The 56,121-nt window shown below is 71.3% G+C and carries 52 protein-coding genes (2 of these 52 running past the window's edge); 20 read left to right on the top strand and 32 right to left on the bottom strand.

The features are described 5' to 3' along the window. A protein-coding gene (locus tag SVTN_RS26055) for an AIM24 family protein (RefSeq protein ID WP_052499726.1) crosses the window boundary here: on the top strand, positions 1-483 show its 3' portion. 276 nt of this gene lie to the left of the window's left edge; the window shows 483 of its 759 coding nt (coding positions 277-759); its start codon lies beyond the left edge, outside the window; its stop codon occupies positions 481-483. A gap of 83 nt (positions 484-566) precedes the next feature. Next, positions 567-1,043: a MarR family winged helix-turn-helix transcriptional regulator gene (locus SVTN_RS26050; protein ID WP_041131280.1), complete on the top strand. Its 477-nt coding sequence runs from the start codon at positions 567-569 to the stop codon at positions 1,041-1,043. A gap of 63 nt (positions 1,044-1,106) precedes the next feature. On the opposite strand, the gene meaB is transcribed toward SVTN_RS26050, so the two are convergent. Together meaB and SVTN_RS26040 are read right to left on the bottom strand one after the other, a co-directional pair. Further along, complete coding sequence (meaB, locus tag SVTN_RS26045) at positions 1,107-2,063, bottom strand: methylmalonyl Co-A mutase-associated GTPase MeaB (protein ID WP_041131279.1); 957 nt, start codon at positions 2,061-2,063, stop codon at positions 1,107-1,109. A 33-nt stretch (positions 2,064-2,096) separates the two neighbouring features. Then, positions 2,097-3,305 (bottom strand): acetyl-CoA C-acetyltransferase, encoded by a 1,209-nt coding sequence (locus tag SVTN_RS26040; protein ID WP_078908502.1) that lies wholly within the window; start codon positions 3,303-3,305, stop codon positions 2,097-2,099. A gap of 137 nt (positions 3,306-3,442) precedes the next feature. Here SVTN_RS26040 and mce point away from each other — a divergent pair, with 137 nt between their 5' ends. From mce to SVTN_RS26005, 7 genes are all read left to right on the top strand, one after another. After that, positions 3,443-3,895, top strand: a complete 453-nt coding sequence (gene mce, locus SVTN_RS26035; RefSeq protein ID WP_041131277.1) for a methylmalonyl-CoA epimerase — start codon at positions 3,443-3,445, stop codon at positions 3,893-3,895. A gap of 185 nt (positions 3,896-4,080) precedes the next feature. Next, positions 4,081-8,805 carry a polarized growth protein Scy gene (scy, locus tag SVTN_RS26030; RefSeq protein ID WP_041131276.1) on the top strand — a complete coding sequence of 1,575 codons (4,725 nt, stop codon included), beginning with the start codon at positions 4,081-4,083 and terminating at the stop codon, positions 8,803-8,805. Between the two features lie 114 nt (positions 8,806-8,919). Then, positions 8,920-9,855 carry a coiled-coil domain-containing protein gene (locus SVTN_RS26025; protein WP_030694501.1) on the top strand — a complete coding sequence of 312 codons (936 nt, stop codon included), beginning with the start codon at positions 8,920-8,922 and terminating at the stop codon, positions 9,853-9,855. 97 nt (positions 9,856-9,952) lie between these two features. Then, positions 9,953-10,939, top strand: coding sequence for an ABC transporter ATP-binding protein (locus tag SVTN_RS26020; protein WP_041131275.1), 987 nt, complete (start codon positions 9,953-9,955; stop codon positions 10,937-10,939). Positions 10,940-10,942: 3 nt separating this feature from the next. Continuing rightward, positions 10,943-11,722, top strand: a complete 780-nt coding sequence (locus SVTN_RS26015; protein ID WP_041131274.1) for an ABC transporter permease — start codon at positions 10,943-10,945, stop codon at positions 11,720-11,722. A 193-nt stretch (positions 11,723-11,915) separates the two neighbouring features. Next, positions 11,916-13,127: an ABC transporter ATP-binding protein gene (locus SVTN_RS26010; RefSeq protein ID WP_041131273.1), complete on the top strand. Its 1,212-nt coding sequence runs from the start codon at positions 11,916-11,918 to the stop codon at positions 13,125-13,127. Continuing rightward, positions 13,124-13,966, top strand: a complete 843-nt coding sequence (locus tag SVTN_RS26005) for an ABC transporter permease (protein WP_041131272.1) — start codon at positions 13,124-13,126, stop codon at positions 13,964-13,966. Before SVTN_RS26010 ends, SVTN_RS26005 begins: the two co-directional genes overlap by 4 nt. A 7-nt stretch (positions 13,967-13,973) precedes the next feature. On the opposite strand, the gene SVTN_RS26000 is transcribed toward SVTN_RS26005, so the two are convergent. Next, positions 13,974-14,303: a hypothetical protein gene (locus SVTN_RS26000; RefSeq protein WP_041134258.1), complete on the bottom strand. Its 330-nt coding sequence runs from the start codon at positions 14,301-14,303 to the stop codon at positions 13,974-13,976. Between the two features lie 198 nt (positions 14,304-14,501). Here SVTN_RS26000 and SVTN_RS25995 point away from each other — a divergent pair, with 198 nt between their 5' ends. Further along, a complete protein-coding gene (locus SVTN_RS25995) occupies positions 14,502-15,536 on the top strand; it encodes an LLM class flavin-dependent oxidoreductase (RefSeq protein ID WP_041131271.1) in 1,035 nt (344 codons plus the stop codon). 103 nt (positions 15,537-15,639) lie between these two features. On the opposite strand, the gene SVTN_RS25990 is transcribed toward SVTN_RS25995, so the two are convergent. Beyond that, entirely contained in the window at positions 15,640-16,032 is a 393-nt protein-coding gene (locus tag SVTN_RS25990) for an SCO5389 family protein (RefSeq protein ID WP_015036224.1), read from the bottom strand. A gap of 248 nt (positions 16,033-16,280) precedes the next feature. Here SVTN_RS25990 and nucS point away from each other — a divergent pair, with 248 nt between their 5' ends. Further along, positions 16,281-16,952, top strand: coding sequence for an endonuclease NucS (gene nucS, locus SVTN_RS25985; RefSeq protein WP_041131270.1), 672 nt, complete (start codon positions 16,281-16,283; stop codon positions 16,950-16,952). A gap of 79 nt (positions 16,953-17,031) precedes the next feature. Here nucS and SVTN_RS25980 read toward each other — a convergent pair whose 3' ends face one another. The 3 genes from SVTN_RS25980 to SVTN_RS25970 all read right to left on the bottom strand — a co-directional run bounded on the left by SVTN_RS25980 (position 17,032) and on the right by SVTN_RS25970 (position 21,118). Continuing rightward, the gene (locus SVTN_RS25980) at positions 17,032-19,617 is read right to left on the bottom strand and encodes a tetratricopeptide repeat protein (protein ID WP_041131269.1); all 2,586 of its coding nucleotides are present in this window, start codon (positions 19,615-19,617) and stop codon (positions 17,032-17,034) included. A 201-nt stretch (positions 19,618-19,818) separates the two neighbouring features. Then, positions 19,819-20,142 (bottom strand): STAS domain-containing protein, encoded by a 324-nt coding sequence (locus tag SVTN_RS25975; protein ID WP_041131268.1) that lies wholly within the window; start codon positions 20,140-20,142, stop codon positions 19,819-19,821. A 127-nt stretch (positions 20,143-20,269) separates the two neighbouring features. Continuing rightward, positions 20,270-21,118: a 3-hydroxyacyl-CoA dehydrogenase family protein gene (locus SVTN_RS25970; protein WP_041131267.1), complete on the bottom strand. Its 849-nt coding sequence runs from the start codon at positions 21,116-21,118 to the stop codon at positions 20,270-20,272. A gap of 232 nt (positions 21,119-21,350) precedes the next feature. Here SVTN_RS25970 and SVTN_RS25965 point away from each other — a divergent pair, with 232 nt between their 5' ends. The 3 genes from SVTN_RS25965 to SVTN_RS25955 are packed head-to-tail and all read left to right on the top strand — an operon-like array spanning position 21,351 to position 24,208. After that, on the top strand, positions 21,351-22,268 hold the full coding sequence (locus SVTN_RS25965; RefSeq protein ID WP_063782281.1) for an EamA family transporter: 918 nt from the start codon (positions 21,351-21,353) through the stop codon (positions 22,266-22,268). Then, positions 22,265-23,032, top strand: a complete 768-nt coding sequence (locus tag SVTN_RS25960) for a hypothetical protein (protein ID WP_041131266.1) — start codon at positions 22,265-22,267, stop codon at positions 23,030-23,032. The genes SVTN_RS25965 and SVTN_RS25960 overlap by 4 nt, the downstream gene beginning before the upstream one ends. A 24-nt stretch (positions 23,033-23,056) precedes the next feature. Next, complete coding sequence (locus SVTN_RS25955; RefSeq protein ID WP_041131265.1) at positions 23,057-24,208, top strand: cysteine desulfurase family protein; 1,152 nt, start codon at positions 23,057-23,059, stop codon at positions 24,206-24,208. 152 nt (positions 24,209-24,360) lie between these two features. Here the strand turns inward: SVTN_RS25955 and SVTN_RS25950 are convergent, their stop codons facing one another. Next, complete coding sequence (locus tag SVTN_RS25950; RefSeq protein WP_041131264.1) at positions 24,361-24,999, bottom strand: TetR/AcrR family transcriptional regulator; 639 nt, start codon at positions 24,997-24,999, stop codon at positions 24,361-24,363. A 98-nt stretch (positions 25,000-25,097) separates the two neighbouring features. Here SVTN_RS25950 and SVTN_RS25945 point away from each other — a divergent pair, with 98 nt between their 5' ends. The 3 genes from SVTN_RS25945 to SVTN_RS25935 are packed head-to-tail and all read left to right on the top strand — an operon-like array spanning position 25,098 to position 27,217. Further along, positions 25,098-25,871: an ABC transporter ATP-binding protein gene (locus SVTN_RS25945; RefSeq protein ID WP_041134256.1), complete on the top strand. Its 774-nt coding sequence runs from the start codon at positions 25,098-25,100 to the stop codon at positions 25,869-25,871. A 10-nt stretch (positions 25,872-25,881) separates the two neighbouring features. Then, positions 25,882-26,631 (top strand): ABC transporter permease, encoded by a 750-nt coding sequence (locus SVTN_RS25940; RefSeq protein ID WP_041131263.1) that lies wholly within the window; start codon positions 25,882-25,884, stop codon positions 26,629-26,631. 13 nt (positions 26,632-26,644) lie between these two features. After that, positions 26,645-27,217: a cob(I)yrinic acid a,c-diamide adenosyltransferase gene (locus SVTN_RS25935; protein WP_041131262.1), complete on the top strand. Its 573-nt coding sequence runs from the start codon at positions 26,645-26,647 to the stop codon at positions 27,215-27,217. Here SVTN_RS25935 and SVTN_RS25930 read toward each other — a convergent pair. Beyond that, the gene (locus SVTN_RS25930) at positions 27,214-27,882 is read right to left on the bottom strand and encodes a hypothetical protein (protein ID WP_078908500.1); all 669 of its coding nucleotides are present in this window, start codon (positions 27,880-27,882) and stop codon (positions 27,214-27,216) included. The two genes, SVTN_RS25935 and SVTN_RS25930, sit on opposite strands and share 4 nt — an antisense overlap. A gap of 152 nt (positions 27,883-28,034) precedes the next feature. Between SVTN_RS25930 and SVTN_RS25925 the strand changes: the two genes are divergently transcribed. From SVTN_RS25925 to SVTN_RS25915, 3 genes are all read left to right on the top strand, one after another. Next, complete coding sequence (locus SVTN_RS25925) at positions 28,035-29,216, top strand: sensor histidine kinase (RefSeq protein ID WP_041134254.1); 1,182 nt, start codon at positions 28,035-28,037, stop codon at positions 29,214-29,216. Continuing rightward, positions 29,213-29,851 (top strand): response regulator, encoded by a 639-nt coding sequence (locus SVTN_RS25920; RefSeq protein WP_041131261.1) that lies wholly within the window; start codon positions 29,213-29,215, stop codon positions 29,849-29,851. Before SVTN_RS25925 ends, SVTN_RS25920 begins: the two co-directional genes overlap by 4 nt. A gap of 121 nt (positions 29,852-29,972) precedes the next feature. After that, complete coding sequence (locus tag SVTN_RS25915) at positions 29,973-31,820, top strand: glycoside hydrolase family 18 chitinase (RefSeq protein ID WP_041131260.1); 1,848 nt, start codon at positions 29,973-29,975, stop codon at positions 31,818-31,820. A gap of 119 nt (positions 31,821-31,939) precedes the next feature. On the opposite strand, the gene SVTN_RS25910 is transcribed toward SVTN_RS25915, so the two are convergent. The 23 genes from SVTN_RS25910 to lysA all read right to left on the bottom strand — a co-directional run. Beyond that, on the bottom strand, positions 31,940-32,386 hold the full coding sequence (locus tag SVTN_RS25910) for a DUF2550 domain-containing protein (protein ID WP_041134253.1): 447 nt from the start codon (positions 32,384-32,386) through the stop codon (positions 31,940-31,942). 146 nt (positions 32,387-32,532) lie between these two features. Then, complete coding sequence (locus SVTN_RS25905; RefSeq protein WP_041131259.1) at positions 32,533-32,907, bottom strand: F0F1 ATP synthase subunit epsilon; 375 nt, start codon at positions 32,905-32,907, stop codon at positions 32,533-32,535. Between the two features lie 112 nt (positions 32,908-33,019). Beyond that, a complete protein-coding gene (gene atpD / locus SVTN_RS25900) occupies positions 33,020-34,462 on the bottom strand; it encodes a F0F1 ATP synthase subunit beta (RefSeq protein ID WP_041131258.1) in 1,443 nt (480 codons plus the stop codon). Beyond that, complete coding sequence (locus tag SVTN_RS25895) at positions 34,462-35,379, bottom strand: F0F1 ATP synthase subunit gamma (RefSeq protein ID WP_041131257.1); 918 nt, start codon at positions 35,377-35,379, stop codon at positions 34,462-34,464. The genes atpD and SVTN_RS25895 overlap by 1 nt, the downstream gene beginning before the upstream one ends. A 20-nt stretch (positions 35,380-35,399) precedes the next feature. Beyond that, on the bottom strand, positions 35,400-36,995 hold the full coding sequence (gene atpA, locus SVTN_RS25890) for a F0F1 ATP synthase subunit alpha (protein ID WP_041131256.1): 1,596 nt from the start codon (positions 36,993-36,995) through the stop codon (positions 35,400-35,402). Positions 36,996-37,136: 141 nt separating this feature from the next. After that, complete coding sequence (locus SVTN_RS25885; RefSeq protein ID WP_041131255.1) at positions 37,137-37,952, bottom strand: F0F1 ATP synthase subunit delta; 816 nt, start codon at positions 37,950-37,952, stop codon at positions 37,137-37,139. Next, positions 37,949-38,494, bottom strand: coding sequence for a F0F1 ATP synthase subunit B (locus SVTN_RS25880; RefSeq protein ID WP_041131254.1), 546 nt, complete (start codon positions 38,492-38,494; stop codon positions 37,949-37,951). Before SVTN_RS25880 ends, SVTN_RS25885 begins: the two co-directional genes overlap by 4 nt. A 41-nt stretch (positions 38,495-38,535) precedes the next feature. Continuing rightward, the gene (atpE, locus tag SVTN_RS25875; RefSeq protein WP_010474382.1) at positions 38,536-38,769 is read right to left on the bottom strand and encodes an ATP synthase F0 subunit C; all 234 of its coding nucleotides are present in this window, start codon (positions 38,767-38,769) and stop codon (positions 38,536-38,538) included. A gap of 93 nt (positions 38,770-38,862) precedes the next feature. Continuing rightward, positions 38,863-39,672, bottom strand: coding sequence for a F0F1 ATP synthase subunit A (gene atpB / locus SVTN_RS25870; protein WP_041131253.1), 810 nt, complete (start codon positions 39,670-39,672; stop codon positions 38,863-38,865). A gap of 225 nt (positions 39,673-39,897) precedes the next feature. Further along, positions 39,898-40,311: a Cg1360 family ATP-synthase-associated protein gene (locus SVTN_RS25865; protein WP_041131252.1), complete on the bottom strand. Its 414-nt coding sequence runs from the start codon at positions 40,309-40,311 to the stop codon at positions 39,898-39,900. A 265-nt stretch (positions 40,312-40,576) separates the two neighbouring features. Next, complete coding sequence (locus SVTN_RS25860; RefSeq protein WP_041131251.1) at positions 40,577-41,902, bottom strand: MraY family glycosyltransferase; 1,326 nt, start codon at positions 41,900-41,902, stop codon at positions 40,577-40,579. A gap of 107 nt (positions 41,903-42,009) precedes the next feature. Next, on the bottom strand, positions 42,010-43,257 hold the full coding sequence (locus tag SVTN_RS25855) for a serine hydroxymethyltransferase (RefSeq protein WP_041131250.1): 1,248 nt from the start codon (positions 43,255-43,257) through the stop codon (positions 42,010-42,012). A gap of 259 nt (positions 43,258-43,516) precedes the next feature. Beyond that, a complete protein-coding gene (locus tag SVTN_RS25850) occupies positions 43,517-44,164 on the bottom strand; it encodes an arsenate reductase/protein-tyrosine-phosphatase family protein (protein WP_041131249.1) in 648 nt (215 codons plus the stop codon). Further along, positions 44,161-44,808, bottom strand: a complete 648-nt coding sequence (locus tag SVTN_RS25845; protein ID WP_041131248.1) for an L-threonylcarbamoyladenylate synthase — start codon at positions 44,806-44,808, stop codon at positions 44,161-44,163. The genes SVTN_RS25850 and SVTN_RS25845 overlap by 4 nt, the downstream gene beginning before the upstream one ends. Positions 44,809-44,842: 34 nt before the next feature. Beyond that, positions 44,843-45,688: a peptide chain release factor N(5)-glutamine methyltransferase gene (gene prmC / locus SVTN_RS25840; protein ID WP_041131247.1), complete on the bottom strand. Its 846-nt coding sequence runs from the start codon at positions 45,686-45,688 to the stop codon at positions 44,843-44,845. 92 nt (positions 45,689-45,780) lie between these two features. Then, a complete protein-coding gene (prfA, locus tag SVTN_RS25835) occupies positions 45,781-46,857 on the bottom strand; it encodes a peptide chain release factor 1 (protein ID WP_041131246.1) in 1,077 nt (358 codons plus the stop codon). A gap of 98 nt (positions 46,858-46,955) precedes the next feature. Further along, complete coding sequence (gene rpmE, locus SVTN_RS25830) at positions 46,956-47,177, bottom strand: 50S ribosomal protein L31 (RefSeq protein ID WP_015036196.1); 222 nt, start codon at positions 47,175-47,177, stop codon at positions 46,956-46,958. Positions 47,178-47,344: 167 nt separating this feature from the next. Next, on the bottom strand, positions 47,345-48,439 hold the full coding sequence (locus SVTN_RS25825; RefSeq protein ID WP_041131245.1) for an LCP family protein: 1,095 nt from the start codon (positions 48,437-48,439) through the stop codon (positions 47,345-47,347). A 216-nt stretch (positions 48,440-48,655) separates the two neighbouring features. Then, positions 48,656-50,689: a transcription termination factor Rho gene (gene rho / locus SVTN_RS25820; protein ID WP_425429019.1), complete on the bottom strand. Its 2,034-nt coding sequence runs from the start codon at positions 50,687-50,689 to the stop codon at positions 48,656-48,658. Between the two features lie 418 nt (positions 50,690-51,107). Next, the gene (gene thrB / locus SVTN_RS25815) at positions 51,108-52,025 is read right to left on the bottom strand and encodes a homoserine kinase (RefSeq protein WP_041131243.1); all 918 of its coding nucleotides are present in this window, start codon (positions 52,023-52,025) and stop codon (positions 51,108-51,110) included. A gap of 342 nt (positions 52,026-52,367) precedes the next feature. Beyond that, a complete protein-coding gene (gene thrC, locus SVTN_RS25810) occupies positions 52,368-53,438 on the bottom strand; it encodes a threonine synthase (protein WP_041131242.1) in 1,071 nt (356 codons plus the stop codon). 6 nt (positions 53,439-53,444) lie between these two features. Further along, entirely contained in the window at positions 53,445-54,737 is a 1,293-nt protein-coding gene (locus SVTN_RS25805; protein WP_041131241.1) for a homoserine dehydrogenase, read from the bottom strand. Positions 54,738-54,872: 135 nt separating this feature from the next. Next, on the bottom strand, positions 54,873-56,121 hold the 3' portion of the coding sequence (gene lysA, locus SVTN_RS25800; protein WP_041131240.1) for a diaminopimelate decarboxylase. 143 nt of this gene lie beyond the right edge of the window; the window shows 1,249 of its 1,392 coding nt (coding positions 144-1,392); the start codon falls outside the window, past its right edge; it ends in the stop codon at positions 54,873-54,875.

The raw sequence follows: 56,121 nt of genomic DNA, 5'->3' as shown, positions 1-56,121 counted from the left end.
ACGATCCGGTCGGGCAATCTGCTGGCCTACCAGCCCTCGCTGGCGCTGAAGCAGTCGATCGTGCCGGGCTTCGTGACGCTGATCGGCACGGGCAAGTTCGTGGCCGCGTCGAACGGCCCGGTGGTCTTCATGGAGCCGCCGCTGCGGGTGGACCCGCAGGCGCTGGTGGGCTGGGCGGACTGCCCTTCGCCCTGTCACCATTACGACCACGGCTACATGACCGGCGTAATGGGCGGCGTCCGCGCGCTGACGGGCATCGGGGGCACCTCGGGCGAGGAGCACCAGTTCGAGTTCGTGGGAGCGGGTACGGTACTGCTCCAGTCGACGGAGCTGCTGATGGCGGAGCGGTCGATCGGTGCGCCGCCGGCGCAGGCGGGGGTGCCGGGCGGGCACGGGGCGGCTGGTTCCGGCCAGGGGCCGCTGGGTGCGGTGCCGCGACTTCCCGGCCAGCTCGGTGACCTCCAGCGTCGCTTCGGTCTGTGAGCGGTAGTCTGCGGAGTGTGACGTCATCGAACGCGCGCTCCCAGACTTCGTCAAGTATTCAACTTCTTAGGTAGAATCCATACATGGAGACCGAGACCGCCACCCCCTGGCTCACCGACGGCGAGCAGTGCGCCTGGCGCACGTTCCTGGACGTCCAGAGAATGCTGACGTACCAGCTGGAGAGGGACCTCCAGCCCTTCGGCCTGACGATGAACGACTACGAGATCCTCGTGAACCTCTCGGAGTCGACGGAGCGGCGGCTGCGCATGAGCGACCTCGCCGCCGCCACCCTCCAGTCGAAGAGCCGGCTCTCCCACCAGATCACCCGGATGGAGAACGCGGGGCTCGTACGCCGGGAGAACTGCGAGTCCGACCGACGCGGGCTCTACGCCGTCCTGACCGACGACGGCATGGACACCATGCGCAAGGTCGCCCCGCACCACGTCGAGTCGGTGCGCAAGCACTTCATCGACCAGCTCAGCGGCGAGGCCCTCGGCGACCTCCACCAGTCCCTGAAGCCCGTCGCCGAGCAGCTCCGCGGCCGCCGCGGCAAGCCGTGACCTGACAGAGATGAGAAGGGCCCCTCCGATGACCGGAGGGGCCCTTCTCGTACGTGCCGGAGGTCAGTTTCCGGTCAGGCTCGCGACCAGCTCGTCCGAGGCCGCGTACGGGTCGAGGGCGCCCGCCGTGATCCGCTCGGCGAGGGCGTCCAGACGCCGGTCGCCGTGCAGGTCGCCGATGCGCTCGCGCAGGGCCGTGACCGCGATGGTCTCCACCTCGCGCGCCGCACGGGCCCGGCGACGCTCCGCCAGGACCCCGTGCTCCTCCATCCAGGCGCGGTGCTTCTCCAGGGCCTCCACGACCTCGTCGATGCCCTCGCCGCGCGCCGCGACCGTCTTGACGATCGGCGGCCGCCAGTCGCCCGCGGCCCGCGCCTCGCCGAGGCCCAGCATGTGGTTGAGCTCCCGGGCGGTGGCGTCCGCGCCGTCCCGGTCCGCCTTGTTCACCACGTACACGTCGCCGATCTCCAGGATGCCCGCCTTCGCGGCCTGGATCCCGTCACCCATGCCCGGGGCGAGGAGCACGACCGAGGTGTCGGCCTGCGAGGCGATCTCCACCTCCGACTGCCCGACGCCGACGGTCTCCACGAGGATCACCTCGCAGCCGGCCGCGTCCAGGACGCGGATGGCCTGCGGGGCGGACCAGGCGAGCCCGCCCAGGTGGCCGCGGGTGGCCATGGAGCGGATGTAGACGCCCGGGTCGGAGGCGTGCTCCGACATCCGGACCCGGTCGCCGAGGAGCGCTCCCCCGCTGAACGGGGAGGACGGGTCGACGGCGAGGACGCCGACCCGCTTGCCCGCCCGGCGGTACGCGGAGACCAGCGCGGACGTCGACGTGGACTTGCCCACGCCCGGCGAGCCGGTCAGGCCCACCACGTACGCGCCGCCGGTGAGCGGCGCGAGCGCCGCCATCACCTCGCGCAGCTGCGGGGACGCCCCCTCCACGAGCGAGATCAGCCGGGCCACGGCCCGCGGCCTGCCCTCCCGTGCCTGGGCGACGAGTTCGGGGACGTCCACCATGTGCGACTGCTCCTTGCCGGTTGAGCCGGGTGCTTACTTGCCGTTGCCGGGGACGCGCACGATCAGCGCGTCGCCCTGACCGCCGCCACCGCACAGGGCGGCCGCGCCGACGCCGCCGCCGCGCCGCTTGAGCTCCAGGGCCAGGTGCAGCACCAGACGGGCGCCGGACATGCCGATCGGGTGGCCGAGCGCGATGGCGCCACCGTTGACGTTCACCTTTTCGGGGGTGACGCCGAGGTCCTTCATGGACTGGTGCGAGACGGCGGCGAAGGCCTCGTTGATCTCGATCAGGTCGAGGTCGGAGACCTCCAGGCCCTCCTTCTTGAGGGCGTGCAGGATCGCGTTGGACGGCTGCGACTGGAGGGAGTTGTCCGGGCCGGCCACGTTGCCGTGGGCGCCGATCTCGGCGATCCACTCCAGGCCCAGCTCCTCCGCCTTGGCCTTGCTCATGACGACCACGGCGGCGGCGCCGTCGGAGATCTGCGAGGCGGTGCCGGCGGTGATGGTGCCGTCCTTGGTGAAGGCCGGGCGGAGCTTGCCGAGGGACTCGGCGGTGGTCTCCGCGCGGATGCCCTCGTCCTTGGAGAAGACGACCGGCTCGCCCTTGCGCTGCGGGATCTCGACCGGGGTGATCTCGGCCTCGAAGATGCCGTTCTTCTGGGCGGCGGCGGCGCGCTGGTGCGAGAGGGCGGCGAGCTCGTCCTGCACCTCGCGGCCGATGCCGAGGCGGGTGTTGTGCTTCTCCGTGGACTCGCCCATGGCGATGCCCTCGAAGGAGTCGGTGAGGCCGTCGTACGCCATGGCGTCGAGCATCTCGATGGCGCCGTACTTGAAGCCCTCGCGGGACTTCGGCAGCAGGTGCGGGGCGTTGGTCATGGACTCCTGGCCGCCGGCGACGACGATGTCGAACTCGCCGGCGCGGATCAGCTGGTCGGCGAGCGCGATGGCGTCGAGACCCGACAGACACACCTTGTTGATGGTGAGCGCGGGGACGTTCATCGGGATGCCGGCCTTGACGGCGGCCTGGCGGGCGGGGATCTGCCCGGCGCCCGCCTGGAGCACCTGGCCCATGATCACGTACTGCACCTGGTCGCCGCCGATGCCGGCGCGGTCGAGGGCCGCCTTGATGGCGAAGCCACCGAGGTCGGCGCCCGAGAAGGACTTGAGCGAGCCGAGGAGGCGACCCATGGGCGTGCGGGCGCCCGCGACGATCACTGAGGTGGTACCGGTCGTTCCAGACATGAGGCACGGCCCCTTGGGATGAGGAGTGAACGAGGGTTTACCGCCAATGTACTGAGCGGTGCGGCGAACGGTCACCGGCCCGATGGTGTGATCGCGCGCACGTTGCGTAACCACCGTTCCGGCGGTGCACTGGAGCCATGCTGACGCGTATCGACCACATCGGGATCGCCTGTTTCGACCTGGACAAGACTGTCGAGTTCTACCGTGCCACGTACGGTTTCGAGGTCTTCCACTCCGAGGTCAACGAGGAGCAGGGCGTCCGCGAGGCCATGCTCAAGATCAACGAGACCTCGGACGGCGGGGCCTCGTACCTCCAGCTCCTGGAGCCCACCCGGGAGGACTCGGCGGTGGGCAAGTGGCTCGCCAAGAACGGCGAGGGCGTGCACCACATCGCGTTCGGCACGGCCGACGTCGACGGGGACGCCGCCGCCATCCGCGAGAAGGGCGTACGGGTCCTCTACGACCAGCCGCGGATCGGCTCCATGGGCTCCCGGATCACCTTCCTCCACCCCAAGGACTGCCACGGCGTCCTCACGGAACTGGTCACCTCGGCCGAGCCGTCCGCTGACCACTCCTCAGCGGAGCACTGACCTCCGGATTCCTGGCCCGGTAGAGTGGGCGGCTCCGGGCCGGGGCCGGTCGGGGCCGCTCCGTGCGGCATCGAAGTCGGGATGTCGGGGTCGTCCGATCTGCCACGATTCCCCGGGGGTCCGTCCTCGGCCGTGAGGGCGTGCTCGTAAGAGTGTTGCGACCAGGGGACGGATGGGACCGCGCAGTGCGGGGCTACGAACACCAGGAGAGCCGCCGAGCTGAAGACGACCATCTCGCCAGGTTCGAAGCCGAGATGGACCGGCTGAAGACCGAACGCGAGAAGGCCGTCCAGCATGCCGAGGACCTGGGCTACCAGGTCGAGGTCTTGCGCGCCAAGCTCCACGAGGCGCGCCGCACCATCGCGTCCCGGCCCGCGTACGACAGCGCCGACATCGGCTACCAGGCCGAGCAGCTGCTGCGGAACGCGCAGGCGCAGGCCGAGCAGCTCCGCCAGGACGCCGAGCGCGAGTTGCGCGAGGCCCGCGCCCAGACCCAGCGCATCCTCCAGGAGCACGCCGAGCACCAGGCCCGGCTCCAGGCCGAACTGCACAACGAGGCCGTCCAGCGCCGCCAGCAGCTCGACCAGGAGCTCAACGAGCGCCGCCAGACCGTCGAGGCGCACGTCAACGAGAACGTCGCCTGGGCCGAACAGCTGCGCGCCCGCACCGAGTCCCAGGCCCGCCGCCTGCTGGAGGAGTCCCGCGCGGAGGCCGAGCAGTCCCTCGCCGCCGCCCGCGCCGAGGCCACCCGGCTCGCCGAGGAGACCAGCCGCCGCGTCGGCACCGAGGCGGAGGCCGCCCGTGCCGAGGCCGAAGCGATTCTGCTGCGCGCCCGCAAGGACGCCGAGCGGCTCCTGAGCGCCGCCTCCAGCCAGGCGCAGGAGGCCACCAGCCACGCCGAGCAGCTCCGCTCGACCACCGCCGCCGAGACCGACCAGGCCCGCCGGCAGGCCACCGAGCTCTCCCGCGCCGCCGAACAGCGCATGCAGGAGGCCGAGGAGAAGCTCCGGGTCGCCCGCGCCGAGGCCGAGAAGGCCCTCACCGAGGCCAAGGAGGCCGCCGCCCGGCAGCTCTCCTCCGCCGAGCAGGTCAACGAGCAGCGCACCCGCACCGCGAAGACGGAGATCGCCCGGCTCGTCGGCGAGGCCACCAAGGAGGCCGAGGCCCTCAAGGCGGAGGCCGAGGAGAAGCTCCGCGAGGCCACCGCCCAGGCGGAGAAGCTCGTCACCGAGGCCACCGAGAAGGCCGTCACGGCCGCCGCCGAGGACTCCGCCGCCGCGCTCGCCAAGGCCGCCCGCAGCGCCGAGGAGATCCTCACCAAGGCGTCCGAGGACGCCCGGGAGACCACCCGCAAGGCCGCCGAGGAGGCCGAGCGGGTCCGCCGCGAGGCCGAGACCGAGGCGGACCGGCTGCGCGCCGAGGCCGGGGAGCAGGCCGACGAACTGCTCGGCTCGGCCAAGGACGACACCAAGGAGTACCGCGCCAAGACGGTCGAGCTCCAGGAGGAGGCCCGCCGGCTGCGCGGCGAGGCCGAGGCCCTGCGCGCCGAGGCCGTCGACGAGGGCGAGCGGATCCGCTCCGAGGCCCGCCGCGAGGCCCTCCAGCAGATCGAGGAGGCGGCGAAGACCGCCGAGGAGCTCCTCACCAAGGCCCGTACGGACGCCGAGGAGCAGCGCACCAAGGCCGGCGCCGAGAGCGAGCGGGTCAAGTCGGAGGCGATGGAGCGCGCCCAGACGCTCCGCACCCAGGCCGAGGAGACCCTGGAGCGCACCCGCGCCGAGGCCGAGCGGCTGCGCGCCGAGGCCGAGGAGCAGGCCGAGTCGGTGAAGACCGCGGCCGAGGAGGCCGCCGCCGGGCTGCGCGCGGACGCCGAGCGGGCCGCCGAGGCGCGCCGCGCGGAGGCCGCCGAGGAACTGACCCGGCTGCACGCCGACGCCGAGGCGAAGGTCGCGGCCGCCGGTGAGGAGCTCAGCGAGGCGCGGGCCGAGGGCGAGCGGATCCGGCGCGAGGCCGCCGAGGAGACGGAGCGGCTGCGCGCCGAGGCCGCCGAGCGGATCCGTACGCTCCAGGAGCAGGCCGAGCAGGAGGCCGAGCGGCTGCGCGCCGAGGCCGCCTCGGACGCGTCCACGACGCGTACGGAGGCCGAGGCCGCGGCGGTACGGCTCCGCACGGAGGCCTCCGAGGAGGCCGAGCGGCTGAGGTCGGAGGCCCAGGAGACCGCCGACCGGCTGCGGGCCGAGGCCGCGGCCGCCGCCGAGCGGGTGGGCGCCGAGGCCGCCGAGGCCCTTGCCGCCGCGCAGGAGGAGGCCGTCCGGCGCCGCCGGGAGGCCGAGGAGACCCTGGAGTCGGCCCGCTCCGAGGCCGGCCGGGAGCGCGAGCACGCCCGGGAGCAGTCCGAGGAGCTCCTCGCGGCCGCCCGCAAGCGGGTCGAGGACGCGCAGGCCGAGGCGCAGCGCCTGGTCGAGGAGGCGGACACGCGGGCGACCGAGATGGTCGCCGCGGCCACGCGAGCCGCCCAGGAGGTGCGGGACTCCGTCGCCGGGCTGCGCGAGCAGGCCGAGGAGGAGATCGCCGGGCTGCGTTCCGCCGCCGAGCACGCGGCCGAGCGGACGCGCACCGAGGCGCAGGAGGAGGCGGACCGGGTCCGCTCCGACGCGTACGAGGAGCGGGAGCGGGCGTCCGAGGACGCCGCCGCCACGCGGGCGCGTGCCCAGGAGGAGTCGGAGGCCGCGAAGGCGCTGGCGGAGCGGACGGTCACGGACGCGCTCGCCGAGGCGGAGAAGCTGCGGGCGGACACCGCCGAGTACGCGCAGCGGGTACGGACGGAGGCGACGGACTCGCTCGCCTCGGCCGAGCAGGACGCGGCCCGCACCCGCGCGGACGCCCGGGACGACGCGAACCGGATCCGTTCGGAGGCCGCCGAGCGCGCCGAGACGACGGTCGGCGAGGCGCGCGCGGAGGCCGAGCGGATCGCGGCCGAGGCCGCCGAGCTGCTCGAGCAGGCCGAGCAGGTCAAGGTCGATGGGGAAGCGCACGCGGAGGCGCTGCGCGACGCGGCGCTCGCCGACGCCGAGCAGGTCCTCGACGAGGCCCGCAAGGCCGCCGACAAGCGACGCGCGGACGCCGCCGAGCAGGCGGACGCCCTCATCGGCGAGGCCACCACCGAGGCCGAGCGGATCGCGGCCGAGGCCGCCGAGCTCCTCGAGCAGGCCGAGCAGGTCAAGGCCGAGGGCGAGGCGCAGGCTGAGGCGCTGCGGGCCGAGGCCCGTGCCGAGGGCGAGCGGGTCCTCGACGAGGCCCGGCAGGCCGCCGACAAGCGCCGTACGGACGCCGCCGAGCAGGCCGACACGCTCATCGGGGAGGCGACGGCCGAGGCCGAGCGGCTCACCGCCGAGGCGGTCGAGCTCATGGAGACGACCGAGCAGGACGCCGCGCGCCTCCGGGCCGAGGCCGAGCAGGTCAAGGCCGAGGGTGAGGCGCAGGCGGAGGCGCTGCGGGCGGAGGCCCGTGCCGAGGGCGAGCGGGTCCTCGACGAGGCCCGGCAGGCCGCGGACAAGCGGCGCGCGGACGCGGCCGAGCAGGCCGACGCCCTTGTCGGCGAGGCGACGGCCGAGGCCGAGCGGATCGCGGCCGAGGCCGCCGAGCTGCGCGAGACGACCGAGCGGGACGCCGAGCGGCTGCGCGCGGAGGCCGAGCAGGTCAAGGCCGATGGGGAGGCGCACGCCCAGGCCCTGCGGAACGCCGCGCTCGCCGACGCCGACCAGATCCTGGACGAGGCCCGCAAGGCCGCCGACAAGCGCCGTACGGACGCCGCCGAACAGGCCGACACCCTCGTCGGCGAGGCGACGGCCGAGGCCGAGCGGATCGTGAACGAGGCGGCCGAACTGGCCGATTCGGTCGGCGCGGACGCCCGTGCCGAGGCCGAACGCACCGTCGCCGCGGCCTCGGAGGAGGCCGAGCGGCTGCGCGCCGAGGGCGCCGAGGCGATCGCGGAGGCCCTGCGGGACGCCGAGCGGATCCGTACCGAGTCGGAGCGCGTGAAGGCCGACGCCGCCGCCGCGGGCGAGCAGATGCGCGCGGAGGCCCGCGAGGAGGCGGACCGGATCCTCGACGAGGCCCGCGAGGCCGGGGCCCGGAAGCGTTCCGACGCGGCCGAGCAGGCGGACCAGCTCGTCGCCAAGGCCCAGGAGGAGGCGCTGCGCGCCACCACGGAGGCCGAGTCGCAGGCGGACACGATGGTCGGCGCGGCCCGCAAGGAGGCCGAGCGGATCGTCGCCGAGGCGACCGTCGAGGGCAACTCGCTGGTGGAGCAGGCCCGTACGGACGCGGACGAGCTCCTCGTCGGGGCGCGCAGCGACGCGACGGCCATAAGGGAGCGGGCCGAGGAGCTGCGGGGCCGGATCGAGGGCGAGATCGAGGAGCTGCACGAGCGGGCGCGGCGCGAGTCGGCCGAGCAGATGAAGACGGCCGGCGAGCGCGTCGACAAGCTGGTGAAGGCGGCCGAGGAGCAGCGCGCCGAGGCGGAGGAGAAGGCCAAGGAGCTGGTCTCCGAGGCGAGTTCGGAGGCGAGCAAGGTCCGGATCGCCGCGGTCCGCAAGGCGGACGGGCTGCTGAAGGAGGCCGAGCAGAAGAAGGCCTCGCTCATCGCGGAGGCCGAGGCCATCAAGGCGGAGGCCGAGCGGATCCGTGCGGAGGCCGCGGCCGAGGCCGAGAAGACGGTCGCGGAGGGCCAGCGCGAGCTGGAGGTGCTGACGCGTCGTCGCAAGGACATCAATGCCGAGATCTCCCGTGTCCAGGACGTCCTGGAGGCGTTGGAGTCTTTCGAGACGCCGTCCGCCGGAAAGGACGGGGTCAAGGCGGGTGTGTCGTCGGGTTCCACTCGTACGGGTGGCAAGTCCCAGGACGGCTAGCCACTCAAAAGGCTGGACATTCTCCAGATCAAACGGGCATACGCTCGATGACACGCCGCTTCGGCCCCTAGGATTCCCTCTAACACCTCACCGGTCTCATTCGACAGGAACCCCATGAGCGACACTTCCTCCCCCTTCGGCTTCGAGCTCGTGCGGCGCGGTTACGACCGCGGTCAGGTGGACGACCGCATTACCAAGCTCGTGGCCGACCGCGACAGTGCCCTGTCCCGCATCACCTCTCTGGAGAAGCGGATCGAGGAGCTCCACCTCGAGACGCAGAACGCCCAGGCGCAGGTCACCGACGCCGAGCCGTCGTACGCCGGTCTCGGCGCCCGTGTCGAGAAGATCCTGCGGCTCGCCGAGGAGGAGGCGAAGGACCTGCGTGAGGAGGCCCGTCGCGCGGCCGAGCAGCACCGCGAGCTGGCCGAGTCGGCCGCCCAGCAGGTGCGCAACGACGCGGAGTCCTTCGCGGCCGAGCGCAAGGCGAAGGCCGAGGACGAGGGCGTCCGGATCGTCGAGAAGGCGCAGGGCGAGGCCAACACGCTGCGTGCCGAGGCACAGAAGGACGCGCAGTCGAAGCGCGAGGAGGCGGACGCCCTCTTCGAGGAGACCCGCGCCAAGGCCGCCCAGGCCGCCGCGGACTTCGAGACGAACCTGGCGAAGCGCCGCGAGCAGTCGGAGCGGGACCTCGCCTCGCGTCAGGCGAAGGCCGAGAAGCGCCTCGCGGAGATCGAGCACCGCGCCGAGCAGCTCCGCCTGGAGGCCGAGAAGCTGCGCACGGACGCGGAGCGCCGGGCCCGTCAGACGGTGGAGACCGCGCAGCGCCAGGCCGAGGACATCGTGGCCGACGCGAACGCCAAGGCCGACCGGATCCGTTCGGAATCGGAGCGCGAGCTCGCGGCGCTGACGAACCGCCGCGACTCGATCAACGCGCAGCTGACCAACGTCCGCGAGATGCTGGCGACGCTGACCGGTGCCGCGGTGGCGGCGGCCGGCTCCCCGATCGACGACGAGCGCACGGCCGGCGTCCCGGCCCAGCAGTCGCGCTGAGCATCCCTCGGGCGCAGGGCCAAGCACCCCCGGGCGTAGAAAAGACCCCCCGTCATTCCGGTGGCGGGGGGTTTTGCGCGCCCTTAGTTTGGGACGCATGATCGAGCTTGAGGGCCTCACCAAGCGCTACGGGACGAAGACCGCGGTCGACCACCTCTCCTTCCAGGTCCGGCCCGGCGTGATCACCGGCTTCCTCGGGCCGAACGGGGCGGGCAAGTCGACGACGATGCGGATGATGCTCGACCTGGACAACCCGACGAGCGGGACGGTCCGGATCGACGGCAAGCACTACCGGGACCTGGCCGAGCCGCTGAAGTACATCGGGGCGCTGCTCGACGCCAAGGCGATGCACGGCGGCCGTTCGGCGTACAACAACCTGCTGTGTCTGGCGCAGTCCAACCGCATCCCGGCGAGCCGGGTGGACGAGGTGCTCGACCTGGTGGGTCTGACGGCGGTCGCGAAGAAGAAGTCGAAGGGTTTCTCCCTCGGCATGGGGCAGCGGCTCGGCATCGCGTCGGCGCTCCTGGGCGATCCCGAGATCCTGATGTTCGACGAACCCGTCAATGGTCTGGACCCCGAGGGAATTCACTGGATCCGCAATCTGATGAAGGCGTTGGCGGCCGAGGGCCGGACGATCTTCGTCTCCAGCCATCTGATGAGTGAAATGGCGCTGACGGCCGATCACCTGATCGTGATCGGGCAGGGAAAGCTGCTGGCCGACACGTCGATGGCTGATTTCATCCAGCAGAATTCCCGGACTTATGTGCGAATGCGTTCGCCGCAGCAGGAACGGCTGCGGGACGTGCTCCACGCCAACGGATTTCTCGTGATCGAGGCGGGCGGCGGCGCCCTCGAGGTGGACGGGGCGAGCACGGAGAAGCTGGGCGAGCTGGCGGCGGAGAACGGGCTCGTGCTGCACGAACTGAGTGCCCAGCGCGCCTCCCTCGAAGAAGCGTTCATGCAGATGACGGCCGCCGCGGTGGAGTACCACGCGCACGGCACCGACGTACACGGCGGCACCGGCGTCCACAGCGACGCCGGGGCGCCGGGCCCCCAGTGGGGCACGACCTCCGAGGGAGCCTGATCGATGGCAGTGGCATCCGCGGTCCTGCAGTCCGAGTGGACCAAGATCCGGACGGTGTCGTCGACCGTCTGGACGCTGGCGAGCGCCTTCTTCGTCACGGTGGCGATGGGCGCGGGGCTGAGCGCCCTGACGAACGCCACCTTCAACGACATGAGGGCGGTCGAGAGGGCCACCTTCGACCCGACCCTGATCAGCTTCTCCGGGATGATCCTGGGGCAGCTGGCGATGGTGGTCTTCGGCGTCCTGGTGGTGGGGACCGAGTACTCCTCCGGCATGATCCGCACCTCGCTGGCCGCCGTGCCGCAGCGCGCGACCTTCCTCTTCTCGAAGGTCGCGGTGGCGGGCGGGCTCGCCCTCCTGGTGGGGCTCGCGACGAGCTTCACCGCCTTCTTCCTGGGGCAGGCGCTGCTCGGCGGGCACCGTGCCTCGATCGGCGACGACAACGTGCTGCGCGCGGTGATCGGCGCCGGGCTCTACATGGGCCTGATCGCCCTGTTCTCGATGGGCGTGGCGGCGATGCTGCGTTCGTCGATGCTGTCGCTCGGCATCCTGGTGCCGTTCCTCCTCCTGGTCTCGAACATCCTCTCGGCGGTCCCGAAGGCCAAGGAGGTGGCGCTCTACTTCCCGGACCAGGCCGGCTCGAAGGTCATGCGGGTCGTCCCGGACGCGATGAACTCGGAGGAGGCGCCGTACGGCCCCTGGGGCGGGCTCGGGATCATGGTGCTCTGGGTGGTGGCCTCGCTCATCGGCGGCTACCTGGTGCTGAAGAAGCGGGACGCCTGATCGCGGGCGCCTGATCGCGGGACGCCCGGCTGCGGGACGCCCGACTGTGGGCGCCTGATTCCCCTCCCGTGATTCCCCGAGCTTGGCCGGAACCGTCAACGCCTGGATAAGCTCCTAGCTCATACGGGGGGCTCCGGCCACAGGCCGCCACGCCCCGACATGGATGCGACCGACCTGTCGATGGGGCTGGAGAATGATCGAGGCAGTCGGCCTGACGAAGCGCTACGGCGCCAAGACGGCCGTGTACAACCTTTCCTTCCAGGTGAGGCCCGGTGTCGTCACCGGCTTCCTGGGGCCCAACGGATCCGGCAAGTCGACGACGATGCGCATGATCCTCGGGCTCGACCGGCCCACCGCGGGCCACGTCACGATCGGCGGCCACCCCTTCCGGCAGCTGCCGAACGCCCCCCGCCAGGTCGGCGCGCTCCTCGACGCCAAGGCCGTGCACGGCGGCCGGAGCGCGCGCAGCCATCTGCTGTCGCTCGCCCAGCTGGCCGGCATCCCGGCCCAGCGCGTCGACGAGGTCCTCGGCGTGGTCGGCCTCCAGGACGTCGCCAAGCGGCGCTCGAAGGGCTTCTCGCTCGGCATGGGCCAGCGCCTCGGCATCGCGGCGGCCCTCCTCGGCGACCCGCAGGTGCTGCTCTTCGACGAGCCCGTCAACGGCCTGGACCCCGAGGGCATCCTCTGGGTGCGGAACCTGATGAAGAAGCTGGCCTCCGAGGGCCGCACGGTCTTCGTCTCCAGCCACCTCATGAGCGAGATGGCGCTGACGGCCGACCACCTGATCGTGATCGGCCGGGGGCAGCTGCTCGCCGACATGCCGGTGAAGGACTTCATCTCGGCGAACTCCGCCGACTTCGCCCGGGTGCGGACCCCGGGCACCGAGCCGGCGCAGCGGGAGAAGCTGACGTCGGTGCTGATGGAGGCCGGCGGCCAGGTGCTGTCCGAGCCGGACGGGGCGCTGCGCGTCACGGGCCTGCCCCTGCCGCGGATCAGCGACCTGGCGCACGGCGCGGACGTACGGCTCTGGGAGCTGTCCCCGCACCAGGCCTCGCTCGAGGAGGCGTACATGCGGCTGACGCAGGGCGCCGTGGACTACCGCTCCACCGACGACCGCCTCGTCCACCTCCAGCCGCCCGCGCAGCCGGGGCAGCCGGGGTACGGGATGCCGCCGCAGCCGCCGGTCCAGGACGTGCCGCAGGAGGGCTGGTACGCCCCGCCGCCGCCCGGACAGAACCCGTACGCCGGCGGTCCGCAGGCCGCGGCGCCGGCCCCGTACGCCCCTCCGGCCGCCGCGCCGGCGCCGTACGCCCCGCCGGCCGCCGCCCCCGGTCCGTACGCCCCTCCGGCCGCCCCGCAGCCGAGCCTCCCGCAGCCGAGCGACACCACCAAGGACGCCCGATGACCGCCCCCGCCCACCACCAGGCCCCGGCCTCGGCGCCGTACTCCTACGTCTCCCCCATCCCGGTCCGCGCCGCGCACCTCGGTGACGCGCTCGCCTCCGAGTGGACGAAGATCCGCTCGGTGCGTTCGACGATGTGGACGCTCGGGGTGATGATCCTGCTGATGCTCGCCATCGGCCTGGGCGTCGCGGCCATCGCCTCGGGCGCCGACGTCGAGATGGGCGGGCAGTCCGCGCTCGCCTTCGGCTTCTTCGGGATGCTGCCGGCGTCGATCTGCGTGATCACGCTCGGCGTCCTGACGATCGCCTCCGAGTACGGCACGGGCATGATCCGTACGACCCTGACGGCCTGCCCGAGCCGGGCCCGGGTGCTGACGGCGAAGGCGATCGTCTTCTTCCTGCTGGTCTTCTCGGTCACCACGGTGATGGCGACCCTGGTGGCGATGGCGCAGGTCGCCCTCGTGGACACGGCGGCGACGCCGACGACCGGCGAGTGGCTGCGGGCGACGGTCGGCGCGGGCGCCTACCTGGCCCTGCTCGGGCTGCTCTCGCTCGCGGTGGGGACGGTCATCCGGCACTCGGCCGGCGCGATCACGGTGATGATCGGTCTGCTGCTGCTGCCGCTGGTGGCGGGCATGTTCATGATGGCCGAGGCGCTGCAGTCGGTGCAGAAGTTCCTGTTCACCTACGCGATCCCCTCGCAGATGATCGCGCTCTACAACGACGCCCCGCAGTTCGGCGACTCCGGCCCGGCGGGCTGGGAGGCGCTGCTGATCATGGCCGCCGTCGCGGCGGCGGCCCTGGGCGGCGCGTACGCCCTGCTGAACAGCCGGGACGTGTGATCAGGCCCTAGTACCTCGGCGCGTTGCGGGACCGCTGCACCCTGCTGGTGCGGCGGTCCTTCGCGTTCCAGCAGGCCTTGTGCCAGTGGCGGCGGTCGTCGACGCCGCCCCACTCCGGCCAGGCGACGACGTGCGGGGCGCCGGGCGGGATCTCCTGGTCGCAGCCCGGGCAGCGGTAGCGCTTGCCCGGTGCGCTGGCCCCGGCGACCAGCCGGACGTACCACTCCTCGCCCTGCCAGGTCTCGGTGCGCTGCACACCGCCGTACCGGTCGCCGTGATCGCCCTGCTGCTGCGCGGGCTTCTCGCCGCCTCGGGAGCGGTTGTGACGCGGGGACACGGGCACACCTCACGGGGTCTGGGAACACGGACCGTTCCCTCCAGCCTACGGGCCGCCATCCGGTGCCCCGGGCCCCGCCCGGGACGGCTTAGCCGAAAATCGCAAGAACTTCATGAACGGCCGTTGCCTTTGGCACGTGTCAGACGTTGGTGCCAGTGCGGGGGGAGATACGCGTCGGCCGCAAGGAGGCAGAAGGCGATGCGCGTGGGTACGTTCGTTCTGGCAGCCCAGTTCCCGGGCCAGGGCCAGGGGGAGGCACTGCACCGGGCGGTGCGGACCGCCGAGGTCGCCGAGGAGGCGGGGCTCGACTCCGTCTGGCTCGCCGAGCACCACTTCGTGCCGTACGGGGTCTGCCCCTCGGCCGTGACACTGGCCGCACTGCTCCTCGGCCGCACCCGGCGGCTCCGGGTCGGCACGGCGGTGAGCGTGCTGCCGACCGTCCACCCGGTGGCCCTCGGCGAGCAGGCGGCGCTGCTGCACCTCACCTCGGGCGGCAGGTTCACCCTCGGGGTGGGCCGGGGCGGTCCCTGGGTCGACCTGGAGGTCTTCGGCGCGGGCCTCGATGCGTACGAGAAGAGGTTCCCCGAATCGCTCGATCTGCTCCTTCGCTGGCTCACCGAGCCGCGCGTCGGCGCCGAGGGGGAACGATTCGCTTTCCGTGAGGTGCCCGTCGTGCCCCGGCCCGACGAGCTGATCGGCGGGGCGGCCTCCCCCGAGGTGGTGGTGGCCTGCACCTCGCCGAAGAGCGTCAGGCTCGCGGCGGAGCGCGGACTGCCGATGCTGCTCGGCATGCACTGCGGCGACGAGGACAAGGCCGAGATGGTCGCGGCCTGGGCGCGGTGCGCGCGGGAGGCCGGGCGGGCTACGGAGGAGATCGCGCGGATCGGTGCCTGCCACGTCTCGGCGGGGGTGGCGCAGCTCGCGGACCGGGGCGCGGACGCGGCGGAGGCGCTGGTGAAGGCGATGCCGGGCTGGCTGAAGCAGGGGCTCGACGCGCATGTGACGGTGGACGGCCGGCACCGGGTGATGCGGGACCCCGTCGCGTACACGGAGCTGCTGTGCGGGCTGCACCCGGTGGGCACGCCGCGGCACGCGGCGGACCGGCTGGCGGCGACCGCGGAGCGTACGGGCATCACGCGCTTCGCCCTGCTCGCGGAGGGCTCGGGCGACCTCGCGGCGACCGAGGAGAACGTCCGGCGGCTGGGCGCGGAGGTCCTGCCGCTCCTGGTGTGATCCTGTTCCGGACCGTGCTGCCGCTCCTGCACCTGTCGGCGGCGATGCGCGTCGGCTCGCATCGATCGCGTCCTCCCGCGGTGTGGAGCGGCAGCACCATGTCTCAGCAGTCGCGCAGTTCGGGCGACTGGTTCAGCAGCTGTCCCCGTACGGACGTGAAGCGGGCGAGGCGCTCGTCCACCGACGGGTCCAGCGGGAAGACCGCCACGCGGTGGCAGTTCTGGAAGGCGAGACGCACCCCGAAATGCCGCTGCAGCGCACCACGAATGGCATCGCTCGCGAGCGCGCGCAGCAGCTGACCACGTGCCTGCTCATTCGGCGGCGGCGTCTGGTTGTCGGCGAACTCTCCGCCGTCGACCTTCAGCTGTGCCACCAGAGAACTGATCATCTCCCATGCGTAGGGCAGGGAGGTCCGGACGCAGTCGACGAAGTCGGCTTCGTCGACCTCGCCTCGCTCGGCCTGTTCCAACAGGGCCGGTGAGACGTCGAGCGACATGGGTTCTCCTCTCGCGACCCCGCGGACGGGGTCTTGCGGGCAGGGACGAAGGCCGACGTACGCCACGCAGCGTGCACGGACGACGACCTCCAGCTTCCACGGTAAGCGCGCGGTCCGGGCGACACCAGAAGAATGGGCACACAACCGGCTGATAACCGACGGGTGTTCGGCCAACGACCACCCCCACGGGGTGCGCGGCCGATGCCCGAATCGCGCGGAAGAGCGCCCGTCTTGTAGCGTTGGCGACCATGCGTCTCGTCATTGCCCGTTGCTCCGTGGACTACGCGGGTCGACTCACGGCCCACCTGCCCTCCGCGCCCCGTCTGATCCTGGTCAAGGCAGACGGCAGCGTCTCCATCCACGCGGACGACCGGGCGTACAAACCGCTCAACTGGATGTCCCCGCCGTGCACCCTGAAGGAGGGTGTCGACGGTGAGGCGGGCATCTGGACCGTGATCAACAAAGCGGGCGAGAAACTGATCATCACGATGGAGGAGATCCTCCACGACTCCTCGCACGAGCTGGGCGTGGACCCGGGTCTCATCAAGGACGGCGTCGAGGCGCACCTCCAGGAGCTGCTCGCCGACCGCATCGAGACCCTCGGCGAGGGCTACACCCTGATCCGCCGCGAGTACCCGACGGCGATCGGCCCCGTGGACATCCTGTGCCGGGACGCCGACGGCGCGACGGTCGCGGTGGAGATCAAGCGGCGCGGCGAGATCGACGGCGTCGAGCAGCTGACCCGCTACCTGGAGCTGCTCAACCGCGATCCGCACCTGGCACCGGTGAAGGGCGTCTTCGCGGCCCAGGAGATCAAGCCGCAGGCGCGGGTCCTCGCGACGGACCGCGGGATCGGCTGCGTGGTCCTCGACTACGACGCGCTGCGCGGCATCGAGGACGACAAGCTGCGGCTGTTCTAGCGGCGGCGGGAGTACGAGTACGGGGACGGCCCCGGGTGCGGTGAGCGCGCCCGGGGCCGTCGCCTTGTCCGTACGGGGGTCAGGACGGCGACTCCGAGGCGGAGGAGGCGTTGAGGATCGTGGTCTCGCTCGCCGGGGGCGCGGTGGTCGTCGGCGGGGCCGTCGTCGGCGGCTCGGTCGTCGGCGGCGGGCTGGTGGTGGTCGTCGGCGGCTTCGGCGGCGTGGTCGTCGGCCTCGGGGGCGTCGTCGTCGGGCGCGGCCCGCCGGTGGTGGTGGGGGCCGTCGTCGTGGCTCCCCCGGTGGGCTCCGTCGTCGCGGTGGGGGACGTCGTCTCCGACGGGCTGTCCGAGGGTGACGGAGAGCCGGACTCGGACGGGTCCGTCGAGGCGGACGGCGAGCTGCTGTCCGAGCTCGACGGGCTCGGGGAGTCCGAGTGCGTGGCCTTCCCGGTCTCGCCCGGGTCGGTCTCGCCCTCGGCGGGCGGCTCCTCGCCGTCGAGGCCGTCGTCGGTGCCGCTCTCGCTCGCGGTGCTGTCGGAGGTGACGCGGTCGGTGGCGGGGTCCTCGCCGTTGCCGGAGGTGGCGCCGAGGGTCACGACGGTGCCGAGGACGGCGACGAGGAGCGCGCCCGCGCCGACGGCGACGAGGTTGCGGCGGGCGCCGCTGAGGATGCCGCCCTTGAGGCCGGTCCTGCGGCCGCCGCTCCCGGCGGTGTCGGGGCGGGTGATGACCGTCGGGCCCTCGTCGGCGAAGTCGGGGAACGCGGGGGCCGGGGCCGCCGCCGGGGTCCGGGCGGGTCCGGCCGGCAGCGGGGCCGTGACGGCCTCGGCTCTCGGGAGGGCGGGGCGGGCGGCCGGGCCGCGCAGGGCGGGGGTGCCGCGCGGCGGGGAGACGGGCTCCACGGCGGCCGCGTGGTCTCCGGAGAGGTCGGCGACGAGGGCGAGCGCCCGGCGGCCGGCGACGGTGCCACGCTTGTCGGCGAGCGCCCCGCGCATGCCGATGGAGGCCTCCAGTTCGGCGCGGGCGCGCTCCAGGTTTCCGGCGCAGATCGCGAGGACGCCGAGCTCGTGGTGGAAGTAGGCCTCCTCGGCGACCTCGCCGGTGAGCCGGGCGGCTTCCTGTCCGGCGCGCAGGGCCCGCTCCCAGGCACCCCAGTGGAGTCCGGCGGCGAAGGCGGGTGCGGCGGCGCGGGCGAGGAGGACGGCGGTGGCCCGGTGTTCGGCGGCGGTGTCGCCGGTGCCGGGGATCAGCGCGGTGAGGGCGGCGAGCAGGGCGTCGGACTCGGCGGCGGCCCGCTCGGGGGTGACGGAGGGGTGGGACGCCCACCAGGCGTAGTGCTGGGCGGCGGTGTGGGCGCGGTCGGCGGCCCCGTGCTCGTAGCCGTGGGCGAGGAGCTGGGTGAGGACTCCGGCGGAGAGCCGGTAGCGGGGGCCGACCGGGGAGAGCAGTCCGCAGGCCATGAGTTCGCCGAGGGCGGCGTCGGCGTGGGTGTCGCCGACGAGGGCCGGGAGGTGGGCCTGGTGCGGGACCTCGCCGCCGAGGGCGACGGCGAAGCGCAGGGCGGCCTGGGCGGAGCGGCTGAGGCGGGAGGCGAGGAGCGCGGCGGGGGCGGCGCCCTCGCCGAGGCTGGGCAGCGGTATCTCGCGGAGTTCGACGTCGGGGTCGTCGACGCCGTCGAAGGCGGCGGCCGCGACGGCCGCCGCGGCTGCGGGGTCGGCGGGTCCGAAGGCCTCTTCGAGGGCGCCGAAGGCGTCGAACTCGGCGGGGGTGACGCGCAGCTTGTCGCGCTGCCGGAGCAGGGCGCCGGCCTGGACGAAGCGGAGCGGGAGGCCTTCGGACTCGAACCACAGGTCGCCGGCCCAGTTGACCTCCTCCTCGGTGAGGGTGCGGCCGACGGCGCTCTCCAGGAGCTGGAGGGCGGCGGCGCGGCCGAGGCCGGCGAGGAGGACCTCCTCGATGGGGGCGTCGGCGGAGGGGGCGGGCGTGTCGGGGCCCGCGGCGAGGAGGAAGGCGCACTCGGGGGCGGCGGCGAGGAGCTCGTCGAGGGCGGCGCCGCCGAACTCCAGGTCGTCGACGACGACCACGGCGCCGACGTCGCCGATCCGGTCGAGGAGGCCGGCCCGGTCGGGGCGGTGGTCGGGGGCGTACCGGACGGCGGTGAAGAGCTCGTGGAGGAGTTCGGTGGGGGTGCGGTGGTGGCCGGAGAGGCGGACGACGCCGTCGGGGGCGAGGTCGGCGCAGTCGGCGGCGACGGCGTCGAGGAGGGCGGTGCGGCCGGATCCGGGGGCGCCGACGACGCGGGCGCAGCGACCCCGGCCGAGGATGCCGGCGAGCCGTTCGCGTTCCTCCTGGCGTTCGAGGAGGGGCAGCTCGGGCGCGGCGGGGCCCGGCAGGACGGGCGGGGCGGCGGCGCGGGCGGCCTCGGCGCGCTCCTCGGGGGTGCGGGGGCGGGGGGCGGCCGGTTCCTGCCCGGGCGGGCAGGGTTCGATCTCGCTGCCGTCGACGGGGTTGACGGTGAGGAGCAGTTCGCCGGAGACGAGCCGGACGACGCGGGCACGCGCGGGCGTCTGGGCAGGCGCCGGTGCGGGCACGCCACGGCCCTGGCGGGCCTCCTCGCCCTCGGTGTCGTGACCGTACTCCTCCGACCCAGGGTTGATCGGGTCCATGGTCCAAGCCCCCAAGAAGCGGTGTGCGGTACCCGCCGGGTGGGTCCGTCAATGTGCAGGCGACCGAACCCTAGACCGTGCTCGGGCGCTCGGGAACAGCCGGGGTGCCCCCGAGACCAAGACGTCACGGTCTTGTGAGGATTGAGCGTGACGCCTGTTTCACACAGCTGCTTCACACACGACGGGTACCCCCGGGGGGTGTCACACGCGGGGCAGGGACTCCAGGGCGAGGCCGCCCTCGATGGCGAGGATGCGGTGCAGTCGGGTGGCGACGAGGAGCCGCTGCATCTGGGGCGGCACCCCGCGCAGGACGAGGCGCCGGCCGCAGCGGCCGGCCCTCCGGTGGGCGCCCATGATGACGCCGAGTCCGGTCGCGTCCCAGGAGTCGAGTCCGGTCAGGTCGAGCACCAGGTCGCCGACTCCGTCGTCGACGGCCGTGTGCAGGACCGTACGGGCGTCCGCCGCGCTGCGGACGTCGAGGCGGCCCCCGACGACCAGCTCGACGTGGTCGCCCCTGATGTGCATATGCGCTCCCCGAGAGTGCTCCGTCTTCGCAACAACTGACTGCCGCACCGGCAGATACGTTGCGCCTTGTCAGCTAACCGATACCGAAATTCACCCCACGGAGTGAGGGCGGGGTGATGGGTCCGGATCAGTACTTGTAGAAGCCCTGCCCGCTCTTGCGGCCGATGTCACCCGCGTCCACCATCCGGCGCATCAGCTCCGGCGGCGCGAACTTCTCGTCCTGGGACTCGGTGTAGATGTTGTTGGCGGCGTTCACCAGGATGTCGATGCCGGTGAGGTCGGCGGTGGCGAGCGGGCCCATGGCGTGGCCGAAGCCGAGCTTGCAGGCGATGTCGATGTCCTCGGCGGTGGCGACGCCCGACTCGTGGAGCTTGGCGGCCTCGACGACGAGGGCCGAGATGAGGCGGGTGGTGACGAAGCCGGCGACGTCGCGGTTGACGACGATGCAGGTCTTGCCGACGGACTCGGCGAACGCGCGGGCGGTGGCGAGGGTCTCGTCGCTCGTCTTGTAGCCGCGGACCAGCTCGACGAGCTGCATCATCGGGACGGGCGAGAAGAAGTGGACGCCGACGACGGCCTCGGGGCGCTCGGTCACCGCGGCGATCTTGGTGATCGGGATCGCGGAGGTGTTGGAGGCGAGGACGGCGCCGTCCTTCACGATCTTGTCGAGCGAGCGGAAGATGTCGTGCTTGACGTCGAGGTTCTCGAAGACGGCCTCGACGACGACGTCCGCGTCGGCGACGGCGTCGAGCTCGGTGGTGGCGGTGATCCGGCCGAGCGCGGCCTCGGCGTCCTCGGCGGCGAGCTTACCCTTGGCGACGAACTTGTCGTACGACGCCTTGATGCCGTCGGTGCCGCGGGTCAGGGCGGCGTCGGTGACGTCACGCAGGACGACGTCCCAGCCCGCCTGTGCCGAGACCTGTGCGATGCCGGATCCCATGAGTCCGGCCCCGATGACGGCAAGCTTCCTGGCCACGATCTTCCACCCCTCGACAGCTGTTCACTTCTGGCTCTCCGGCGGAGATTAGCGGTCGCGGGGCCCCATGTGACCGCGAAGTAATGCGCGTCACGCCCTCTTTGACGGACGTCACACTCGCGACACCCCTCAGACCCGGCCCGGCACCCCCGTACGGTCGCGGCATACCCCTAGGGGGTATAGAGTCTTCGGCATCCGTCCGGCGGTCGACGCCTGGAGAGGAGGTGCCGTCATGCGTCCGTACGCCCTGGGAGCCGCGCCCGCCCCGCTGCTGCTCCTGACCGGCATGGTCAGCCTGCAGTTCGGGTCCGCCTTCGCCAAACGACTGTTCGAGGAGACGGGGCCGGCCGGCGCGACCCTGCTCCGGCTGCTCATCGCCGCCGCCCTGCTCTGCCTGCTGTCCCGCCCCGCGCCACGGCTCCTGCGCACCCACTGGCGACTGCTGCTCCCGTACGGAGCCGTCTTCACCGTCATGCAGTTCGCCTTCTACGAGGCCACCTCCCGACTCCCGCTCGGCGTCGTCGTGACGCTGGAGTTCAGCGGGCCGCTGCTGCTCGCCGCGCTCACCTCGCGCCGCGCCCTCGACCGGCTCTGGGTCGCGGTCGCGGCGGTCGGGCTCCTCGTGCTCGGCGGGACGCGGGGCATGGACGATCCGGTCGGCCTCGCCGCGAGCCTGCTCACCGGCGCCGCGCTCACCGGGTACATCCTGCTCGGCGCCCGCGTGGGCCGCGCGGTCCCCGGCGGCTCCGGCCTGGCCCTCGGCATCTCGATCGCCGCCGTCCTCGCCCTGCCCACCGCACCGGCGCTCGGCCTGCCCTCCCTCGACGTCCTCCTGCGCCCGGGGGTGCTCGGCACCGCGCTCGCGGTCGCGGTCCTGACGACCGTCATCCCCTTCTCCCTGGAGTTCGCGGCGCTGCGCCGGATGCCGCCCCGGGTCTTCGCCGTGCTGTCCACGGTGGAGCCCGTCATCGCGGCCCTGGTGGGCCTCGCGCTGCTCGGCGAGCACCTCTCCGCCGCCCAGTGGGCCGCCGTGCTCTGCGTGGTGACGGCGGCGGTGGGAACGGCCGTGCCCTCGTCCACCGCCCCGCCCGACCAACCCCCCGCATCATCCGATCGATCCCCGTCCCGGAAGAACGGAGTGCACAGTTGAACACCATTGCCACCCCCCGAACCCGCCACACCGTCCCGCCCCGCGTCGAACCCCTCCTGGAGACCGTCGACCGCTCGGCGCGTTCGGCGTTACTCGTCGCCGGCGGCTACTTCGAAACCGCCGCCGGCATCGGGGAGTTCTCCCTGAGCTCCTTCGCCCTGGCGCAGGAGACCGGCGCCGCCGCCCGCCGTCTGCACCGCGGCAACAAGGTGGTCTACGACGTCATCGTCAACGACCTCGGCATGTCCTGTTCCGACGAGGTCTGTACGTTGCCGGCCGCCCCCTCGGCGCCGGCCGACGTCTCCCCGCTCACCGCCCTCGCGGCCGGTGCCGGGACCTCCTTCACCGTCACCCGCGAGCGCACCCTGCGCAATCGCGCCGCCCGTGCCATGAAGCGCCGGCTGCGCGAACCGGCGGAGCACCCGCTGTTCGTCCTGGAGGGTGACGAGATCCTCTTCCGCTCCCGCCAGTACGCGAAGGTGCTCGCCGGGACCGTCAAGGACGACCACGTCGTCCCGCGCTGCCCGCTGATCGTCGCCGAGTACTTCGCCCGCTACTTCGCCCGGCTGCGGGCCGCCTTCCCGGACTGCGCCCGCCGCCACGTCGTCGACATCAACTCGCTCGCCGACCGGGACAAGGTCACCAAGGGCGCCGAGATCTACCTCCGCACCCAGGCGGACCCCGACGAGGAGATCGTCCTCGTCTTCGCGGACGCGGCCTGCGCCGATCCGATCGCCCTGCCCTACACGGCGTACGACTTCTGACGGCCCTCTGACGGGAGTACAGGTATGGCCACGATCTATCTCGACCATCAGGCGACCACCCCGGCGGACCCCGCGGTCGTCGAGGCGATGAGCTTCGCCGCCACCCACTGCTTCGCCAATCCCTCCAGCCCGCACGCGGCCGGCATCCGCGCCTTCCGCGAGGTGGAGCGGGCGCGCGGGGCCGTCGCCCGGCTGATCGGGGCGGCGCGCAGCGAGATCTACTTCACCTCCGGTGCGACCGAGGGCAACAACCTCGCGATCAAGGGGGTCGTCACGCCCGGCGAGCACCGCCATGTGGTGACGACGGCGGTGGAGCACAAGTCCGTACTCGACAGCTGCCGTTCCCTGCGGGCGGCGGGACACGAGGTGACCGTGCTGCCCGTCGACGGCGAGGGCCGGGTGTCGGCGCGTCAGGTCGCGGCGGCGCTGCGGCCGGACACCGCGCTGGTCTCGGTGATGCTCGCGAACAACGAACTCTCCACCATCCAGCCGGTGGCGGAGATCGGCGCGGTCACGCGCGCCGCCGGGGTGCCGCTGCACTGCGACGCGACCCAGGGCGTGGGCTCGCTGCCCGTCGACGTCCGGGCGCTCGGGGTGGACCTGCTCACCTTCTCCGGACACAAGATCTACGGTCCGAAGGGCGTCGGCGTGCTGTACGTGTCCAACGGCCTGTCCGACCGGGCCCCGCTCGCGCCGCTCCTGCACGGCGGCGGTCAGGAGCGCGGGCTGCGGGCGGGCACGGTCAACACCGCCGCCGTCATCGGCCTGGGCGCGGCCGTCGGCGTCCTCGCGGCGGGCCGGGAGGAGGAGTCGGCCCGGCTCGCCGGGCTGCGGGAGCGGTTCCTGGCCACGCTCGCGGAGCTGGTGCCGTACACCCTGAACAGCGGTACGGGCCCGGGGTTCCTGCCGCACGCGGTGAACCTGTCCTTCGAGGGCACGGACGCCCAGCAGCTGCTCCTGGAGGTCACGGACATCGCCGTGTCGACGGGTTCGGCGTGCAACAGCTCGGCGCAGGAGCCCTCGCACGTCCTGACGGCGGCCGGTCTGGCGCCGGAGCGGATCCGGGGCAGCATCCGGGTGGGCTTCGGCCGCTTCACCACGGAGGAGGACGCGGTCCGCGCGGCCCGCGCGCTCGCGGCGGGCGTCTCGGGCCCGGCGGCCCGGACGGCCGCCTGACACCTTGAGGTCGCGGTGCACGAACGGGCTCAGCCGCCTGACACCTTGAGGTCGCGGCATGCGAACGGGCTCAGCCGCCTGACGCCCTGAGGTCGCGGTGCACGAACGGGCTCAGCCGCCTGACACCCTGAAGTCGCGGTGCGCGAACGGGCTCAGCCCTCGCGCACCGCGTACGTCAGGACCTTCTCGCTCAGCAGTTCCTCGATCTCGTCGAGGAGGACGAGGGCCTCGCGGGAGACGGTGGTCGCCTTGCGTCCGGCGGTCATCTCGCCGGTGATGTAGCCGACGACGGCACTCTCGACCCAGGCGAGCTGGCCGCCGACGAGCAGCGGCAGCGGATCGTCGGCGGCGGCGCCGGTCTCCTCGCGGAGGGTGGTGACGACGGCCTCCTGGACCTGGTCCCGCAGCTGGAAGAGGCGGGCCTTGAGGGTGGGCGCGTGCTCGATGACGTTCATGAAGCGGTCGAAGCCGTCCATGAGTCCGTACGCCGGGGAGACGGCCCCGATGTCCTGGCGCAGCTCGCGCAGGACCGCCTGGGCGGCGGACTCGCCCCGGTCGCGGCCGCGGATCATCCGCGCGAGGCGCAGGGTGACGCCGTCCATCCGGTCGAGGAAGAGGTCCTCCTTCGCCGGGAAGTAGTTGTACACGGTGTTGACGGAGACGTCCGCCGCCTCCGCGACGTCCGCGACGGTCACGGCCGTGAAGCCGTGCTCCAGGAAGAGCCCGGTCGCGATGTCGGAGATCCGCTGCTTCGTCTCGCGCTTCTTGCGTTCCCTGAGTCCCTCGGCCATGGACCCATCGTAGGCAATCCTAGGCTCCCTGAAATTTCGGTGCCTCTGAATTTTTGGTGGCGTTGCAAAATTTCAGTGACTCTGTTTTTGTGGTCGCCATGCCCATCATCAGCACGTCCGGACTCGCCCGGACCTTCACGACCAGGAACGGCCCCGTGGAGGCCGTCCGGGGGGTCGACCTCACCGTGCGGCCCGGCGAGATCCTCGGACTCCTCGGCCCCAACGGCGCCGGCAAGACCACCACCCTCCGGATGCTCACGACACTCCTCCCGCCCACCGGCGGCGCCGCCACCGTCGCCGGCCACGACCTCGTCGGCGACCCCGCCGCCGTACGCCGGTGCATCGGGTACGTCGCCCAGTCCGGCGGCCTCGACCCCCAGGAGACCGTCCGCTCCGAGCTCGTCACGCAGGGCAGGCTCTACGGCCTCGACCGGGCGCGCGCGGCGGCCCGCGCCGAGGAACTCGCGGCCGACCTCGGCCTCACCGAGCTCCTCGACCGGAAGACCCCGGCGCTCTCCGGCGGCCAGCGCCGCCGCGTCGACCTCGCGATGGGACTCACCCACCGCCCGGAGCTCCTCTTCCTCGACGAGCCGACGACCGGCCTCGACCCCGGCAGCCGCGCCGACCTGTGGGCGCTGGTGCGACGCCTCCGCGACGAGCACGGCACCACCGTCGTCCTCACCACGCACTACCTCGACGAGGCCGACGCGCTCGCCGACCGGCTCGTGATCGTGGACAAGGGCACGGTCGTCGCCGAGGACACCCCCGCAGGACTCAAGGCCGCGCACGGCGTGACCACCCTCCAGGAGGCCTTCCTCGCCGTCACCGGCCGCGGCCCGGCCCCCGTCGACACCACCCCCGTAGCGGTCTAGGAGACCCGTGATGCTGTTCCGCGACACCGCGCTGCTCTTCGGGCGCTACGCCCGCCAGACCCTGCGCTCCCCGTTCCAGATCTTCTTCGGCGCCCTGATGCCGCTGCTCTACCTGCTCTTCTTCGGACCGCTGCTCACCGGCCTCCCGCTGGGCCGCGAGGGCGACTCCTGGCAGATCCTCGTCCCCGGCCTGCTGCTCCAGCTCGGCCTCTTCGGCGCCTCGTTCGCCGGCTTCTCGATCATCATGGAGAAGAACTGGGGCGTGTTCGACCGGATGCGGGTCACCCCGGTGAGCCGGCTCGCCCTGCTCCTCGGCCGGGTCCTGCGGGACGCCGCGCTCTTCGTCTTCCAGGCCGTCCTGCTCGTCCTGGTGGCGATCCCCATGGGCCTGCGGGCACCCGTCGCCGGGATCCTCGCCGGCTTCGGCTTCGTCGCCCTGCTCTCCGCCGCGCTCGCCTCCCTCTCGTACGCGCTCGCCCTGAAGCTGCGCACCCCGCAGGAGTTCGGCCCCGCGATCAACACGCTCGCGATGCCGGCGATGCTGCTCTCGGGCCTGATGCTGCCGATGGCCCTCGCCCCCGGCTGGCTCGACGTGCTCTCGCACTTCATGCCGTTCCGCTATCTGGTGGACGCGGTCCGGGAGGCGTACACCGGCCACTACACGACGCCGACCATGCTGTACGGGGCGCTCGTCGCCCTCGGACTGACGGCGCTCGCCGTGACGGTCGGCACACGCACGTTCCGGAGCGCCGGAGCGTAACTACGCTGGACCCATGGTCAATCTGACGCGCATCTACACCCGTACCGGCGACAAGGGCACCACGGCGCTCGGCGACATGAGCCGGACCGCCAAGACGGATCTGCGGATCTCGGCCTACGCCGATGCCAACGAGGCCAACGCCGCCATCGGGACGGCCATCGCCCTCGGGCAGCTCGACGAGGAGCTGGTGAAGGTCCTGGTCCGGATCCAGAACGACCTCTTCGACGTGGGCGCCGACCTCTGCACGCCGGTGGTGGAGAACCCCGAGTACCCGCCGCTGCGCGTCGAGCAGTCCTACGTCGACAAGCTGGAGGCCGACTGCGACCGCTTCCTGGAGCAGTTGGACAAGCTGCGCTCCTTCATCCTGCCGGGCGGCACGCCCGGGGCGGCCCTGCTGCACCAGGCCTGCACGGTGGTCCGGCGGGCGGAGCGCTCCACGTGGGCGGCCCTGGAGGTGCACGGCGAGACGATGAACGCCCTGACGGCCACCTATCTCAACCGGCTCTCCGACCTTCTGTTCATCCTGGCCAGGACGGCCAACAAGGAGGTCGGTGACGTGCTCTGGGTGCCCGGCGGAGATCGCTAGGCCGAATTCCGGGCATGCCCTTGCCGGGGGTCCGGGGGTTGTCCCCCGGGGGATGCAGCATTCTTGCCCGCACCGCGAACAAGGAGGTCGGGGACGTGCTCTGGGTCCCGGGCGGCGACCGCTGAACCGGAGTCCGGGTCCTTCTTCCGCCAGATCAGGTAGCTGAGCGCGATCAGGCCGTGGATGCCGACCGCCCGCCAGGCGGCGAACATCCAGCTCCAGAGGCTGTCGGTGTTCCCGGCGTCGCCGACGTACCAGACCGCGAGGAGCAGCAGGACGGTGGCGACGGCGCCGCCCACCAGCGAGCCCAGCCAGACCCTGCCCTCGTGGCGGGCGCGCGCCATGCCGTACCGGGGCGGCTTCGGGGGCGGCGGGCCGCCGCCGAGGCGGTGGGCGGCGTGCCCGTCGAGCCACTTCACGGTGCGGTGGCCGTGGCCGACGGTGTAACCGATGTAGAGGGCGGCGAGGCCGTGCTCCCAGCCGGGATCGGCGCCGTTCTTGAGGTCGATCGCGGTGACGACGAGGAGCACGACCTCCAGGAGCGGCTCGCACAGCAGCAGTGCCATACCCGTCCGGGGCATCTTCAGGAGGTAGCGGGTGGCGAGGCCGGCGGCCAGCAGGACCCAGAAGCCGACCTCGCAGATGACGATCAGCGTGACGATCACGGCGGTTCCCCTTTCGGTGCCCCTTCAGCGTCCCGTGGGTCCGCGCCCGGTTCGTCGTCGCCGATGAGGAACCGCGTCTACATCCTTCGATGGAGGGACGGATCGGCCCGAGCGAGGAGGTACGCGCGCGTGGCGCCGTGTTGGATGAGTACGTGACACTCCCCCGCCCGCACCGCGTCGACCTGCTCATCGCCGCCATCGGCCTCGTAGGTGGTCTGCTCCTCTGGTTCTTCGGCCTGCACACCCAGGTGGACCGGCTGTTCACCGAGCGCTGGGCGACCCTGGTGCCGCTCGTGGTGATGGCCGGGTGCGAGGCGGTGCGCCGGACGGCGCCCCGGGCGGCGCTGACCGTCGGCACGCTCGCGATCGTCGCGGACCAGTTCACGTACGGGAGCCTGGCCACCGTCCTGATGTTCACGGACGTCGTCTACGCGGCCGTCGTGTACGGGCCGACCGCCCACGCCCGCCGCGTCCCGTACTCCACCGGCCTGGTCACGGTCGGGGTGACGATCGGCTTCCTGGTCTGGTGGCAGAACGCCTACGCGCTGCTCGTCGGGGTCATCACCGGCATGATCTCCTTCCTCCCGGCGATCACGGGCGCGATCGTCCGCAACCACCGGGAGGCGGCGGACGCCGCCCGGCTGAGGGCCGAACAGACCGCGCTGCTCGCCGAGATGGACCGGGCGCAGGCGGTGGTGGCCGAGCGGGCACGGATGGCACGGGAGTTGCACGACATGGTGGCGAACCACCTGTCGGCGATCGCGATCCACTCCACGGCCGCGCTCTCCCTCGACGAACCGACCACCACCCGGCAGGCCCTGACGGTGATCCGGGAGAACAGCGTGGCGGGCCTCGCCGAGATGCGGCGGCTGATCGGGCTGCTCCGGGACAGCAGCGGGGACGGGGAGCCGGGGGCGGTGCCGAGCCTCGACGCGCTGGACGGTCTGCTCGCCCGGGCCCGTACCAACGGCTCGTCCGGCGGTCTGGAGTTCGTACTGGAGGACACCCGGCCCCCGGACGGAGCCGCCCTGCCGGCGCCGGTGGAGCTGGCCGCGTACAGGATCGTGCAGGAGTCCCTGACCAACGCGGTGAAGCACGCCTCCCCCGGTACGGTCACCGTGCGGGTGGGACGGAGCGACGGGGTCCTGACGGTGGCCGTCGACTCGCCGTACGGGAAGCGGCCGGGGCCGTCGGCGCCCGGGACGGGTTCGGGTCTGGTGGGGATGCGAGAGCGCGCGGAGCTGCTCGGCGGGGAGTTCCGGGCGGCGGCCGCGGGAGCGGTCTGGCAGGTGCGGGCCGTGCTGCCCGCGGACGAGAAGGCGGGGAACGCATGACGATCCGGGTGGTGGTGGCCGAGGACCAGTCGGCGGTACGGGCGGGGCTCGTGCTGATCCTGGGCAGCGCGCCGGACATCGAGGTGGTCGGCGAGGCCGCGGACGGCGAGCGGGCGGTGGAGCTCGCCCGCGAACTGCGCCCGAACCTGGTCCTGATGGATGTGCAGATGCCCCGGATGGACGGGGTGACGGCGACCCGTCTGGTGGTGTCGGAGGGTCTCGCCGACGTGCTCGTCCTGACGACCTTCGACCTCGACGAGTACGTCTTCGGGGCACTGCGGGCCGGGGCCTCGGGCTTCCTGCTGAAGGACACGGACGCGAAGGACCTGATCACGGCGGTGCGGACGGTGGGGCGCGGCGAGGGGCTGATCGCCCCGGCGGTGACGCGGCGGCTGATCGCGGAGTTCGCGGCTCCGAGCCGTCCGGTGGCGGACGCGGCCGTACTGGACGTGCTGACGCCCCGGGAGCGGGAGGTGCTGTCGGCGCTCGGCCTGGGTCTGTCGAACGCGGAGATCGCGGTACGCCTGGACATGGCGGAGGCGACGGCGAAGACGCACGTCAGCAAGGTGCTCGGGAAGCTGGAGCTGCGGAGCCGGGTCCAAGCGGCCGTATTGGCACAGGAGTTGGGGATTTAGCAGATCTTTGCCGACGTTGGTCTGGACCTCTTGACGATTGGTCCAGACCTTCCTACGCTCGCGGGGCGCGCGCACCTTCGGACCACCCCCACCTTGTCCGTCCGCAACTTGAGGAGCACCGTTGAGCACTCAAGCACCGACGCGCAGAGCAGGGTTCAGACACCGGACCGCCGCCGGACTGACCGCCCTGATCCTGCCCCTGGCCGCCATGGTCGGCCTCGCCTCCCCCGCCGAGGCCGCCGCATCGGCCACCGCGACCTACACCAAGACCCAGGACTGGGGCACCGGCTTCGGCGCCAACTGGACCATCAAGAACACCGGCACCACCACCATCAACTCCTGGACCGTCGAGTGGGACTACCCCTCCGGCACCGCCGTCACCTCCGCCTGGGACGCGGACGTCACCAGCTCCGGCACCCACTGGACCGCCAAGAACAAGTCGTACAACGGCACCCTCGCCCCCGGCGCCTCCGTCTCCTTCGGCTACAACGGCGCAGGCCCCGGCGCGCCCAGCGGCTGTAAGATCAACGGCACTCCCTGCGACGGCACCACCCAGCCGGGCGACAACCCGCCCTCGGCCCCCGGCACCCCGGTCGCCTCGAACGTCACCGACACCTCGGCGAAGCTCACCTGGACCGCGGCCACCGACGACAAGGGCGTCAAGAACTACGACGTGCTGCGCGACGGCACCAAGGTGACCACCACCACCGGCCTCACCTTCACGGACAGCGGCCTCACCGCCGGCACCGACTACTCGTACACGGTCGTCGCCCGCGACACCATCGACCAGACCGGCCCCGCCGCCGGACCGGTCGCCGTCCACACCACGGGCGGAGGCGGCGGCACCCCGCCCCCGAACGTCGTGAAGATGGGCTACTTCACCAACTGGGGCGTCTACGGCCGCAACTACCACGTGAAGAACATCGTGACCTCGGGCTCCGCGTCCAAGATCACCCACATCAACTACGCCTTCGGCAACGTCACCGGCGGCAAGTGCACCATCGGCGACTCCTACGCCGACTACGACAAGGCCTACACCGCCGACCAGTCCGTCGACGGCGTCGCCGACACCTGGGACCAGCCGCTGCGCGGCAACTTCAACCAGCTCCGCAAGCTGAAGAAGCTCTACCCGAACATCAAGGTCATCTGGTCCTTCGGCGGCTGGACCTGGTCCGGCGGCTTCGGCCAGGCCGTGCAGAACCCGGCCGCCTTCGCCCAGTCCTGCTACGACCTGGTCGAGGACCCGCGCTGGGCCGACGTCTTCGACGGCATCGACCTGGACTGGGAGTACCCCAACGCCTGCGGTCTGTCCTGCGACACCAGCGGCGCGGCCGCCTTCAAGAACATGGTGCAGGCCATGCGCGCCAAGTTCGGCGCGAACGCCCTGGTCACCGCGGCCGTCACGGCCGACGCCTCCGCCGGCGGCAAGATCGACGCCTCCGACTACGCGGGCGCCGCGCCGTACATGAACTGGTTCAACGTCATGACGTACGACTTCTTCGGCGCCTGGGCGGCGCAGGGTCCGACGGCCCCGCACTCCCCGCTCACCTCGTACGCCGGCATCCCGCAGGCGGGCTTCAACTCCGCCGAGGCGATCGCCAAGTTCAAGGCCAAGGGCGTCCCCGCCAGCAAGCTGCTGCTCGGCATCGGCTTCTACGGCCGCGGCTGGACCGGCGTCACCCAGTCCGCCCCCGGCGGCACGGCGACGGGCCCGGCGCAGGGCACGTACGAGCAGGGCATCGAGGACTACAAGGTCCTCAAGAACTCCTGCCCGGCCAACGGCACCGTCGCGGGCACGGCGTACGCCCACTGCGGCACCAACTGGTGGAGCTACGACACCCCCGCCACCGTGAACTCGAAGATGAGCTGGGCCAAGAACCAGGGCCTCGGCGGAGCGTTCTTCTGGGAGTTCAGCGGTGACACCAGCAACGGCGAGCTGGTCGGCGCCATCAACACCGGCCTGAGCTAGGGCACGAAAAAAGAAGCGGGGACGACGCAGCACGCCGTCCCCGCTTCTTCATGCCTCAGGCGACATTGACCCTCCCCCAGACTTCGTCCGGGGGGACCCCCATTCAACGGGCAAGGAATCTAAGCGACATTCACCCGTTGCCCAGGAGGCGCCGCCTCCAGCCAGGCCATGAAACCCGTCCGGGCGTCCTCGCTCATCGCGAGCTCCAGGCGGACGCCCTCGTACATACAGGGCTGGATCACGGAGTCGGAGAGCAGCGCGAGCTCCTCCTCGCCCTCCGGCATCCGGCGCTCCAGGGCCACGATGGACGAGCGCGCGAGGACCCGGCGCGGGCGGGGCGAGTACGAGAAGACACGGAACCAGGCGATCTCGTCACCGCTGTAGCGGGCGACGCCGTACACCCAGCCCTTGCCGGTGGGATCCGGCTCGTCGGGGACGTTCCAGTGCAGCGAACAGTCGAAGGTGCCGCCGGCGCGCTGGATCAGTCTCCGGCGCAAGCCGAAGACGAAGAGCCCGATCACCACCAGTGCGACGACGATGCCGCACACGAGCAGAGCGAGGAACATCTTCACCGACCTCCTCGCTGCGTCCCGTGGCCGGCACGGCCGGCAGAACCGAATACAACCTGCATCTGCATCGCCTCAGCCGCGACACGGTCCGGAAAATTCCGGATCGTGCCGCGGCTGAGGGCACTCCTACTCGGTGCGGTCCGCTAGCGGACCGCTACCGCGCGCAGCCGGACCTCGGCGCGCCGCTCGGCGGCGGCGTCCGACTCCGTCTTCGCACGCTCCAGCGCGCGCTCGGCACGCTGGGCGTCGATCTCGTCCGCCAGCTCGCAGATCTCCGCGAGCAGGGACAGCTTGTCGTCGGCGAACGAGATGAATCCGCCGTGGACGGCGGCGATGACGGTCCCGCCCTCGCTCGTACGGATGGTCACCGGGCCCGACTCCAGCACACCGAGCAGCGGCTGGTGGCCGGGCATGACGCCGATGTCGCCGGAGGTGGTACGCGCGATGACCAGGGTGGCCTCGCCGGACCAGACACTCCGGTCCGCGGCGACCAGCTCGACGTGCAGCTCAGCAGCCAAGGGTGGCTCCTCGGGTCACCACCCGGCGGTCGTGCCGGGTGTTGGGGTCAATTCTAGGGGGCGTGGAGAGGGGGACGGGACGGATCCCGTCCCCCTCGGGCGAGCACGGGGCTCAGGAGACGCCGAGCTCCTTGGCGTTGTTCTTGAGGTCCTCAAGGCCACCGCACATGAAGAACGCCTGCTCCGGGAAGTGGTCGAACTCACCGTCGCAGATCGCGTTGAACGCGGCGATCGACTCGTCGAGCGGAACGTCCGAACCGTCCACGCCGGTGAACTGCTTCGCCGCGTGGGTGTTCTGGGACAGGAAGCGCTCGACACGGCGGGCGCGGTGGACAACGAGCTTGTCCTCCTCGCTCAGCTCGTCGATACCGAGGATCGCGATGATGTCCTGGAGGTCCTTGTACTTCTGCAGGATCCCCTTGACGCGCGTGGCGGCGTCGTAGTGCTCCTGCGCGATGTAGCGCGGGTCCAGGATCCGGGACGTGGAGTCCAGCGGGTCCACGGCCGGGTAGATGCCCTTCTCGGAGATCGGACGGGAGAGAACCGTCGTCGCGTCGAGGTGGGCGAAGGTGGTCGCCGGCGCCGGGTCGGTGAGGTCGTCGGCGGGGACGTAGATCGCCTGCATCGAGGTGATCGAGTGACCACGGGTCGAGGTGATGCGCTCCTGGAGGAGACCCATCTCGTCGGCCAGGTTCGGCTGGTAACCCACCGCGGAGGGCATGCGGCCGAGCAGGGTCGAGACCTCGGAACCGGCCTGCGTGAAGCGGAAGATGTTGTCGATGAAGAACAGCACGTCCTGCTTCTGCACATCGCGGAAGTACTCCGCCATGGTCAGACCGGCGAGGGCCACACGGAGACGGGTGCCCGGGGGCTCGTCCATCTGGCCGAAGACAAGGGCGGTCTTGTCGAGGACGCCCGAGTCCTCCATCTCCGCGATGAGGTCGTTGCCCTCACGCGTACGCTCACCGACACCGGCGAACACGGAAACACCCTCGTGCAGCTTCGCCACACGCATGATCATTTCCTGGATCAGAACGGTCTTGCCGACACCGGCACCACCGAACAGACCGATCTTTCCACCCTTGACGTACGGGGTGAGAAGGTCGACGACCTTCAGGCCGGTCTCGAACATCTCGGTCTTCGACTCGAGCTGGTCGAACGCCGGGGCCTTGCGGTGGATGGACCAGCGCTCGCCGACCTCGGACTCGGCCTCGGGCTCGTTCAGGATCTGGCCCAGCGTGTTGAACACGCGACCCTTGGTGACGTCGCCGACGGGCACCGTGATGCCGTCGCCGGTGTCGACCACGGGGGCCTGGCGGACCAGACCGTCGGTGGGCTGCATCGAGATGGTGCGGACGATGCCGTCACCGAGGTGCTGCGCGACCTCGAGGGTCAGCGTCTTGAGCGCGCCCTCCTCGGCCGGGTCGGCGACCTGGACGTGCAGGGCGTTGTAGATCTCCGGCATCGCGTCGACGGGGAACTCCACGTCGACGACCGGGCCGATGACCCGGGCGACGCGGCCCGTGGCGGCGGCCGTCTCAACAGAGGTCGTCATTACTTGTCACTCCCCGCGGTCGCGTCGGCCAGGGCTGCGGTGCCACCGACGATCTCGCTGATTTCCTGGGTGATTTCGGCCTGGCGGGCCGCGTTGGCAAGTCGGGAGAGGTTGTTGATCAAGTCTCCCGCGTTGTCGGTGGCCGACTTCATCGCGCGGCGCGTGGCGGCGTGCTTGGAGGCAGCCGACTGGAGCAGCGCGTTGTAGATACGGCTCTCGACGTAGCGCGGCAGAAGGGCGTCCAGGACGTCCTCCGCCGACGGCTCGAAGTCGTACAGCGGACGGAGGGTGTCCGGCTCGCCGGCCTCCTTCGCCACCTCGTCGAGGCTGAGGGGCAGCAGCCGGGCCTCGACCGCCGTCTGGGTCATCATCGAGACGAACTCGGTGTAGACGATGTGGAGCTCGTCCACACCACCCTCGGCCGTGTCCTTCTCGATCGCCTCGATCAGCGGTGCCGCGATCTTCTTGGCGTCCGCGTACGTGGGCTCGTCCGTGAAGCCGGTCCACGTGTCGGTCAGCTTCCGCTCACGGAAGTTGAAGTGCGAGACACCACGGCGGCCGACGACGTAGATGTCGACCGTGCGGCCCTCGCCCTCCAGCTTCGCGATGAGCTTCTCCGCCGCCTTGATGGCGTTGGAGTTGAAGGCACCGGCCAGACCGCGGTCGCTCGAGAGGAGCAGGACCGCGGCACGGCTCGGGTTCTCCGCCTCGGTGGTCAGCGGGTGCTTGTCGTTCGCACCCGTGGCCACCGCCGTGACCGCGCGCGTGAGCTCGGTCGCGTACGGAGTCGACGCCTGCACCTTGCGCTGCGCCTTGACGACACGCGAGGCGGCGATCATCTCCATCGCCTTGGTGATCTTCTTCGTCGCGGTGACGGATTTGATGCGACGCTTGTAGACCCGGAGCTGCGCTCCCATGAGTCAGGTCCCTTCCGTCGTCACTTCGAGACGTTGACGGCGGGGGCGTCCGCGCCGAGCAGCTTGCCGTCAGACGTCTCGAACTGCTGCTTGAACTCCGCGATGGCGTCGGCGACGGCCGTCAGGGTGTCGTCCGACATCTTCTTGCCCTCACGGATGGAGGTCATGAGACCGGAGTGGTTCTGGCGCAGGTACGCCAGGAGCTCGGCCTCGAAGCGACGGATGTCGGCGACCGGGACGTCGTCCATCTTGCCGGTGGTGCCGGCCCAGACGGAGACGACCTGGTTCTCGGTGGGCATCGGCTGGTACTGAGCCTGCTTGAGCAGCTCGACCATGCGCTGACCACGCTCCAGCTGCGCCTTCGAGGCCGAGTCCAGGTCGGAACCGAAGGCCGCGAAGGCCTCCAGCTCACGGAACTGGGCCAGGTCCACGCGGAGGCGGCCGGCGATCTGCTTCATGGCCGGGTGCTGGGCGGAGCCACCGACTCGGGAGACCGAGATACCGACGTTCAGGGCCGGACGCTGGCCGGCGTTGAACAGGTCGGACTCCAGGAAGCACTGGCCGTCGGTGATGGAGATGACGTTGGTCGGGATGAACGCGGAGACGTCGTTGGCCTTCGTCTCGACGATCGGCAGACCGGTCATCGAACCCGCGCCGAGCTCGTCCGAGAGCTTCGCGCAGCGCTCGAGGAGACGGGAGTGCAGGTAGAAGACGTCACCCGGGTAGGCCTCACGGCCCGGCGGGCGGCGCAGCAGCAGCGACACGGCGCGGTAGGCGTCGGCCTGCTTCGACAGGTCGTCGAAGACGATCAGGACGTGCTTGCCCTGGTACATCCAGTGCTGACCGATGGCGGAACCGGTGTACGGCGCCAGGTACTTGAAGCCGGCCGGGTCGGACGCCGGGGCGGCGACGATCGTCGTGTACTCGAGCGCGCCGGCCTCTTCCAGGGCGGCACGGACCGACGCGATGGTCGAGCCCTTCTGGCCGACGGCGACGTAGATGCAGCGGACCTGCTTGTTCACGTCGCCCGAGCGCCAGTTGTCGCGCTGGTTGATGATCGTGTCGACGCACAGAGCGGTCTTGCCGGTCTGACGGTCACCGATGATCAGCTGACGCTGACCACGGCCGACCGGCGTCATGGCGTCGACGGCCTTGTAGCCGGTCTCCATCGGCTCGTGCACCGACTTACGGGCCATAACGCCCGGGGCCTGCAGCTCGAGGGCACGGCGGCCCTCGGTCGCGATCTCGCCGAGACCGTCGATCGGGTTACCGAGCGGGTCGACGACGCGACCCAGGTAGCCCTCACCGACACCGACGGAGAGGACCTCGCCGGTGCGCTGCACCGACTGACCCTCCTCGATGCCGCTGAACTCGCCGAGGACGATTGCACCGATCTCGCGCTCTTCGAGGTTCAGCGCGAGACCGAGGGTCCCGTCCTCGAACTTCAGCAGCTCGTTCGCCATGGCCGAGGGAAGACCCTCGACCTTCGCGATGCCGTCACCGGCCAGGCTGACCGTGCCGACCTCCTCGCGCGAGGCCGCGTCCGGCTGGTACGACTGGACGAAGGTGTCCAGCGCGTCCCGGATCTCCTCCGGCCGGATCGTGAGCTCCGCCATCTGGGTTCCCTGCTCTCCTTGTTGGGCCCGAAGTTTCTTAAGGGGTCTGGGGGCCGACCCCCAGGAATCTTCTGCAATCTCTGCACGGCCCAACCGGGCCGCTTGTCATGCTGTGTTGCTGTGCTGCTGTGGTCGCTGCCGTCAGCCGGCCAGTCGACGGGTCGCCTCGCCGAGGCGCTCCGCGATGGAACCGTCGATGACCTCGTCGCCGACGCGCACCGTGATCCCGCCGAGGACCGCGGGGTCCACGTCCAGGTTCAGGTGCATCTCGCGGCCGTACAGCTTCGCCAGTACGGCACCGAGGCGCTGCTTCTGCCGGTCCGACAGCGGCACCGCCGAGGTGACGACGGCGACCATCCGGTCCCGGCGCGCCGCGGCGAGCTTGGACAGGGACTCGAGTCCCGCTTCCAGGCTACGTCCCCGGGGCTGGGTCACGAGACGGACGACCAGACGCTCGGTGGTCGCGTGGGCCTTGCCGCCGAGCAGGCTGCGGAGCAGCGTGCCCTTGGCGGTGGCCGTGGCGGCCTTGTCCGTCAGCGCCGAGCGGAGCTCGTTGCTGGAGGACACGATCCGGCCGAACCGGAACAGCTCGTCCTCGACGTCGTCGAGTGCGCCCGCCTTCTGCGCCGCGGTGAGGTCGGCGGTGTTCGCCAGCTCCTCGGTCGCGTCGACCAGGTCGCGCGAGCGCGACCAGCGGGAGCGGACCATGCCCGAGACCAGGTCGACGGTCTCGCCGCCCACCTGACCGCGCAGGAGTCGCTGCGCGAGCTCGGCCTTGGCCTCACCCGACTGCGCGGGGTCGGTCAGGACCCGGCGCAGCGACACCTCGCGGTCGAGCAGCGCGGTGACGGCGGCCAGCTCGTCCGCGAGCTTCGTCGCGTCGACCGGCGTGTTGTCGGTCAGCGCGTCGAGGGACTCACGGGCGGCGGACAGTGCCTCGCGGCTCGCTCCGTTCATCGGACAGCCTCCGCCTTCTCCTCGAGCTCGTCGAGGAAGCGGTCGATGGTGCGGCTCTGGCGGGCGGTGTCCTCGAGGGACTCGCCGACCAGCTTGCCGGCCAGGTCGGTGGCGAGCTTGCCGACGTCCTGACGCAGCGACGCGGAAGCGGCCTTGCGGTCGGCCTCGATCTGCGCGTGGCCGGCCGCGATGATCTCCTCGCGCTGGCGCTGGCCTTCCGCCTTCATCTCCTGGATGATCGCGGTGCCCTGCTCCGTCGCCTCCTGGCGAAGACGCGCGGCCTCGTGGCGGGCCTCGGCGAGCTGGGCCTTGTACTGCTCCAGCACACTCTGAGCCTCGATCTGGGCCGATTCGGCCTTCTCGATGCCACCCTCGATGGCCTCGCGGCGCTCGACCAGAACCTTGTTGATGTTCGGGAGGAGCTTCTTGGCGAGGAAGCCGAAGACGATGACGAAGGCGATCAGGCCGATGACGAGCTCGTCGAGATGCGGGATGAGCGGGGGCTGCTCCTCCGCCGCTTCCGCAAGAAGCAGAGCGTTCACATCAGTGCCTTCCGTAAAAAGAATCGGGCAGTCGGTCCGGCTTACTTGTAGACGAAGCCCATGACGATGCCGATGAGGGCGAGCGCCTCACAGAAGGCGAAACCCATGATCTGGTTGGTGCGGATCAGGCCGGCCGCCTCAGGCTGACGGGCGAGGGCCTGGGTGCCGTTACCGAAGATGATGCCGACGCCGACGCCGGGGCCGATGGCCGCGAGGCCGTAGCCGATGGAGGCGACGTTTCCGTTGACGGCGGCGAGAGTCTCGAGAGCGGACATGCCGGTTCTTCCTTCTCTTTCAAGGACCCGGTGGGGGTTGGCCACCGGACGACTGTTGGTTGGGGGTGTGGTGCTTTGGCTGGCCGGGCCGGCTCAGTGGTGCTCGGAGAGCGCGCCCTGGACGTAGCTGCAGGCCAGGAGGACGAAGACGTACGCCTGGACGGCCTGGATGAAGAGCTCGAAGGCAGTCATGATCAGGACCATCACGAACGAGGCGCCGGCGTAGACGAAGCCCAGGCCGTTCATGAGGTACCAGGTGGCCAGCGAGAACATCACGATGAGCAGGTGACCGGCGAACATGTTCGCGAACAGTCGGACCGCGTGCGTGAAGGGCCGGATGATCAGGTTCGAGAAGAACTCGAGGAGCATGATGAGCGGGAGGATCGCACCCAGGGACTTGTCGTAGCCGAGGATGTTCTTCCAGCCGCCGGCGAAGCCGTGCTTCTTGAAGGTCAGCGCCACCCACATCACGTAGACGATCAGTGCGAGGGCCGCCGGGAAGGCGATCAGCGAGGTGACCGGGAACTGGGCGACCGGAATGATCGACCACAGGTTCATGATCCACACGAAGAAGAACAGCGACACCATGAAGGGGACGTACTTCTCGCCGTCCTTCTTGCCGATGATCTCGTAGACGATGCCGCGGCGCACGAAGTCGTAACCGGCCTCGCCGACCATCTGCATCTTGCCGGGGATCAGCTTGGGCTTGTTGAAGGCGGCCCAGAAGAACCCGACGACCACGAGCGAGCCCAGGACCGCGAGCAGCATGGGCTTCGTCAGCTCGAAGCTTCCCCACGTGGCGATCGGCTCGTACATGAACGTGTGCAGGCCCGGCGCCGGGAAGCCACATCCAGAGAAGATGTGGCAATCCGGGTCGAAGGCAAGCGTCTGGTCAGCACTCACCGCGGGCTCCTTCAGCGTGGCGCATAGGTACGGCAACCTCGTTGTGTCGGCGCGGCGCGCAGCCGCGGGTCGGCACTGGACTGGTCTTACGGATAAGGGGGCGGCGGTTCGGCATCGAGCCTCTCGCTGGGACAGGCGCCGTTTCGGATGCCCGCGTCCGCAGTGCCGCAGTTGGCACCGGACGATAGCAGGAAGCCGAACTCGGCTTTATCCCGGCCCTACCTTTCACGACTTGGACCCCGTGTTTCCGGGGTCGATGTACGCGATCTTGGCCTTCATGTAGGCCCGGGCCTGTGCGGCGACCCACACCACGGTCGTCGCGAGCAGCGTGAAGGCGAAGGCCTTGAAGTCGAACAGCGTCGTGTCCTTCAGCAAGGCCAGGAAGATGAAGAGCACCAGCAGCTGGGCCGTGTAGAGCATCAGCCCCATGGCCTGGAAGAGGTGCGGAAGCGACTTCGCCGTCCGCTGGAGAACCAGCATCCCGATCCCCATGAAGAGGATGACCACCAGGGTGCCGACGACGGCACCGATCGCACCCTTGCCACCGGCGACCACCCCGCTGACGACCGTGGCGATGACGCCGACGGCAGCGGTGGGTACGGCGGTGTGCAGAAGGATGCGTGCGTCGTTCGACGGCATGGCGGTGTCTCCGCTTGCTCTTGGAGGGGGCGATGGTGTCGTCATGGACGAGCGTAAGCCCGGTCCGAGGTGGGTCTCGGGGCCAACAGACCGTCGCACTACGGTCTTTCGGCACTGTCGCCGGGTCTCGTGAACCGTATCACAAACTATTTGAATAGGTCTTTACCCATACGGTGTGCCAACAGTCACACATGAGAGTTACCCCGCGCGTGTGTGCGCGACAGCGGGGTGCCTTGTCTGCTATTGGCCCCGGATGGGGCTTTCGTCAACCGCGCGCCCCGGCCTTACTCCTGTCGGAGAAGCGCGAACGGTGACCGATGGCGGTCGCCCCGTTGACCCCGGCGGGCACGGGCTCCCGCTCCTCCTCGACGGCCTCGGCCGTCTCTTCCGACACAGCGGCCTCGACCGGCACCGCGGCCGGCTTGCGGCGGCGGTAGCGGGGCGGCACGACGGACTGGGCCCAGCGCGGAGCGCGCGGCGTGAAGCGCGGCAGCAGGAGCAGCACCAGGCCGATCGCGCTCAGCGCGACGACCCCGAGGACGATCCACATCGAGGTCGAGTGGACCGAGTAGGCCAGCGTGCCGAAGGCGATGAGCGCCGACCAGAAGTACATGATCAGCACCGCGCGGCTGTGCGAGTGGCCGATCTCCAGGAGCCGGTGGTGCAGGTGCCCGCGGTCGGCCGCGAACGGCGACTGGCCCTTCCACGTACGGCGCACGATCGCGAGGACCAGGTCGGCCATCGGGATCGCGATGATCGTCAGCGGCAGCACGAGCGGGATGAAGACCGGCAGGGCGGCGTGGGTGGCCTCACGGGTCGAGCCCTCGAAGAGCCGCAGCACGTCGGGGTCGACCTGGCCCGTGATCGAGATGGCGGAGGCCGCCAGGATCAGGCCGATCAGCATCGAGCCGGAGTCGCCCATGAAGATCCGCGCCGGGTGCATGTTGTGCGGCAGGAAGCCCAGGCACATGCCCATGAGGATCGCGGCGAAGAGGGTCGCGGGGGCGGCCGCCTCGATCGTGTAGCCGTACCAGAGGCGGTACGCGTACAGGAAGAAGGCCGCGGCGGCGATGCAGACCATGCCGGCGGCGAGGCCGTCGAGGCCGTCGACGAAGTTCACGGCGTTGATGGTGAGGACCACCAGGGCGACCGTCAGGAGCGTGCCCTGCCAGGGCGTGAGGGCGACCGTGCCGACGCCGGGGATCGGCAGCCACAGGATCGTCAGACCCTGCGCGACCATCACGCCCGCCGAGATCATCTGCGCGCCCAGCTTGATGAGCGCGTCCAGCTCGAACTTGTCGTCGAGGACGCCGATCAGCCAGATCAGCGCGGCGCCGGAGAGCAGCGCGCGGGGCTCGTTGGACTGCTCGAAGACGCTGTTCAGGTTCTGCAGGTGGTCGGCGACGAGGAGTCCCGCGCACAGCCCGAAGAACATGGCGATGCCACCGAGCCGCGGAGTCGGTTCTCGGTGTACGTCGCGGGCGCGGATCTCCGGCATCGCCCCGGTCGCGATGGCGAACTTCCGCACCGGACCGGTGAGCAGATAGGTCACCGCGGCCGTGACACAGAGCGTCAGCAGGTAATCACGCACGGGCTGCCCCACAGGAATCGCTGGCCATCTCAGCCCCACACCCTAGCCGTGCCGTCCATGTGCTTGGAGACACCCGTGCCCCCGGAACGGTTGCGCTCGGGCTCCCGTCAGGGCCCATACGGGGGAAATCGGGAGGTCAGCTCCCGTACTTCCGCGCGTACCCGGGCCGTTTCCCCGGCGTCATCGCGCAACGCGACGGTGAACAGTGCGGCAATTCTCGCCATCTCCGGGGCGCCCATCCCCTGCGTGGTGACGGCGGCGGTGCCGAGCCGGATCCCGCGGCCCTCCCCGTAGGGCAGGGCGCAGGTGTCGAGCACCATGCCGGCGGCGGCGAGCCGGGCGCGGGCGGTGCGGCCGTCGACGCCGAGGGGCGCCGGGTCGGCGGTGATGAGGTGCGTGTCCGTCCCGCCGGTGGTCAGCGCGAAGCCCTCGGCGGCGAGCGCGGACGCGAGGACCTGCGCGTGCTCGACCACCTGATGGGCGTACTCGGTGAACGCCGGGGTGGACGCCTCGCCGAAGGCCACCGCCTTCGCCGCGATCGTGTGCATCTGGGCGCCGCCCTGGGTGAACGGGAACACCGCCCGGTCGATCCGCTCCGCGAGCTCCTCGCCGCACAGCACCATTCCGCCGCGCGGCCCGCGCAGCACCTTGTGCGTCGTCGCGCAGACCACGTCGGCATACGGAACGGGGCTGGGGGCCGCTCCCCCGGCGACGAGCCCGATGGGATGGGCGGCGTCGGCGATCAGATACGCCCCGACCTCGTCGGCGATCTCGCGGAAGATCTCGTAGTCGAGGTGGCGGGGGTACGAGATCGACCCGCAGACGATCGCCTTGGGGCGGTGGTGGCGGGCGAGCGCGGCGACCTGCTCGTAGTCGACGAGCCCGGTGTCGGCGTCGACGCCGTAGGGCACGAAGTCGAACCACCGGCCGGAGAAATTGGCGGGCGAACCGTGCGTGAGGTGCCCTCCGTGGTTCAGGCCCATGGCCAGAACCGTGTCACCGGGCCTGAGAAGGGCCGCGTACGCCGCCAGGACGGCCGAGGAGCCGGAGTGTGCCTGTACGTTCGCGTGGTCGGCTCCGAAGAGCGCGGTGGCCCGCTGGACGGCGATCCGCTCGGCGGCGTCGGCGTACTCGCAGCCGCCGTGGTGCCGGGCGCCCGGATACCCCTCGGCGTACTTGTTGGCGAGGGGGGAACCGAGGGCGGCGAGAACGGCGCGCGAGGTGAAGTTCTCGGCCGCGATCAACTGCAGACTGTCGGCCTGCCTCCGCGCCTCGCCGAGCAGCACGTCGGCGATCTCGGGGTCCTGCCGGCGCAGGACGTCGAGTTCCTCATCGGGGGGCGCGGTGACGGACATGGCTGACTCCGGACGTGGAGGGATGTCAGCACCAATGTAGGCAGCCGCACCCCACCCCGCCTGTTGAGCGCCCCGTCCCCGACGCACCCCCTCAGCGGCGCGCCGAGACGCCCGTCAGGGCCGTGACCACGGGATCCAGTGCCTGGTTGAGCCCCTCTTCCCGACGCGCCCCTCGCACCGCTCGGCCCCGAGGGGGCCTCCCGGGCTTCGGGACGCTGCGGCGGCCTCCGACCGCCGGATATGGCCGGGGCCCGCGCGGTCAGCGGCGCGCCGAGACGCCCGTCAAAGCCGTCACCACGGGGTCGAGGGCCTGGTTGATCTCGTCGCCGATCGAGCGGAAGAAGGTGATCGGGGCTCCGTACGGGTCGTTGACCTCGTCGGCGTCCACCGAGGGGGCCAGGAGCCACCCGCGTAGAGCCGCTGCCGCGCGGACCAGGGCCCGGGCGCGTTCCACCATGCCCTCGTCGCGCGGGTCCGGCAGGGTCGCCGGGTCGATCGCGCGGACCAGGCGGGTGAACTCCTTCAGGGTGAAGGTGCGCAGGCCCGCCGAGTGGCCCATCGAGATGACCTGCGCCCGGTGGTCGCGGGTCGCGGTCAGGACGAGGTCGGCGCGGATGACGTGCTCGTCGAGGAGCTCGCGGCCCACGAAGCCGCTGTAGTCCGCGCCGAAGTCGGCGAGGACCAGTTCCGCGTTGGTCTCCATCGGGGCGCCCTCGTGGCCCCAGGTGCCCGCGCTCTCCACGATCAGGCCGCCGCCGAGGGGGTCGCCGAGGCGGACGCTCAGGGCATGGCGGGTCAGCCGCTCGGTGATCGGCGAGCGGCAGACGTTGCCGGTGCTGACGTGGAGGATGCGGAAGGTGTCGCTTTCTTCGTGCCCCGCTATGCCACGCCCCTCAGGGGCGGTCAACTGGCCACCTCGAGGTCGGGTACGACCTTCCGGAGCTCCTCCGGGGAGAGCGCGCCCTCGCGCAGCAGCACCGGCACCTTGCCCGTGACGTCGACGATGGACGAGGGGACGATGCCGGGGGTCGGGCCGCCGTCGAGGTAGACGGAGACGGAGTCGCCGAGCATGCCCTGCGCCGCGTCGCAGTCCTCCGGCGCGGGGTGGCCGATGAGGTTGGCCGAGGAGACGGCCATCGGGCCGACCTCGGTGAGCAGTTCGATCGCGACCGGGTGCAGCGGCATCCGGATGGCGACGGTGCCCCGGCTGTCGCCGAGGTCCCACTGGAGGGACGGCTGGTGCTTGGCGACGAGGGTGAGCGCGCCGGGCCAGAAGGCGTCGACGAGCTCCCAGGCCTGCTCGGAGAAGTCGGTGACCAGGCCGTGGAGGGTGTTCGGGGAGCCGATGAGCACGGGCGTGGGCATGTTGCGGCCGCGGCCCTTGGCGGCGAGCAGGTCGCCGACGGCCTCGCTGCTGAAGGCGTCCGCCCCGATCCCGTACACGGTGTCGGTGGGCAGCACGACCAGCTCGCCCCGGCGGACGGCGGACGCGGCCTCGCGCAGACCGGTCACGCGGTCGGTCGACTCGTTGCAGTCGTATCGCCGTGCCATCAGTTCCGGGCCTCCTCGTACACGTCGTGCTTGGTCATGGCATTGCCTTGCGGGCGGTCGCGAAGCGCGGCCGGTTGTTCAGGTCGGGGTGGTCGGCGGCGTCGACCCAGCCGGCCTCCTCGTTGAAGATCCACGGCACCTGGCCGCCCTGCGTGTCGGCGTGCTCGACGACGACGAGTCCCCCGGGCCGAAGCAACCGGTGTGCCGTGCGCTCCAGGCCGCGGATGAAGTCGAGGCCGTCCTCGCCGGAGAAGAGCGCCATCTCCGGGTCGTGGTCGCGGGCCTCGGGCGCCACGTACTCCCACTCGGTGAGCGGGATGTACGGCGGGTTGGAGACGACCAGGTCGACCTGGCCGTCGAGCTCCGGCAGCGAGGTGAGCGCGTCGCCCTCGTGCAGCGTGACGCGGGAACCCTCGACGTTCTTCCGGGTCCACGCGAGCGCGTCCTCGGACAGCTCGACGGCGTGCACGCGCGAGCGCGGCACCTCCTGGGCGAGCGCGAGGGCGATCGCCCCGGAGCCGGTGCACAGGTCGACGATGAGCGGTTCGACGACGTCCATGGCTCGTACGGCGTCTATGGCCCAGCCGACGACCGACTCGGTCTCCGGGCGGGGCACGAAGACGCCGGGCCCCACCTGGAGCTCCAGGTAGCGGAAGAACGCCCGCCCGGTGATGTGCTGGAGCGGCTCGCGCGCCTCGCGGCGGGCGACGGCCTCCCAGTAGCGGGCGTCGAAGTCCGCGTCCTTGACGTTGTGCAGCTCCCCCCGCTTGACGCCGTGCACGAACGCGGCGAGCTCCTCGGCGTCGAAACGCGGTGAGGGAACGCCGGCGTCGGCCAGCCGCTGGGTGGCCTGGGCCACCTCGGCAAGCAGCAGGTTCACGCTGGTCCTCCGTGGTGCGGGGTGGGGCTTGAGGGGGGCCTTACGCTGCGACGGACTTCGCCCGCCTCACGCGGCGGCGGGTCTCGTCCGCCTTACGCTGCGGCGAGCTTCGCCGCCGAGTCGGCGTCGACGCAGGCCTGGATCATGGCGTCCAGGTCGCCGTCGAGCACCTGGTCCAGGTTGTACGCCTTGAAGCCGACGCGGTGGTCCGAGATCCGGTTCTCCGGGAAGTTGTACGTGCGGATCTTCTCGGAGCGGTCGACGGTGCGGACCTGGCTGCGGCGGGCGTCGGCGGCCTCGGCCTCGGCCTTCTCCTGGGCGGCGGCGAGGAGCCGGGAGCGCAGGATGCGCATGGCCTGCTCCTTGTTCTGGAGCTGGCTCTTCTCGTTCTGGCAGGAGGCGACGATGCCGGTCGGCAGGTGGGTGATGCGGACCGCGGAGTCGGTGGTGTTGACCGACTGGCCGCCGGGGCCGGACGAGCGGTAGACGTCGATGCGCAGGTCGTTGGCGTGGATCTCGACGTCGACCTCCTCGGCCTCGGGCGTGACGAGCACGCCGGCGGCGGAGGTGTGGATGCGGCCGGCGGACTCGGTGGCGGGCACGCGCTGGACGCGGTGCACCCCGCCCTCGTACTTGAGCCGGGCCCAGACGCCCTGGCCGGGCTCGGTCGCGCCGTTGCCGCCCTTGGTCTTCACGGCGACCTGGACGTCCTTGTAGCCGCCGAGCTCGGACTCGGTGGCGTCGATGATCTCGGTCTTCCAACCGACGCGCTCGGCGTACCGCAGGTACATCCGGAGGAGGTCGCCGGCGAAGAGGGCGGACTCGTCGCCGCCCGCGCCCGCCTTGATCTCCAGGATGACGTCCTTGTCGTCGCTGGGGTCGCGCGGAACGAGGAGCAGGCGGAGCTTGTCGGTGAGCTCCTCGCGCTGCTTCTCCAGTTCCTTGACCTCGGCGGCGAAGTCGGGGTCGTCGTGCATCAGCTCGCGCGCCGTCTCGATGTCGTCACCGGTCTGCTTCCAGGAGCGGTAGGTGGCGACGATCGGGGTCAGCTCGGCGTAGCGCTTGTTGAGCTTGCGCGCGTTCGCCTGATCGGCGTGGACCGAAGGGTCCGCGAGCTTGGTCTCAAGGTCGGCGTGCTCGCCGACCAGTTCCTCGACCGCCTCGAACATCGGGGGCTCCTGGGTTTTCGTGGGTTGCTACGGGACGGCAAAGCGCCGGTCCCGGCCACCCCCGCACGGGGGCAGCCGAAGACCGGCGCAGTGGCTCGCTACTTGGCGGAGCCGGCAGCCTTGCCGAAGCGGGCCTCGAAGCGGGCCACGCGGCCGCCGGTGTCGAGGATCTTCTGCTTGCCCGTGTAGAACGGGTGGCACTCGGAGCAGACCTCGGCACGGATGGTGCCCTCGGTCAGGGTGCTACGGGTGGTGAACGACGCGCCACAGGTGCAGCTGACCTGGGTCTCGACGTACTCGGGGTGGATCTCGCGCTTCAAGGTGTCTCCTAGTTTCGGGAGGGCTCCGGGTCGCCGCCGCGGGTTGCGGACAGCGTGAACCGGGGCCGACGTACCAGTCTGCCAGGACCGGCCGCATCTCCCAAAACGGGGGTCGGCCCGGAGGTATTCCCGGGCTCGTCCGCCGGTCGCCCCACGACGTCCGCCGGTCACCGCACGAGGCCGTCGGCCTTGCCGGTGGCGGTGTCCTTCGTGGCCGACGCGGGGATCGGCAGGTCGCCCTTGAGGGCCTTCCAGACCTGTGCGGCCTTGGCTTCGAGGGGGACGACGCGGTTGGGGTCCCGGGGGTCGTACTCGACGGGCAGGGTGACCATGTGGACGTTCCGGGCGCCGATGCCGGAGAGTCCCTTGGCGAAGCCCATCAGCTCCTGCACCGAGTCGAGCTCGGAGTCGGGCGTGATGGCCTTGGTGGCGGCGTCGGCGAGTCCGTACAGCTTCGTCGGGTTCGTGAGCACGCCGACGCCCTTGACCTGCTCGATGAAGGCCTTCATGAAGGCCTGCTGGAGCTGAATGCGGCCGAGGTCGCTGCCGTCGCCGATGCTCTTGCGGGTGCGGACGAGGCCGAGGGACTGCTCGCCGTCGAGGGTGTGCGTGCCCGGTGCGAGGTCGAGGTGGCTCTTGCCGTCCTTGATGGCCTGCGTGGTGGTGATCTCGACGCCGCCGAGCTCGTCGATGAGCTTCTTGAAGCCGGTGAAGTCGACCTCGATGTAGTGGTCCATGCGGATGCCGGACATGGACTCGACGGTCTTGACGGCGCAGGCGGGGCCGCCGACCTCGTAGGCGGTGTTGAACATGGCCCGCCGCTCGCCGGGGACGGCGGTCCCCTTCGCGTCGGTGCAGGAGGGCCGGTCGATGAGGGTGTCGCGGGGTATGGAGACCACGCTCGCCTTCTTGTGGCCCTCGTAGACGTGCACGACCATCGCGGTGTCGGAGCGGGCGCCGCCCTCGTCCTTGCCGTAGGCGCCGTTGTCGCCGGAGCGGGAGTCGGAGCCGAGGACGAGGACGTCGAGGGAGCCGTTGTCGACGTTCTCGGGGCGCTCCTTGCCGAGCTGGGCGTTGATGTCGACGCCCTTGAGGTTGCCGTCGAGCTTGAAGTAGACGTAGCCGAGTCCGGCGCCGCCGAGGACGAGGACCGCGGCGGCCCCCGATATGAGGATCGGCGCCGTGCGCCGCTTGGCGGGCTGCTTGCGGCGCCGGCCGCTGCCCCCGCCGCGTGCGCGGCCGGTCTTGCTCTGCTCGGTCATCGTCTTCCCTCAGCCCTAGGATTCACCTTCTGTGACGGCGAAGCATCCGAAAGGGTTGCATGCGGGCCTGTGAGGTTTGGGTGAGCTTCGCCCGGAAACAGCACTGCGCCCACCGTGCGGAACACGGTGGGCGCAGTGGTTTACGCAGGTCACGACGGGGTTACGGAATCGGAGCCCGGCTCTCGTCGTGTGACGCGGCTCTCGCGTCAGTCCGCGTCAGTCGTTGTTGCCGGCTCCAGGGGTGGTCTTCTGGATCTGGAGCAGGAACTCGCCGTTCGACTTCGTCTGCTTCATCTTGTCGAGCAGCAGCTCGATCGCCTGCTGCTGGTCGAGCGCGTGGAGCACGCGACGCAGCTTCCAGGTGATGGAGAGCTCGTCGCTGCCGAGGAGGATCTCCTCCTTGCGCGTGCCCGAGGCGTCGACGTCGACGGCCGGGAAGATGCGCTTGTCGGCGAGCTTCCGGTCGAGCTTGAGCTCCATGTTGCCGGTGCCCTTGAACTCCTCGAAGATCACCTCGTCCATCCGCGAGCCGGTGTCGACCAGCGCGGTGGCCAGGATGGTCAGCGAGCCGCCGTCCTCGATGTTGCGCGCGGCACCGAAGAAGCGCTTCGGCGGGTAGAGCGCGGTCGAGTCGACACCACCGGACAGGATGCGGCCGGAGGCGGGCGCCGCGAGGTTGTACGCGCGGCCCAGGCGGGTGATCGAGTCGAGCAGGACGACCACGTCATGACCCAGCTCCACGAGGCGCTTGGCGCGCTCGATGGCCAGCTCGGCGACGGTGGTGTGGTCCTCGGCCGGGCGGTCGAAGGTCGAGGAGATGACCTCGCCCTTGACCGACCGCTGCATGTCGGTGACCTCTTCCGGACGCTCGTCGACCAGGACGACCATCAGGTGGCACTCGGGGTTGTTGTGCGTGATCGCGTTGGCGATCGCCTGCATGATCATGGTCTTGCCGGTCTTCGGCGGGGCCACGATCAGACCGCGCTGGCCCTTACCGATGGGCGAGACGAGGTCGATGATGCGGGTGGTGAGCACGCCCGGGTCCGTCTCCAGGCGGAGGCGGTCCTGCGGGTAGAGCGGGGTCAGCTTGTTGAACTCCGGGCGGCCGCGGCCGGAGTCGGCGGCCATGCCGTTCGCGGAGTCCAGGCGGACCAGCGCGTTGAACTTCTCGCGGCGCTCGCCCTCCTTCGGCTGACGCACGGCGCCGGTGACGTGGTCACCCTTGCGCAGGCCGTTCTTGCGGACCTGAGCGAGGGAGACGTACACGTCGTTCGGGCCGGGCAGGTAGCCGGAGGTCCGGATGAACGCGTAGTTGTCGAGGATGTCCAGGATGCCCGCGACGGGGATCAGGACGTCGTCGTCGGCGACCTGCGGCTCGCCGGCCTGGAAGTCGTCACGGCCACGACGGCCACGGCGGTCGCGGTAGCGGCCGCGACGGCCACGACGGCCGCCCTCGAAGTCGTCCTCGTCCTGCGGGCCGGCCTGCTGGCCACCCTGCTGGCCCTGGCCGCCCTGGCCCTGGCCACCCTGGCGCTGGCGCTGGCCGCCCTGGCCACCGCCCTGCTGCTGCTCGTCGCCCTTGCGGTCGCGCTGACGGTCACGGCGGTCACGGCGGTCGCCGCGCTCCCCGCGCTCGCCCCGCTCGCCGCGGTCACGGCGGCCACGGCCCTCGGCGCCGTCGACGGCGGCCTCGGCCTTGGCGTCGGCCTGCGGCTCGGCCTTGACCTCGCGGGTCTCGGTACGGGCCTCGGTCTTGACGACCTGGGCGGCCTCGGCCTTGGCCTCGACCTCCGGGGAACCGGCGGGGGCTGTGGCACGACGACGGCGGCGCTCACCGGCCGGGGCGTCGTCGGCGGCCGGCTGGCCCGGGATGTCGATCTGCTGCTGGGCGACGGCCTTCTCGGCCTTCTCCGCCTTGGGCGCGGCGGCCTCGGCGGTCTCGCCCGTGCGGGCCTTGGAGGTGGCGCGGCGCTTCGGCTTGGTGTCGGCGGCGTCGGCGGTCTTGGCGGGGGCGGCGGAGCCTCCGGCCTGCGCCTCCTTGATGACCTCGATCAGCTGGCTCTTGCGCATCCGCGCGGTGCCCCTGATGCCGAGGCCGGACGCGACCTGCTGCAGCTCGGCCAGGACCATGCCCTCGAGGCCGGTGCCGGAGCGGCGGCGCCGTGCGGTGCCGGTGGCACCTGCGGCGGGCGCGGCGGTGTCGACACTGCTGTCGGCAGTCACGCCCATCAGATCGGTGGTGTCGCTCACGAAGGGTCCTTCCCTGGAGCGGACGTCGGCCATCTGGCTCGGCGACCGGTTGTGCTGTCCGGCAGGGTCCTGGTTCGTGGACCGTGTCCGGGGCGGTGGTCCCGCCGGGTACGGCGGAGAGAGAACGTGCTGTGGGTCCGGCCCGAGCGCCCCCTGCTCGGCCCTCGGCTCGAAAGAAGAGCGAGGGGTGTCGTGCCGGTTCCGGAGCGTGCTCGAAACTGCTCAGGCAGGCTGCTCAGGCAGTTGGGGAGGCTCCCGGAAGAATGGGTGGTCCCTGATGGGGACACTCCGCACCGCTCCACAAAGAGGTCGGGTGCAGACTTGAGGTTAACACTACCGGCTCCAACAAACATTCCCCCTCTCCCTCACCGGCAATCTCCTGTCCGAGGCGCTGCCCGGCGCCCCGGCCGCCACGCGCCTAGGGCGCCAGCGGCAGGACACTCGCTCCGGACGCGTCGAGGTCGAGCCGGTTCGCGGCCCAGCCCTCGCCCGCGAGGCGGGCGACCTTGTCGGCCGTCCCGTGTTCGGCCAGCGCGAGGACCGTGGGGCCCGCGCCGGAGATGACCGCGGGGACGCCGTCCGCGCGCAGCCGGTTCACCAGGGCGATGCTCTCCGGCATCGCGGGGGCCCGGTACTCCTGGTGCAGCCGGTCCTCGGTGGCCGCGAGCAGCAGCTCGGGGCGGCGGGTCAGTGCCTCGACGAGGAGGGCGGCGCGCCCGGCGTTGGCGGCGGCGTCCACGTGCGGGACGGTGCGCGGCAGGAGTCCGCGGGCGGTCTCGGTCAGTACGGGCTTTCCGGGGACGAAAACCACCGGAACGATGGAATCCGAAGGATCCATCCTGATCGCCTTGGCGGCACCGGACTCGGTCCAGGCGAGCGTGAATCCGCCGAGCAGACAGGCGGCGACGTTGTCGGGGTGGCCCTCGATCTCGGTGGCCAGCTCCAGGAGGGCGGCCTCGTCGAGCTTGGCGTCCCCGCCTATGGTCACGGCGCGGGCGGCCACGATGCCGGCGCAGATGGCGGCGGAGGAGGAGCCGAGGCCGCGGCCGTGCGGGATGCGGTTGGCGCAGACGACCTCGAGGCCGCGCGGCTGTCCGCCGAGCAGGTCGAAGGCCGTGCGCAGGGAGCGTACGAGCAGGTGCCTCTCGTCGCGCGGGAGCGTCTCGGCGCCCTCACCGGCGATGTCGACGTGCAGCCCGGAGTCGGCGACCCGGACGACGACGTCGTCGTAGAGCCCCAGCGACAGGCCGAAGGCATCGAAGCCCGGGCCGAGGTTGGCGCTGGTGGCGGGGACGCGCACCCGTACGGCGGCGGCGCGGAACGCTGGACCGGCCATCGCTCGTTGACTCTCCTTGATTGCGAAAACGGTGTTTCGGACAACGGGTATTGCAAGAGAAGTACTCGGGGACCCGGGCCCGGGGGCCGTTTCGGCCGCGGCGGCGACAACGGCAACGACACCGCGCATATGCGTCGGGGCGGGTTCGGTACAGCCTATCGAAGGAAGGTTCTGTGGCGACATAGGGCGCACAGGAGGCGCACGATGCGTGTCGCGAGCCATCCTGTGCGCCTATGTAGGTTCCTGATCGGGTTTCACCCGATCAGGAACCGGCGGGCCTTGCCTGTTTTCAGGCCAGGGCCCGTTTCAGGCCAGGTTCTGCCTTCAGGCCAGGTTCTGCTTTCAGGCCAGACCGAGGCGCTCGGCGGCGGCCGCGGCGTCGACCGGGACGGTGACCGGCTGCGGCGCGCCGGCGACGGCCCAGTCGGGGTCCTTGAGGCCGTTGCCGGTGACGGTGCAGACGATCCGCTGGCCGGGGTCGACCTTGCCCTGCGCGGCGGCCTTCAGGAGGCCGGCGACCGAGGCGGCCGAGGCGGGCTCGACGAAGACGCCCTCCTGAGCGGCCAACAGGCGGTAGGCCTGCAGGATCTCACGGTCCGTCACCTCGTCGATGAAGCCGCCCGACTCGTCGCGCGCGGCGATCGCGTAGTCCCACGAGGCCGGGTTGCCGATGCGGATCGCGGTGGCGATCGTCGACGGGTCCTTGACGACCTCGCCGCGCACGAGCGGGGCGGAGCCGGAGGCCTGGAAGCCCCACATGCGCGGGCGGTGGGTGGCGAGGCCGTCGGTGGCGTACTCGCGGTACCCCTTCCAGTACGCCGTGATGTTGCCGGCGTTGCCGACGGGCAGGACGTGGATGTCGGGGGCGTCGCCCAGCATGTCCACGATCTCGAACGCGGCGGTCTTCTGGCCCTCGATGCGGACCGGGTTGACCGAATTGACCAGCGCCACCGGGTAGTTCTCGGAGAGGCCACGGGCCAGGGTCAGGCAGTCGTCGAAGTTGCCGTCGACCTGGAGGATCTTCGCGCCGTGCACGAGGGCCTGGCCCATCTTGCCGAGCGCGATCTTGCCCTGCGGCACGAGGACGGCGGAGACCATCCCGGCGCGGACCGCGTAGGCGGCGGCGGACGCCGAGGTGTTGCCGGTGGACGCGCAGATGACGGCCTGCGCACCCTCCTCCTTGGCCTTCGAGATGGCCATGGTCATGCCCCGGTCCTTGAAGGAGCCGGTGGGGTTGGCGCCCTCGACCTTGAGGTGCACCTCGCAGCCCGTGCGCTCGGAGAGGACCTGAGCGGGGACGAGCGGCGTGCCGCCCTCACGGAGCGTGACGACCGGCGTCGTGTCCGTGACCGGAAGGCGGTCCCGGTACTCCTCGATGATGCCGCGCCACTGGTGGGTGCCCTTGTGGGTCATGGGTCCTTACTCCCCTTCAACACGCATGATGCTGGCGACACCGCGCACGGTGTCGAGCTTGCGCAGCGCCTCGACGGTCCCGGAGAGGGCGGCGTCGGGCGCGCGGTGGGTGACGACGACGAGGGAGGCCTCGCCGTCCTTGCCCTGCTGGCGCACCGTATCGATGGATACGCCGTGCTCGGCGAAGACCGTCGCGACCTGGGCGAGGACGCCCGGCTTGTCGGCCACGTCGAGGCTGATGTGGTACCGCGTCACCACGTCGCCCATGGGGCTCACGGGCAGCTGGGTGTACGCGGACTCGCCGGGGCCCGTCGCCTCGTTGAGACGGTTGCGGCAGACGGCGACGATGTCGCCGAGCACGGCCGAGGCGGTCGGCGAGCCGCCCGCCCCGGGGCCGTAGAACATGAGCCGCCCGGCGGCCTCCGCCTCGACGAAGACCGCGTTGTACGCCTCGCGGACGGAGGCCAGGGGGTGGCTGAGCGGGATCATCGCGGGATGCACGCGCGCGGTGACGGACTCGCCGTCGGCGGCCCGCTCGCAGATCGCGAGCAGCTTGATGGTGCAGCCCATCTGCTTCGCGGAGGCGAAGTCCGCGGCGGTGACCTCGGTCATGCCCTCGCGGTAGACGTCGTCGAGGCGCACGCGCGTGTGGAAGGCGATCCCGGCGAGGATGGCGGCCTTGGCGGCGGCGTCGAAGGCCTCGACGTCGGCGGTGGGGTCGGCCTCGGCGTACCCGAGCGCGGTGGCCTCGTCGAGGGCCTCGGAGTACCCGGCCCCCGAGGTGTCCATCTTGTCGAGGATGAAGTTGGTGGTGCCGTTGACGATGCCCATCACCCGGTTGATCTTGTCGCCGGCGAGGGACTCGCGCAGCGGCCGGATGAGGGGGATGGCGCCGGCGACGGCGGCCTCGTAGTACAGGTCCTGCCCGTGCTGCTCGGCGGCGGCGTAGAGGCTCGCGCCGTCCTGGGCGAGCAGCGCCTTGTTCGCCGAGACGACGGAGGCGCCGTGCTCGAAGGCGGTGGTGATGAGGGTGCGGGCCGGCTCGATGCCGCCGATGACCTCGACGACGACGTCGATGTCCCCGCGTTTGACGAGGGCGGTCGCGTCGGTGGTGAGCAGCTCGGCGGGGATGCCCGCGCGGACCTTGTCGGGCCGGCGGACGGCGACGCCGGCGAGCTCGACCGGCGCGCCGATGCGCGCGGCGAGGTCGTCGGCGTGCGTCGTCATGATGCGCGCCACCTCTGAGCCGACCACTCCACAGCCCAGCAGCGCCACCTTCAGCGGACGCGTACGCATCATCCGACCTCGTTTCTCGTACTGCTTCGTATCTCTACGGTTGCGTATCTCTACGGAGAACCAGTCTCACTCACCGGACGAGGGATTCCGCCCCTCGTCCGGATTTTGAGACATCTATTTCATCACTCGACTATTTCATCATCCGACGTCGAGACGCAGGAGATCTTCCTCCGTCTCGCGCCGGACGATGACCCGCGCCTCGCCGTCGCGGACGGCGACGACGGGCGGCCGGAGCGCGTGGTTGTAGTTGCTGGCCATGGAGCGGCAGTACGCGCCGGTGGCCGGCACGGCGATGAGGTCGCCGGGCGCCAGGTCCGAGGGCAGGAAGGCGTCCCGTACGACGATGTCGCCGCTCTCGCAGTGCTTGCCGACGACGCGGGAGAGCATCGGCTCGGCCTCGCTGGTCCGCGAGACGAGGCTGACGCTGTACTCGGCGTCGTAGAGGGCGGTGCGGATGTTGTCCGACATGCCGCCGTCGACGCTCACGTACGTCCGCAGCCCTTCGAGGGGCTTGACGGTGCCGACGCGGTAGAGGGTGAAGGCGGTGGGGCCGACGATGGCGCGCCCGGGCTCGACGGAGATACGAGGGGTCCGCAGCCCGGCGGCCTCGCACTCCCTCGTCACGATCTCACTCAGGGCCTTGGCGATCTCGTGCGGCTCGCGGGGGTCGTCCTCGGAGGTGTACGCGATGCCGAGCCCACCCCCGAGATCGATCTCGGGCAGCTCGACCCCGTGCTCGTCGCGCACCTCGGCGAGCAGCTGGACGACGCGCCGGGCGGACACCTCGAACCCGGCCATGTCGAAGATCTGCGACCCGATGTGGGAGTGGATGCCGATGAGCTCGAGCCCGTCGAGCTTGAGCGCCCGCCGCACGGCCTCGGCGGCCTGCCCGCCGGCGAGGGCGATGCCGAACTTCTGGTCCTCGTGGGCGGTGGCGATGAACTCGTGCGTGTGGGCCTCGACGCCGACGGTCACCCGGATCTGCACGCGCTGCCGCTTGCCGAGGGACTGGGCGATGTGGGCGACCCGGACGATCTCCTGGAAGGAGTCGAGCACGATCCGCCCGACCCCGACCTCGACGGCCCGACGAATCTCTTCTTCGCTCTTGTTGTTCCCGTGGAAGGCGATGCGCTCGGCGGGCATCCCGGCGGAGAGCGCGGTGCTCAGCTCCCCTCCGGAGCAGACATCGAGATTGAGCCCCTCCTCCTTGAGCCACCGCACGACGGCCCGTGAGAGGAAGGCCTTGCCGGCGTAGAAGACGTCGGCGTCCTTGCCGAAGGCCTCGGCCCAGGCGCGGCAGCGCGCGCGGAAGTCGGTCTCGTCGAGGAAGTAGGCGGGCGTGCCGAACTCCTCGGCGAGGGCGTCGACACCGAGACCGCCGACGGTG

This window comes from Streptomyces vietnamensis (genome assembly GCF_000830005.1).
Taxonomy (GTDB): Bacteria; Actinomycetota; Actinomycetes; order Streptomycetales; family Streptomycetaceae; genus Streptomyces; species Streptomyces vietnamensis.
The sequence above is the reverse complement of the archived record's forward strand: the minus strand, read 5'-3'. Positions and strand labels throughout refer to the sequence as shown.

What these genes read in the sequence shown, in the direction of transcription:
- SVTN_RS26050 (WP_041131280.1), top strand. Translation starts at nt 567, where the DNA reads ATGGAGACCGAGACCGCCACCCCCTGGCTCACCGACGGCGAGCAGTGC.
- meaB (WP_041131279.1), bottom strand. Translation starts at nt 2,063, where the DNA reads ATGGTGGACGTCCCCGAACTCGTCGCCCAGGCACGGGAGGGCAGGCCG.
- SVTN_RS26040 (WP_078908502.1), bottom strand. Translation starts at nt 3,305, where the DNA reads ATGTCTGGAACGACCGGTACCACCTCAGTGATCGTCGCGGGCGCCCGC.
- mce (WP_041131277.1), top strand. Translation starts at nt 3,443, where the DNA reads ATGCTGACGCGTATCGACCACATCGGGATCGCCTGTTTCGACCTGGAC.
- SVTN_RS26025 (WP_030694501.1), top strand. Translation starts at nt 8,920, where the DNA reads ATGAGCGACACTTCCTCCCCCTTCGGCTTCGAGCTCGTGCGGCGCGGT.
- SVTN_RS26020 (WP_041131275.1), top strand. Translation starts at nt 9,953, where the DNA reads ATGATCGAGCTTGAGGGCCTCACCAAGCGCTACGGGACGAAGACCGCG.
- SVTN_RS26015 (WP_041131274.1), top strand. Translation starts at nt 10,943, where the DNA reads ATGGCAGTGGCATCCGCGGTCCTGCAGTCCGAGTGGACCAAGATCCGG.
- SVTN_RS26010 (WP_041131273.1), top strand. Translation starts at nt 11,916, where the DNA reads ATGATCGAGGCAGTCGGCCTGACGAAGCGCTACGGCGCCAAGACGGCC.
- SVTN_RS26005 (WP_041131272.1), top strand. Translation starts at nt 13,124, where the DNA reads ATGACCGCCCCCGCCCACCACCAGGCCCCGGCCTCGGCGCCGTACTCC.
- SVTN_RS25995 (WP_041131271.1), top strand. Translation starts at nt 14,502, where the DNA reads ATGCGCGTGGGTACGTTCGTTCTGGCAGCCCAGTTCCCGGGCCAGGGC.
- SVTN_RS25990 (WP_015036224.1), bottom strand. Translation starts at nt 16,032, where the DNA reads ATGTCGCTCGACGTCTCACCGGCCCTGTTGGAACAGGCCGAGCGAGGC.
- nucS (WP_041131270.1), top strand. Translation starts at nt 16,281, where the DNA reads ATGCGTCTCGTCATTGCCCGTTGCTCCGTGGACTACGCGGGTCGACTC.
- SVTN_RS25980 (WP_041131269.1), bottom strand. Translation starts at nt 19,617, where the DNA reads ATGGACCCGATCAACCCTGGGTCGGAGGAGTACGGTCACGACACCGAG.
- SVTN_RS25975 (WP_041131268.1), bottom strand. Translation starts at nt 20,142, where the DNA reads ATGCACATCAGGGGCGACCACGTCGAGCTGGTCGTCGGGGGCCGCCTC.
- SVTN_RS25965 (WP_063782281.1), top strand. Translation starts at nt 21,351, where the DNA reads ATGCGTCCGTACGCCCTGGGAGCCGCGCCCGCCCCGCTGCTGCTCCTG.
- SVTN_RS25955 (WP_041131265.1), top strand. Translation starts at nt 23,057, where the DNA reads ATGGCCACGATCTATCTCGACCATCAGGCGACCACCCCGGCGGACCCC.
- SVTN_RS25950 (WP_041131264.1), bottom strand. Translation starts at nt 24,999, where the DNA reads ATGGCCGAGGGACTCAGGGAACGCAAGAAGCGCGAGACGAAGCAGCGG.
- SVTN_RS25945 (WP_041134256.1), top strand. Translation starts at nt 25,098, where the DNA reads ATGCCCATCATCAGCACGTCCGGACTCGCCCGGACCTTCACGACCAGG.
- SVTN_RS25940 (WP_041131263.1), top strand. Translation starts at nt 25,882, where the DNA reads ATGCTGTTCCGCGACACCGCGCTGCTCTTCGGGCGCTACGCCCGCCAG.
- SVTN_RS25935 (WP_041131262.1), top strand. Translation starts at nt 26,645, where the DNA reads ATGGTCAATCTGACGCGCATCTACACCCGTACCGGCGACAAGGGCACC.
- SVTN_RS25920 (WP_041131261.1), top strand. Translation starts at nt 29,213, where the DNA reads ATGACGATCCGGGTGGTGGTGGCCGAGGACCAGTCGGCGGTACGGGCG.
- SVTN_RS25910 (WP_041134253.1), bottom strand. Translation starts at nt 32,386, where the DNA reads ATGTTCCTCGCTCTGCTCGTGTGCGGCATCGTCGTCGCACTGGTGGTG.
- atpD (WP_041131258.1), bottom strand. Translation starts at nt 34,462, where the DNA reads ATGACGACCTCTGTTGAGACGGCCGCCGCCACGGGCCGCGTCGCCCGG.
- SVTN_RS25895 (WP_041131257.1), bottom strand. Translation starts at nt 35,379, where the DNA reads ATGGGAGCGCAGCTCCGGGTCTACAAGCGTCGCATCAAATCCGTCACC.
- atpA (WP_041131256.1), bottom strand. Translation starts at nt 36,995, where the DNA reads ATGGCGGAGCTCACGATCCGGCCGGAGGAGATCCGGGACGCGCTGGAC.
- SVTN_RS25885 (WP_041131255.1), bottom strand. Translation starts at nt 37,952, where the DNA reads ATGAACGGAGCGAGCCGCGAGGCACTGTCCGCCGCCCGTGAGTCCCTC.
- atpE (WP_010474382.1), bottom strand. Translation starts at nt 38,769, where the DNA reads ATGTCCGCTCTCGAGACTCTCGCCGCCGTCAACGGAAACGTCGCCTCC.
- SVTN_RS25865 (WP_041131252.1), bottom strand. Translation starts at nt 40,311, where the DNA reads ATGCCGTCGAACGACGCACGCATCCTTCTGCACACCGCCGTACCCACC.
- SVTN_RS25855 (WP_041131250.1), bottom strand. Translation starts at nt 43,257, where the DNA reads ATGTCCGTCACCGCGCCCCCCGATGAGGAACTCGACGTCCTGCGCCGG.
- SVTN_RS25845 (WP_041131248.1), bottom strand. Translation starts at nt 44,808, where the DNA reads ATGGCACGGCGATACGACTGCAACGAGTCGACCGACCGCGTGACCGGT.
- prfA (WP_041131246.1), bottom strand. Translation starts at nt 46,857, where the DNA reads ATGTTCGAGGCGGTCGAGGAACTGGTCGGCGAGCACGCCGACCTTGAG.
- SVTN_RS25825 (WP_041131245.1), bottom strand. Translation starts at nt 48,439, where the DNA reads ATGACCGAGCAGAGCAAGACCGGCCGCGCACGCGGCGGGGGCAGCGGC.
- thrB (WP_041131243.1), bottom strand. Translation starts at nt 52,025, where the DNA reads ATGGCCGGTCCAGCGTTCCGCGCCGCCGCCGTACGGGTGCGCGTCCCC.
- thrC (WP_041131242.1), bottom strand. Translation starts at nt 53,438, where the DNA reads ATGACCCACAAGGGCACCCACCAGTGGCGCGGCATCATCGAGGAGTAC.
- SVTN_RS25805 (WP_041131241.1), bottom strand. Translation starts at nt 54,737, where the DNA reads ATGATGCGTACGCGTCCGCTGAAGGTGGCGCTGCTGGGCTGTGGAGTG.